The sequence below is a fragment of the Streptomyces sp. NPDC102270 genome (assembly GCF_044766405.1).
Taxonomy (GTDB): Bacteria; Actinomycetota; Actinomycetes; order Streptomycetales; family Streptomycetaceae; genus Streptomyces.
Genome location: NZ_JBIWLX010000007.1, coordinates 113,885 through 169,397, shown reverse-complemented (window position 1 = coordinate 169,397; position 55,513 = coordinate 113,885). Strand labels below are relative to the sequence as shown.

At 71.1% G+C, this 55,513-nt stretch carries 53 protein-coding genes and 7 tRNA genes (2 of these 60 cut by a window edge); 40 read left to right on the top strand and 20 right to left on the bottom strand.

Annotated features, from left to right (window positions below):
* The 3 genes from ACIRP7_RS15925 to ACIRP7_RS15915 all read right to left on the bottom strand — a co-directional run.
* Positions 1-177, bottom strand: the beginning of a protein-coding gene (locus tag ACIRP7_RS15925) for a ferric reductase-like transmembrane domain-containing protein (protein ID WP_403658824.1). It extends 1,206 nt beyond the left edge of the window; only the first 177 of its 1,383 coding nucleotides appear in the window; its start codon is at positions 175-177; its stop codon lies off the left edge, out of view.
* A 77-nt stretch (positions 178-254) separates the two neighbouring features.
* Positions 255-683 carry an FMN-binding protein gene (locus tag ACIRP7_RS15920; RefSeq protein WP_403658821.1) on the bottom strand — a complete coding sequence of 143 codons (429 nt, stop codon included), beginning with the start codon at positions 681-683 and terminating at the stop codon, positions 255-257.
* A 10-nt stretch (positions 684-693) separates the two neighbouring features.
* Complete coding sequence (locus tag ACIRP7_RS15915) at positions 694-2,046, bottom strand: ferric reductase-like transmembrane domain-containing protein (protein WP_403658818.1); 1,353 nt, start codon at positions 2,044-2,046, stop codon at positions 694-696.
* A gap of 149 nt (positions 2,047-2,195) precedes the next feature.
* On the opposite strand from ACIRP7_RS15915, the gene ACIRP7_RS15910 reads away from it, so the two are divergent.
* On the top strand, positions 2,196-2,936 hold the full coding sequence (locus tag ACIRP7_RS15910) for a response regulator transcription factor (protein WP_403658815.1): 741 nt from the start codon (positions 2,196-2,198) through the stop codon (positions 2,934-2,936).
* Positions 2,933-4,375 (top strand): sensor histidine kinase, encoded by a 1,443-nt coding sequence (locus ACIRP7_RS15905; RefSeq protein WP_403658812.1) that lies wholly within the window; start codon positions 2,933-2,935, stop codon positions 4,373-4,375. The genes ACIRP7_RS15910 and ACIRP7_RS15905 overlap by 4 nt, the downstream gene beginning before the upstream one ends.
* 1 nt (position 4,376) lies before the next feature.
* On the opposite strand, the gene ACIRP7_RS15900 is transcribed toward ACIRP7_RS15905, so the two are convergent.
* Positions 4,377-4,964, bottom strand: a complete 588-nt coding sequence (locus ACIRP7_RS15900) for a pyridoxamine 5'-phosphate oxidase family protein (RefSeq protein WP_403658809.1) — start codon at positions 4,962-4,964, stop codon at positions 4,377-4,379.
* A gap of 121 nt (positions 4,965-5,085) precedes the next feature.
* Positions 5,086-5,973, bottom strand: a complete 888-nt coding sequence (locus tag ACIRP7_RS15895; protein ID WP_403658806.1) for a hypothetical protein — start codon at positions 5,971-5,973, stop codon at positions 5,086-5,088.
* A gap of 196 nt (positions 5,974-6,169) precedes the next feature.
* Between ACIRP7_RS15895 and argH the strand changes: the two genes are divergently transcribed.
* From argH to ACIRP7_RS15875, 4 genes are all read left to right on the top strand, one after another.
* Complete coding sequence (argH, locus tag ACIRP7_RS15890) at positions 6,170-7,594, top strand: argininosuccinate lyase (RefSeq protein WP_403658803.1); 1,425 nt, start codon at positions 6,170-6,172, stop codon at positions 7,592-7,594.
* 129 nt (positions 7,595-7,723) lie between these two features.
* Complete coding sequence (locus ACIRP7_RS15885) at positions 7,724-8,695, top strand: aldo/keto reductase (protein WP_403658800.1); 972 nt, start codon at positions 7,724-7,726, stop codon at positions 8,693-8,695.
* An 83-nt stretch (positions 8,696-8,778) separates the two neighbouring features.
* Positions 8,779-9,345: a TetR/AcrR family transcriptional regulator gene (locus ACIRP7_RS15880; protein ID WP_403658797.1), complete on the top strand. Its 567-nt coding sequence runs from the start codon at positions 8,779-8,781 to the stop codon at positions 9,343-9,345.
* Positions 9,342-10,865, top strand: a complete 1,524-nt coding sequence (locus tag ACIRP7_RS15875) for an MFS transporter (protein WP_403658794.1) — start codon at positions 9,342-9,344, stop codon at positions 10,863-10,865. The genes ACIRP7_RS15880 and ACIRP7_RS15875 overlap by 4 nt, the downstream gene beginning before the upstream one ends.
* A 75-nt stretch (positions 10,866-10,940) precedes the next feature.
* On the opposite strand, the gene ACIRP7_RS15870 is transcribed toward ACIRP7_RS15875, so the two are convergent.
* Entirely contained in the window at positions 10,941-11,612 is a 672-nt protein-coding gene (locus ACIRP7_RS15870) for a lysophospholipid acyltransferase family protein (RefSeq protein WP_403658791.1), read from the bottom strand.
* Positions 11,613-11,983: 371 nt separating this feature from the next.
* Between ACIRP7_RS15870 and ACIRP7_RS15865 the strand changes: the two genes are divergently transcribed.
* The 3 genes from ACIRP7_RS15865 (at position 11,984) to ACIRP7_RS15855 (ending at position 14,277) form a co-directional block, all read left to right on the top strand.
* Complete coding sequence (locus ACIRP7_RS15865; protein ID WP_403658788.1) at positions 11,984-13,153, top strand: glycerophosphodiester phosphodiesterase; 1,170 nt, start codon at positions 11,984-11,986, stop codon at positions 13,151-13,153.
* A gap of 74 nt (positions 13,154-13,227) precedes the next feature.
* A complete protein-coding gene (locus ACIRP7_RS15860) occupies positions 13,228-13,734 on the top strand; it encodes an RNA polymerase sigma factor (protein WP_403658785.1) in 507 nt (168 codons plus the stop codon).
* A 45-nt stretch (positions 13,735-13,779) separates the two neighbouring features.
* Positions 13,780-14,277, top strand: coding sequence for a GNAT family N-acetyltransferase (locus tag ACIRP7_RS15855; RefSeq protein ID WP_352390035.1), 498 nt, complete (start codon positions 13,780-13,782; stop codon positions 14,275-14,277).
* 70 nt (positions 14,278-14,347) lie between these two features.
* Here the strand turns inward: ACIRP7_RS15855 and ACIRP7_RS15850 are convergent, their stop codons facing one another.
* Both ACIRP7_RS15850 and ACIRP7_RS15845 read right to left on the bottom strand, forming a co-directional pair.
* Positions 14,348-14,773, bottom strand: a complete 426-nt coding sequence (locus tag ACIRP7_RS15850; RefSeq protein WP_403658781.1) for a hypothetical protein — start codon at positions 14,771-14,773, stop codon at positions 14,348-14,350.
* Positions 14,754-15,113: a hypothetical protein gene (locus ACIRP7_RS15845; protein ID WP_403658778.1), complete on the bottom strand. Its 360-nt coding sequence runs from the start codon at positions 15,111-15,113 to the stop codon at positions 14,754-14,756. Before ACIRP7_RS15845 ends, ACIRP7_RS15850 begins: the two co-directional genes overlap by 20 nt.
* 69 nt (positions 15,114-15,182) lie before the next feature.
* Between ACIRP7_RS15845 and ACIRP7_RS15840 the strand changes: the two genes are divergently transcribed.
* From ACIRP7_RS15840 to ACIRP7_RS15800, 9 genes are all read left to right on the top strand, one after another.
* Positions 15,183-15,833: an HAD family hydrolase gene (locus tag ACIRP7_RS15840; protein ID WP_352390032.1), complete on the top strand. Its 651-nt coding sequence runs from the start codon at positions 15,183-15,185 to the stop codon at positions 15,831-15,833.
* A 319-nt stretch (positions 15,834-16,152) separates the two neighbouring features.
* The gene (locus tag ACIRP7_RS15835) at positions 16,153-17,184 is read left to right on the top strand and encodes a methionine ABC transporter ATP-binding protein (RefSeq protein WP_403658775.1); all 1,032 of its coding nucleotides are present in this window, start codon (positions 16,153-16,155) and stop codon (positions 17,182-17,184) included.
* Positions 17,181-17,906 carry a methionine ABC transporter permease gene (locus ACIRP7_RS15830; RefSeq protein ID WP_403658772.1) on the top strand — a complete coding sequence of 242 codons (726 nt, stop codon included), beginning with the start codon at positions 17,181-17,183 and terminating at the stop codon, positions 17,904-17,906. The genes ACIRP7_RS15835 and ACIRP7_RS15830 overlap by 4 nt, the downstream gene beginning before the upstream one ends.
* A 67-nt stretch (positions 17,907-17,973) precedes the next feature.
* Entirely contained in the window at positions 17,974-18,804 is an 831-nt protein-coding gene (locus ACIRP7_RS15825; RefSeq protein WP_403658769.1) for a MetQ/NlpA family ABC transporter substrate-binding protein, read from the top strand.
* A 157-nt stretch (positions 18,805-18,961) separates the two neighbouring features.
* Positions 18,962-19,600: a GNAT family N-acetyltransferase gene (locus tag ACIRP7_RS15820; RefSeq protein WP_403658766.1), complete on the top strand. Its 639-nt coding sequence runs from the start codon at positions 18,962-18,964 to the stop codon at positions 19,598-19,600.
* Positions 19,601-19,719: 119 nt separating this feature from the next.
* Positions 19,720-20,931 (top strand): precorrin-6y C5,15-methyltransferase (decarboxylating) subunit CbiE, encoded by a 1,212-nt coding sequence (gene cbiE / locus ACIRP7_RS15815; protein ID WP_403658763.1) that lies wholly within the window; start codon positions 19,720-19,722, stop codon positions 20,929-20,931.
* A gap of 374 nt (positions 20,932-21,305) precedes the next feature.
* The gene (cobT, locus tag ACIRP7_RS15810) at positions 21,306-25,058 is read left to right on the top strand and encodes a nicotinate-nucleotide--dimethylbenzimidazole phosphoribosyltransferase (protein ID WP_403658760.1); all 3,753 of its coding nucleotides are present in this window, start codon (positions 21,306-21,308) and stop codon (positions 25,056-25,058) included.
* A 140-nt stretch (positions 25,059-25,198) separates the two neighbouring features.
* Positions 25,199-26,440, top strand: a complete 1,242-nt coding sequence (gene cobA / locus ACIRP7_RS15805) for a uroporphyrinogen-III C-methyltransferase (protein WP_403658757.1) — start codon at positions 25,199-25,201, stop codon at positions 26,438-26,440.
* 64 nt (positions 26,441-26,504) lie between these two features.
* Complete coding sequence (locus tag ACIRP7_RS15800) at positions 26,505-27,323, top strand: TrmH family RNA methyltransferase (RefSeq protein WP_403658754.1); 819 nt, start codon at positions 26,505-26,507, stop codon at positions 27,321-27,323.
* A 54-nt stretch (positions 27,324-27,377) separates the two neighbouring features.
* Here the strand turns inward: ACIRP7_RS15800 and ACIRP7_RS15795 are convergent, their stop codons facing one another.
* Complete coding sequence (locus ACIRP7_RS15795; RefSeq protein ID WP_403659571.1) at positions 27,378-28,790, bottom strand: protein kinase; 1,413 nt, start codon at positions 28,788-28,790, stop codon at positions 27,378-27,380.
* A gap of 196 nt (positions 28,791-28,986) precedes the next feature.
* Here ACIRP7_RS15795 and ACIRP7_RS15790 point away from each other — a divergent pair, with 196 nt between their 5' ends.
* The 4 genes from ACIRP7_RS15790 to ACIRP7_RS15775 all read left to right on the top strand — a co-directional run bounded on the left by ACIRP7_RS15790 (position 28,987) and on the right by ACIRP7_RS15775 (position 31,569).
* Positions 28,987-29,262 carry a hypothetical protein gene (locus tag ACIRP7_RS15790; RefSeq protein WP_403658751.1) on the top strand — a complete coding sequence of 92 codons (276 nt, stop codon included), beginning with the start codon at positions 28,987-28,989 and terminating at the stop codon, positions 29,260-29,262.
* 197 nt (positions 29,263-29,459) lie between these two features.
* Positions 29,460-29,642, top strand: coding sequence for a hypothetical protein (locus ACIRP7_RS15785; protein ID WP_352390023.1), 183 nt, complete (start codon positions 29,460-29,462; stop codon positions 29,640-29,642).
* 599 nt (positions 29,643-30,241) lie between these two features.
* The gene (locus tag ACIRP7_RS15780; RefSeq protein ID WP_403658747.1) at positions 30,242-31,180 is read left to right on the top strand and encodes an aminoglycoside phosphotransferase family protein; all 939 of its coding nucleotides are present in this window, start codon (positions 30,242-30,244) and stop codon (positions 31,178-31,180) included.
* Between the two features lie 80 nt (positions 31,181-31,260).
* A complete protein-coding gene (locus tag ACIRP7_RS15775) occupies positions 31,261-31,569 on the top strand; it encodes a zf-TFIIB domain-containing protein (protein WP_328783993.1) in 309 nt (102 codons plus the stop codon).
* 48 nt (positions 31,570-31,617) lie between these two features.
* On the opposite strand, the gene ACIRP7_RS15770 is transcribed toward ACIRP7_RS15775, so the two are convergent.
* The 5 genes from ACIRP7_RS15770 to ACIRP7_RS15750 form a co-directional block, all read right to left on the bottom strand.
* Positions 31,618-31,689, bottom strand: a tRNA-Val gene (locus ACIRP7_RS15770).
* 31 nt (positions 31,690-31,720) lie between these two features.
* A tRNA-Val gene (locus ACIRP7_RS15765) sits at positions 31,721-31,792 on the bottom strand.
* A 34-nt stretch (positions 31,793-31,826) separates the two neighbouring features.
* Positions 31,827-31,898: transfer RNA gene (locus ACIRP7_RS15760), tRNA-Val, on the bottom strand.
* Between the two features lies 1 nt (position 31,899).
* Positions 31,900-31,973, bottom strand: a tRNA-Cys gene (locus tag ACIRP7_RS15755).
* A gap of 39 nt (positions 31,974-32,012) precedes the next feature.
* Positions 32,013-32,085: transfer RNA gene (locus ACIRP7_RS15750), tRNA-Gly, on the bottom strand.
* Between the two features lie 178 nt (positions 32,086-32,263).
* On the opposite strand from ACIRP7_RS15750, the gene ACIRP7_RS15745 reads away from it, so the two are divergent.
* From ACIRP7_RS15745 to ACIRP7_RS15735, 3 genes are read left to right on the top strand one after another with little or no spacing between them, the layout of a single operon-like run.
* Positions 32,264-33,307, top strand: coding sequence for a chorismate-binding protein (locus tag ACIRP7_RS15745; RefSeq protein WP_403658744.1), 1,044 nt, complete (start codon positions 32,264-32,266; stop codon positions 33,305-33,307).
* Entirely contained in the window at positions 33,304-34,125 is an 822-nt protein-coding gene (locus ACIRP7_RS15740; RefSeq protein ID WP_403658741.1) for an aminotransferase class IV, read from the top strand. The genes ACIRP7_RS15745 and ACIRP7_RS15740 overlap by 4 nt, the downstream gene beginning before the upstream one ends.
* Positions 34,126-34,175: 50 nt before the next feature.
* Positions 34,176-35,006, top strand: a complete 831-nt coding sequence (locus ACIRP7_RS15735; RefSeq protein ID WP_403658738.1) for a GNAT family N-acetyltransferase — start codon at positions 34,176-34,178, stop codon at positions 35,004-35,006.
* A 7-nt stretch (positions 35,007-35,013) separates the two neighbouring features.
* Here the strand turns inward: ACIRP7_RS15735 and ACIRP7_RS15730 are convergent, their stop codons facing one another.
* Positions 35,014-35,535 carry a DsbA family protein gene (locus tag ACIRP7_RS15730; RefSeq protein ID WP_403658735.1) on the bottom strand — a complete coding sequence of 174 codons (522 nt, stop codon included), beginning with the start codon at positions 35,533-35,535 and terminating at the stop codon, positions 35,014-35,016.
* 224 nt (positions 35,536-35,759) lie between these two features.
* On the opposite strand from ACIRP7_RS15730, the gene ACIRP7_RS15725 reads away from it, so the two are divergent.
* Together ACIRP7_RS15725 and ACIRP7_RS15720 are read left to right on the top strand one after the other, a co-directional pair.
* Positions 35,760-36,212 carry a hypothetical protein gene (locus ACIRP7_RS15725; RefSeq protein WP_403659568.1) on the top strand — a complete coding sequence of 151 codons (453 nt, stop codon included), beginning with the start codon at positions 35,760-35,762 and terminating at the stop codon, positions 36,210-36,212.
* A 156-nt stretch (positions 36,213-36,368) separates the two neighbouring features.
* Positions 36,369-36,521: a hypothetical protein gene (locus ACIRP7_RS15720; protein WP_020117509.1), complete on the top strand. Its 153-nt coding sequence runs from the start codon at positions 36,369-36,371 to the stop codon at positions 36,519-36,521.
* Positions 36,522-36,617: 96 nt separating this feature from the next.
* Here the strand turns inward: ACIRP7_RS15720 and ACIRP7_RS15715 are convergent, their stop codons facing one another.
* Together ACIRP7_RS15715 and ACIRP7_RS15710 are read right to left on the bottom strand one after the other, a co-directional pair.
* On the bottom strand, positions 36,618-37,178 hold the full coding sequence (locus ACIRP7_RS15715) for a CGNR zinc finger domain-containing protein (protein ID WP_403658731.1): 561 nt from the start codon (positions 37,176-37,178) through the stop codon (positions 36,618-36,620).
* 388 nt (positions 37,179-37,566) lie between these two features.
* Positions 37,567-37,980 carry an SsgA family sporulation/cell division regulator gene (locus ACIRP7_RS15710; RefSeq protein WP_004002642.1) on the bottom strand — a complete coding sequence of 138 codons (414 nt, stop codon included), beginning with the start codon at positions 37,978-37,980 and terminating at the stop codon, positions 37,567-37,569.
* A 191-nt stretch (positions 37,981-38,171) separates the two neighbouring features.
* Here ACIRP7_RS15710 and ACIRP7_RS15705 point away from each other — a divergent pair, with 191 nt between their 5' ends.
* From ACIRP7_RS15705 to ACIRP7_RS15675, 7 genes are all read left to right on the top strand, one after another.
* On the top strand, positions 38,172-38,633 hold the full coding sequence (locus ACIRP7_RS15705) for a TIGR02611 family protein (protein WP_403658728.1): 462 nt from the start codon (positions 38,172-38,174) through the stop codon (positions 38,631-38,633).
* 76 nt (positions 38,634-38,709) lie between these two features.
* Positions 38,710-38,781 (top strand) — tRNA-Val (locus tag ACIRP7_RS15700).
* A gap of 383 nt (positions 38,782-39,164) precedes the next feature.
* Complete coding sequence (locus ACIRP7_RS15695; protein WP_403658725.1) at positions 39,165-40,454, top strand: extracellular solute-binding protein; 1,290 nt, start codon at positions 39,165-39,167, stop codon at positions 40,452-40,454.
* A gap of 14 nt (positions 40,455-40,468) precedes the next feature.
* The gene (locus ACIRP7_RS15690; protein WP_352390014.1) at positions 40,469-41,425 is read left to right on the top strand and encodes a sugar ABC transporter permease; all 957 of its coding nucleotides are present in this window, start codon (positions 40,469-40,471) and stop codon (positions 41,423-41,425) included.
* The gene (locus tag ACIRP7_RS15685; protein WP_403658721.1) at positions 41,422-42,294 is read left to right on the top strand and encodes a carbohydrate ABC transporter permease; all 873 of its coding nucleotides are present in this window, start codon (positions 41,422-41,424) and stop codon (positions 42,292-42,294) included. The genes ACIRP7_RS15690 and ACIRP7_RS15685 overlap by 4 nt, the downstream gene beginning before the upstream one ends.
* A gap of 10 nt (positions 42,295-42,304) precedes the next feature.
* Positions 42,305-42,898 carry a hypothetical protein gene (locus tag ACIRP7_RS15680; protein ID WP_403658718.1) on the top strand — a complete coding sequence of 198 codons (594 nt, stop codon included), beginning with the start codon at positions 42,305-42,307 and terminating at the stop codon, positions 42,896-42,898.
* A 92-nt stretch (positions 42,899-42,990) separates the two neighbouring features.
* Entirely contained in the window at positions 42,991-45,726 is a 2,736-nt protein-coding gene (locus ACIRP7_RS15675; protein ID WP_403658715.1) for a Tat pathway signal sequence domain protein, read from the top strand.
* A 95-nt stretch (positions 45,727-45,821) separates the two neighbouring features.
* On the opposite strand, the gene ACIRP7_RS15670 is transcribed toward ACIRP7_RS15675, so the two are convergent.
* Positions 45,822-48,212: an SCO7613 C-terminal domain-containing membrane protein gene (locus tag ACIRP7_RS15670; protein ID WP_403658712.1), complete on the bottom strand. Its 2,391-nt coding sequence runs from the start codon at positions 48,210-48,212 to the stop codon at positions 45,822-45,824.
* A gap of 84 nt (positions 48,213-48,296) precedes the next feature.
* On the opposite strand from ACIRP7_RS15670, the gene ACIRP7_RS15665 reads away from it, so the two are divergent.
* Positions 48,297-48,758 carry an SRPBCC family protein gene (locus ACIRP7_RS15665; RefSeq protein WP_403658709.1) on the top strand — a complete coding sequence of 154 codons (462 nt, stop codon included), beginning with the start codon at positions 48,297-48,299 and terminating at the stop codon, positions 48,756-48,758.
* A gap of 442 nt (positions 48,759-49,200) precedes the next feature.
* Positions 49,201-49,272, top strand: a tRNA-Val gene (locus tag ACIRP7_RS15660).
* A 49-nt stretch (positions 49,273-49,321) separates the two neighbouring features.
* On the opposite strand, the gene ACIRP7_RS15655 is transcribed toward ACIRP7_RS15660, so the two are convergent.
* Positions 49,322-50,047, bottom strand: a complete 726-nt coding sequence (locus ACIRP7_RS15655; protein WP_403658706.1) for a 3'-5' exonuclease — start codon at positions 50,045-50,047, stop codon at positions 49,322-49,324.
* Positions 50,048-50,239: 192 nt separating this feature from the next.
* Between ACIRP7_RS15655 and ACIRP7_RS15650 the strand changes: the two genes are divergently transcribed.
* From ACIRP7_RS15650 to thrS, 3 genes are all read left to right on the top strand, one after another.
* A complete protein-coding gene (locus ACIRP7_RS15650; RefSeq protein ID WP_403658703.1) occupies positions 50,240-50,806 on the top strand; it encodes a DUF4365 domain-containing protein in 567 nt (188 codons plus the stop codon).
* The gene (locus tag ACIRP7_RS15645) at positions 50,803-52,053 is read left to right on the top strand and encodes a hypothetical protein (RefSeq protein WP_403658700.1); all 1,251 of its coding nucleotides are present in this window, start codon (positions 50,803-50,805) and stop codon (positions 52,051-52,053) included. The genes ACIRP7_RS15650 and ACIRP7_RS15645 overlap by 4 nt, the downstream gene beginning before the upstream one ends.
* Positions 52,054-52,143: 90 nt before the next feature.
* Complete coding sequence (thrS, locus tag ACIRP7_RS15640) at positions 52,144-54,120, top strand: threonine--tRNA ligase (RefSeq protein ID WP_403658697.1); 1,977 nt, start codon at positions 52,144-52,146, stop codon at positions 54,118-54,120.
* A 29-nt stretch (positions 54,121-54,149) separates the two neighbouring features.
* Here the strand turns inward: thrS and ACIRP7_RS15635 are convergent, their stop codons facing one another.
* A complete protein-coding gene (locus ACIRP7_RS15635) occupies positions 54,150-54,761 on the bottom strand; it encodes a potassium channel family protein (protein WP_403659565.1) in 612 nt (203 codons plus the stop codon).
* 400 nt (positions 54,762-55,161) lie between these two features.
* Here ACIRP7_RS15635 and ACIRP7_RS15630 point away from each other — a divergent pair, with 400 nt between their 5' ends.
* On the top strand, positions 55,162-55,513 hold the 5' portion of the coding sequence (locus ACIRP7_RS15630) for an HIT family protein (protein ID WP_403658693.1). Its footprint extends 209 nt past the window's final position; only the first 352 of its 561 coding nucleotides appear in the window; the start codon lies at positions 55,162-55,164; its stop codon lies off the right edge, out of view.

Here is a 55,513-nt window from a genome sequence, read left to right as displayed (position 1 = left end):
GAGGATCTTGCTGTTGTCGTCGGCCACGGACGGCGTGTTGTGCCACCACAGCCACAGCACACCGGCCGCTCCCGCCCATACGGCGATCAGCAGGACGGTCGCCGGGGAACGGCGCGGGCGGATGCGGCGCATCGTCTGACGGCGGGCGGCGCGGCCGCCTGCGAGCGTGGTGGTCACGTTTCCTCCGGGGACGGGGGCAAGGGGGGTGGGCGTGGTCCCTTGGTCCTCAGATACGTGCCGTGACGCCGGTGTGTTCAGCCGCCCGCGGAGTCCAGTGCGGACTGGAGTGACTGGCGGTAACCATCGCTCGTGTAGGTGGCCCCCGAGACCGTGTCGATGTCCGCGCTCTGGGCCTGGAGGGCCTCGCTCCGCAGCCGGGGCAGGGCGTAGCTGTTGATCTCCTGGTCCCGCGGGTTGTCCGTCGGGTAGGTGACCGCAGTGACCTCGGTGAGCTTGTCGTCCTTGAGGGTGACGCGGACCTGGACCGGCCCCCAGCGGGTCTGGACGGTGTCGCCGGTGACGGTCCGGGTTCCCGTGACCGCGGGGGCGGTGGACCGGGTCGTCACGGCGACGGCAGGCGTGCTGTGCGGCTTCAGCGACAGCAGCAGCACCATGCCGGAGACGGTGGCGGCGCTCGCCAGCACGATCCGGCGCAGCGGGCGGTTCTTCTTCAACGCGTGCACGTGTGAGGCCTCACAGCTCAAAGGATTCGTGGTGGATACGGCGATCGGGAACTCCCGCGGCGCGCAGCTCCTCGTACACCTCCCTGGCGAACCCGTGCGGGCCGCAGAGGTAGACGTCGTGACCGGCCAGGTCGGGGAAGGTCGCCCGCAGCGACGCGGCGGTGATACGCGGCCGTTGCCCCTCCGGCCCGTTGAGCAGGTAGTGCACCCTTGCCCCGCGCCACCGGGCGACGGACTCCAACTCCCCGCCCAGCGCGAGGTCCTCGACCGTGCGCGCCCGGTACAGGAGGGTGACCTCGCCCGGCAGGGTCTCGAACAGCGCCCGCAGCGGGGTGATACCGACTCCGCCCCCGATCAGCAGCGACTTGGACGAGGTCTGCCGGTCGCCGGTCAGCGATCCGTACGGCCCCTCGGCCCACACGCGCGTGCCGGGCCGCAGCATGGCCACGGCCGTACTGTGGTCGCCGAGCGCCTTGACCGTGATCCGCATGCGGTCGGGGCGGGGCGGTGCCGACAGGGAGTACGGCGTCGACGTCCACCGCAGGCCCGCGGCGAGGAACCGCCAGCGGAAGAACTGCCCAGGCCGCGCGCCGAGTTGGTCCAGTTCCCGTCCGTGTACGACGACGGACCACACGCCCCGCGCCTCCTGGTGCACGGACTCCACCCGCAGCCGGTGCCGCAGGTTCAGCCGCACCGGCGCGAGGATCCGGAACCACAGCACCAGGGCCGCGACACCGAGGTAGAGCGCGTACCAGGCCGCCGTGGCCGCGGTGTTGCCGTTGAAGTCGTTCCCGAGGGCCAGCTGGTGGCCGAAGGTGAGGAACACGGCGGCGTACGTGAGGAGATGGACGTAATACCAGAACTCGTGGCCGGTGCGGCGGCGCACCGCCCGTGCCGAGGTGACGCCGACCGCGAGGAGGATCAGCGTGCCGGCGGTGGCCTTGAGCATCTCGGGATAGTCCAGGATGACCGTGACGGTCTCGTGCCACAGCGAGGCGCTGTCCTGGGCGGCGTACCCGGTGAGGATCAGCCCGATGTGCGCGAGCAGCAGACAGACGGTGTAGCGGCCGGCCATCGCGTGCCAGCGGGCCACCCGGTCCGACCCGACCCGCCGCTCCAGCACCGGCACCCGCGCCATCAGACCCACCAGCACCGCGCAGGCGTACCCGCAGAGCAGCCCGGCGATCCGCCCGGCGCCGGTCAGCCACCCGGCCGTACCGACCACGGAACCGGTGTCCGCCCACCACAGGACGATCACGGCCGCCGCCCCGGCCCACAGGAGGGCGAGCACGGCACCCGCGGGGGAGCGTCGCGCGGGCGGCGCCACGGCTGGTGCGGCCCGCCGCTCGTACACGGTGGTCATGGATGCGTCCTTTCGGCTGTTCGGGACACCACTGTGCGAAGACAACTTCTCAGGACCCTTTGAAAGGCACCCCGCAGAGCGCACTCAGAGGAAACTCAGAGCTTTCCGGGCCCCCTGCCGCTCCGGCCAGGGGTAATCCTGGAGAGGATATGAACACCGCACGCTCGGGCCGCCCCGCCCTCACCCGCCCCGACGGCACCCCGCTGCGCGTCCTCGTCGTCGACGACGACCCCGACCTCGCCGAGGTCCTCTCCGGCGCCCTGCGCTACGAGGGCTGGCAGGTCCGCACGGCAGGCGACGGCGCCTCGGCGGTGGCTGCGGCCCGGGAGCTGCTGCCCGACGCCGTCGTCCTGGACGTGATGCTCCCGGACACCGACGGCTTCGCGGTCCTGCGCGCCCTGCACACCGTGAAGCCCGACGTGTGCGTGCTCTTCCTGACCGCCCGGGACACCGTGGAGGACCGCATCAAGGGGATCACGGCCGGCGGCGACGACTACGTGACCAAGCCGTTCAGCCTGGAGGAGGTCGTCGCCCGGCTGCGCGGACTGCTGCGCCGCGCGGGCATGGCCCGGCAGCTCGACGAGGGCCCACGGCTGACCGTCGGCGACCTGGTCATGGACGAGGAGGCCCGCGAGGTCACCCGCGGCGGCGAGCTGATCGAACTGTCCCCGACCGAGTTCGAGCTGCTGCGCTTCCTCATGCGCAACCCGCGCCGCGTGCTCAGCAAGGCGCAGATCCTCGACCGGGTGTGGTCCTACGACTTCGGCGGCCGCGCCCATGTCGTCGAGCTGTACATCTCGTATCTGCGCAAGAAGGTGGACGTCGGCCGCGAGCCGATGATCCACACCGTGCGCGGGGCGGGGTACGTGATCAAACCGGTGACGCCGTGAGAGACCTGCGGCCGCACACCCTGCGGGCCCGGCTCACCCTCGGCCTGGTGGTGCTGCTCGCGGTGAGCTGCGCCGCGGTCGGGATCGCCGCGATCCTCGGGTTGAAGGGCTTCCTCACCGGTCGCCTCGACGAGCAGCTCACCGAGGCGGGGAACCGTTTCGCGGTCAGCCTGGAACACAAGGGCCTACCGCAGAAGGACGACCACGACGGCGACGAGCACGCCGACACCCGCCGACAGGCCGCCGGCACCTTCGGCGCCCGGTTGGTCAACGGCACGGTCACCAACGCCGCGGTGGTCCGCCCCACCGGTACCCTGAACGTCGACCTGACCGCCCCCGACCGGAAGCGGCTCGCGGCCGTCCCGGTCGACGGCCGGGGCCACAGCGTCGGCCTCTCCGCCCTGGGCGGCTACCGGCTCCTCGCCACCCGGGGCCTCGACGGCGACATCCTGGTCACCGGCCTGCCCCTGGAGCCCGTCGAGGCCACCGTCCACCGCCTGGAACTGGTCGGCGGAATCGTCTTCGGCGCCGCCCTCACCGCCGCCGGTGTCGCGGGCGCCCTGTGGGTGCGCTGGTCTCTGCGCCCGCTGAGCCGGGTCGCCGCGACCGCCACCCGGGTCAGCGAACTCCCGCTCGCGAGCGGAGAGGTGGCCCTTCCGCCGCACGCCCCGGAAACCGATCCACGCAGTGAGGTGGGCAGGGTCGCCGGCGCCTTCAACCGCATGCTCGGCCATGTCGAGGACGCCCTGACCAAACGCCACGCCAGCGAGGAACGGCTGCGCAGCTTCGCCGCCGACGCCAGCCACGAACTGCGCACCCCGGTCGCCTCGGTGCGCGGCCACGCCGAACTCGCCCTGCTGCACCCGGGCCCGCTGCCGCCGGAGATCACCCGGGCCCTGGAGCGCATCGCCGCCGAGTCGACCCGTATGGGCGCCATGGTCGACGACCTGCTCCTGCTGGCCCGCCTGGACGCGGGCCGCCCCCTGGAGGCCGCCCCCGTCGACCTCACCCGCCTGGTCCTCGACGCCCTCACGGACGCGCGGACCACCGGTTCCGGTCACCGCTGGGAGCTGGACCTCCCGGAGGACCCGGTCACGGTGACGGGCGACGAACACCGCCTCCACCAGGTCCTGGCCAATCTGCTGTCCAACGCCCGCCTGCACACCCCGGCCGGCACCAAGGTGACGGTGACCCTGGAGACCGACTCCACCGCCGTGCTGTTGAAGGTCCACGACGACGGCCCCGGCATCCCGGAGGACATCCAGCCGGGCGTCTTCGAGCGCTTCACCCGCGCCGACCGCAGCACCAAGCCGGAGACCGGCGGCGCGGGCCTGGGCCTGTCGATCGTGGCCGCGGTGGTGGAGGCGCACGGGGGCAGCGTGACGCTGGAGAGCGCGCCGGGGGCTACGACCTTCACCGTCCGGCTCGGCAAGGGGTGAGTCAGACCGCGGACGGCGGCAACGGCAACGGCAGCCCGGGCAGTCCGTCCAGGCTCGTGGCGATGTGGTCCTTCTTGGCGAAGTAGGCGCTCAGCGACTCGTCGTCCTCGCGCGCGAACCGCTTGCCGTGCAGCTCGCGGTCGCCTTCGTACGCCATGTACGGCACCGCGTAACCACAGGAATCACGGATCAGTTCGGCCGTCACGACGACGATCGCCCGCAGTCCGTGCAGGGACGGGTCGATGTCCGGGAAGTGCGCGAGCAGTTCCTTGAAGCGCGGATCGTCCCGGAAGACCGGCTCGCCGCGGCCGTGCACCCGGACGATGTTCGGCGGCCCCTGGAACGCGCACCACATGAGGGTGATCCGGCCGTTCTCCCGCAGATGCGCGACCGTCTCGGCGGTGGACCCGGCGAAGTCGAGGTAGGCCACGGTGAGTTCGTCGAGGACCGCGAAACAGCCGCGCAGCCCCTTGGGGGAGAGGTTGACCGTGCCGTCGCCCGACAGGGGAGCGGTCGCGGTGAAGAAGAGGGGCTGCGCCTCGATGAAGGAGCGGAGCCGGCCGTCTATGCGCTCATAAGTCTTTCCCATGTCTAAGGATTATGAGCGCAGACCTTTCGCCTGTCTAAGGAATTCGGGCGTCGACTTGCCTGACGACGCCCGTGGCCGCCCCGGTCGGCGCTCACACGGGGCGGCCACAGCGCCTGTCACGTCACTTGGTGAGCGTGCAGGCGGCCAGGGAGTCGAGGCCCTGCGGCTTCTCCGCGGTACGGCCGATGGAGGTGGCGATGCGGTCGATGGTCGACTTCCGCTTGTCGGCCAGCGGGCCGAGGATGGCGTTCTGGACGAAGTTGGGTCCGCCCTGGCCGACCGTGTCGACGAGCCGCTTGTTCGCCTCGGCGATCTGCGTGTTGAGCAGCGTCAGGTTGCGGTCGACCTCGGCCTGCGCGGTCGCGGGGATCGCGGGCAGCTGGGAGGCCACGTCGGGGCAGGAGATGGCGCCCGCGCCGGCGGCCTCACCCGCGTCGCCCGCGTTCCCCGCGTTCCCCGCGTTCCCGGTCTCCTCGGCGCCGGCCGTCTCGCCCGGTGTGGCCCCCGCCTCCGCGCCGGCCCCGGCCTCCTCGCCCGCGCCCGCACCGGTGTCGGCCGCGCCGCCGGCGTTGAGGGCGCAAGTGGCCAGCGAGTCGAGGCCCTGCGGCTTCTCCGCGGTACGGCCGATGGAGATGGCGATGCGGTCGATGGTCGACTTCCGCTTGTCGGCCAGCGGGCCGAGGATGGCGTTCTGGACGAAGTTGGGTCCGCCCTGGCCGACCGTGTCGACGAGGCGCTTGTTGGCCTCGGCGATCTGGGTCTGCAGCAGCGTCAGGTTGCGGTCGACCTCGGCCTGGGCGCTGGCGGGGATCGCGGGCAGCTGGGAGGCCACGTCCGGGCACGTGATGCTGCCGGCGTCGGCCAGCGTGCGGGCGGTGGCGGTGCTGCCCTTGGAGGTCTCCCCGGCGAGGGCGGTACCGGCGACGATCGCCCCGGTCAGTGCCACGGCGGCGGCGCCGCCGATGATCGCCACGCGGCGCTTGTTGTACTTCGGAAGAGCCCTGGACATGCGGATGCCTCACTCGGGGTCGGGAGTGGTCTTCTTGACAAACGCGGCGCCTGCGTTCGGCGGGAAGTACGGGCAAGCGGTTTCCCGTGTTCAAAGGGAGCGCAAATTCCTCGCCACCCGCACCCCGGATTGACGAATCATGCAGGACTCTGCATAATCATGCATGACGTTGAGTGCAGCGGTGAGGAGCAACGAAGTGAGCAGCAACAGCGGTGACGTCCGGCTCTGGGGCGGTCGTTTCGCCGACGGTCCCGCCGAGGCGCTGGCGAAGCTGTCCGCGTCCGTCCACTTCGACTGGCGGCTCGCGCCGTACGACATCGCCGGTTCGCGTGCCCACGCGCGCGTGCTGCACAAGGCGGGCCTGCTGAGCGAGGACGAGCTCCAGCGCATGCTCGCCGGGCTCGACCAGCTCGAAGCGGACGTGGCCGACGGTTCTTTCGTGGGCACGATCGCCGACGAGGACTGCCACACCGCCCTGGAGCGGGGCCTCCTGGAGCGCGTCGGCCCCGACCTCGGCGGCAAACTGCGCGCCGGCCGCTCCCGCAACGACCAGATCGCCACCCTCTTCCGCATGTACCTGCGGGACCACGCCCGGATCATCGGCGGTCTGATCGCCGAGCTCCAGGACGCGCTGGTCGGTCTGGCGGAGGCCCACCCGGACGTGGCGATGCCCGGCCGCACCCACCTCCAGCACGCCCAGCCGGTGCTGTTCGCCCATCACGTCCTGGCCCACGTCCAGTCCCTGTCCCGGGACGCGGAGCGGCTGCGCCAGTGGGACGAGCGCACGGCTGTGTCGCCGTACGGCTCGGGCGCCCTGGCCGGTTCCTCCCTGGGCCTTGACCCGGAGGCGGTCGCGAAGGAGCTCGGCTTCGAGCACGGCAGCGTCGGCAACTCCATCGACGGCACGGCCTCCCGCGACTTCGTCGCCGAGTTCGCCTTCATCACCGCGATGATCGGCGTCAACCTCTCCCGGATCGCCGAGGAGATCATCATCTGGAACACGAAGGAGTTCTCCTTCGTGACCCTGCACGACGCGTTCTCCACGGGCTCGTCGATCATGCCGCAGAAGAAGAACCCGGACATCGCGGAGCTGGCGCGCGGCAAGTCCGGCCGCCTGATCGGCAACCTGACGGGCCTGATGGCCACGCTCAAGGCCCTGCCCCTCGCCTACAACCGTGACCTCCAGGAGGACAAGGAGCCCGTCTTCGACTCCTGCGACCAGCTGGAGGTCCTGCTTCCCGCGTTCACCGGGATGATGGCGACCCTCACGGTCAACCGCGACCGCATGGAGGAACTGGCCCCGGCGGGCTTCTCCCTCGCCACCGACATCGCCGAGTGGCTGGTCAGGCAGGGCGTCCCCTTCCGCGTCGCCCACGAGGTCGCCGGCGAGTGCGTCAAGGCGGCGGAGGCCGAGGGCAAGGAACTGAACGACCTGACGGACGAGCAGTTCGCCAAGATCTCAGCCCACCTGACTCCGGAGGTCCGCACGGTCCTCAACGTCCCCGGCGCGCTCGCCTCCCGCAACGCCAGGGGCGGCACGGCCCCGAGCGCGGTGGCGGTCCAACTGGCAGAGGTGAAGGCGGACCTCGCTGCTCAACACCAGTGGGCAGAACGCCGTTAGGGGCGCGGGGCTGTACCGTTCTGCGGCTCCGCCGCGTGGGCGCGACCAGCCACGTCGCCGCCGCACCCGCCGACGCACCGTAGGACCCACCCCCTGAGGCGAACGGGCATCCCGAGCTACGTTGTCGGTATGCCCTTCGCTCGCCTTGCCACCGCCACCACCCCCACCTGCCACATCGGCCTCGGCCTCGCCGCAGTCGGACGCCCCGGCTACATCAACCTCGGCCGGGAGGAAGACCTCGGAGACGACCGCAGCGTAGAGACGCTGCGCACCCGCACCCACGAACTCCTCGACGCCGCCTACGTCCAGGGCGTCCGCTACTTCGACGTGGCCCGCTCCTACGGCCGCTCCGAGGAGTTCATCGCGGACTGGCTCGCCGGGAACCCGCACATCGACGACGTGGTCGTCGGCAGCAAGTGGGGCTACACCTACACCGCCGACTGGACCACCGACGCCGAGAAGCACGAGATCAAGGACCACAGCGTTCGGACGTACGACCGTCAGCGCGCCGAGACCGCCGAACTGCTCGGCGAGCGCCTGGACCTCTACCAGATCCACTCGGTGACCCCGGACAGCCCGGCCCTCACCGACAAGGACCTCCACGCGAGGCTCGCCGAGGCGGCCGCCCAGGGCACCACCATCGGCTTCTCGACCAGCGGCCCCGCCCAGGCGGAAGCGATCCGCTCCGCACTGGAGGTGACCGTCGACGGAGAGCCCCTCTTCCGCACCGTCCAGTCGACGTACAACGCCCTGGAGACCTCGGCCGCCCCCGCCCTCGCCGAGGCCCACGCCGCCGGCCTCACGGTGATCGTCAAGGAGGGCATGGCCAACGGCAGGCTCGCCGAACCGCACGCTCCGGACGCGCTGAAGGCCGTGGCAGCCGAGACGTCCCTGGGCTGTGACGCCGTAGCCCTCGGTCTGGTCCTCCGTCAGCCCTGGGCCGGCGTGGTCCTCTCGGGAGCCGCCACCACCAGCCAGCTCGCCTCCAACCTGCACGCGGCCGTCGTGGACCTGGACGACGAGCAGCTGTCCCGGCTCGCGGCGCTGGCGGAGGAGCCGGGCGCGTACTGGGAGCGCCGCGCCCAGCTGCCCTGGCACTGACAAAACCGCTGACCAACAGTCGCAGGTGAGACAGCCATGCGCGATATGAGACAAGAATGTCTCACGTGGCCTATAGTTGTCTCATGGCTGTCGACCGTGACCACGTGCTGCGCAGTGCCGCGGCCCTGCTGACCCGCAAATCCACCGCGACCATGGACGAGGTCGCCAAGGCCGCCGGGATCAGCCGGGCCACGCTGCACCGCCTCTTCGCCGGGCGCGACGCGCTGGTGCGGGCGCTGGAAGCGCTCGGCATCGAGGAGTGCGAGAAGGCGCTGGAGGCCGCCCGCCCGGAGGAGGGGCCGGCGAGCGAGGCCGTACGGCGCTTGGTCCGCGAGATCGAGTCCGCGGCCGGACTCCTCGCCTTCCTCTACACGGAGAACCAGCTGTTCGAGGGCGAGGAGCAGAACGACGGCTGGGCCCGGATCGACGCCCGCATCTCCGCACTGTTCCGCCGCGGCCAGCAGAACGGCGAGTTCCGTATCGACCTCACGCCCGCCTGGCTCACCGAGGCCCTGTTCGGCCTGCTCGCCTCCGCCGTCTGGATGCTCCAGAGCGGCAAGGGCGCCCCCAAGGACTTCCACCACATGACCGTTGAGCTGCTGCTCGGCGGCGCACTGCGTCATCCCGCACGACCGAGAGAGGAATCATGACCAGCACCCTGCAGCCGGCGACCACGACCGAGGCGGTGAAGCGCCCCGGCCGTTGGCTCGCGCTGTCCGTCCTGGTGCTCGCCGTGCTGCTGGTGGCCGTCGACGCGACCGTTCTCGGCCTCGCGACCCCGTACATCAGCGAGGACCTCAGGCCGACCGGTACCCAGCTCCTGTGGATCGGTGACGTCTACTCGTTCGTCATCGCCGGCCTGCTGGTGTCGATGGGCAGCCTCGGCGACCGCATCGGCCGCAAGCGGATCCTGCTGCTGGGCGCCACGGCGTTCGGCGCGATATCGGTCCTCAACGCCTATGCGACGACACCGGAGTTGATGATCCTGGCCCGGGCGCTGCTCGGTGTCGCCGGCGCGACGCTGATGCCCGCCACCCTGGCCCTGATCCGCAACCTCTTCCACGACCCGCGCGAGCGCAGCCTCGCCGTCGGCATCTGGGGCGCGACCGCCTCCGCCGGTACGGCGATCGGCCCGATCGTCGGCGGCTTCCTCCTGGAACACTTCTGGTGGGGCTCGGTCTTCCTGATCAACCTGCCGGTGATGGCGGTCCTGGTCCTCGTCGGGATCAAGTTCCTGCCCGAGTCCCGCGATCCGAACCCGGGGCCCTGGGACATGGCCAGTGTGGCGCTGTCCCTGGTCGGCGTGATCGCGGTGGTCTACGCCGTCAAGGAGGCCGCCGCACACGGCATCGGCTGGGAGCCGGTCGCCGCGGGCGTCCTGGGAGCAGCAGCCCTGTACAGCTTCGTTCGCCGCCAACTCACCCTGCCGGCCCCCCTCCTGGACATGCGCCTCTTCCGCAACGGCGGCTTCAGCGGCGCCGTCCTGGCCGACCTGCTGACCATCCTCGGCCTCTCAGGGCTGGTCTTCTTCCTCTCCCAGTACCTCCAACTCGTCCAGGGCAGGGGCCCGTTGGAGGCAGGCCTGGCGGAACTCCCGGCGGCGGTGGGAGCGGTGGCGGCGGGTCTGGTCGCGGGTACGGTGGCCCGCCGGTACTCGGTGCGGGCGGTGGTCTCCGGGGGGCTTGCCGCCATCGGCCTGGCCCTGGCCTCACTGACCCTGCTCGACCGGTCCACGGCCTACCCGATGCTGGGCGCCGCCCTGCTGGTGGTCGGCGTGGGCGCGGGCTTCTCGTTCACGGTGACGGCGGACGTGATCCTGTCCAGCGTCCCGAAGGAACAGGCGGGAGCCGCCTCGGCGGTCTCGGAGACGGCGTACGAACTGGGTGCGGCCCTCGGCATCGCCGTACTGGGCTCGATCGTGACGGGCGTGTACCGGCGCTTCGCAGCCCCGGCCGGAACCCCGACGGAGGCGCACGAGTCCCTGGGCGGCGCGGTGGAGGCGGCGCGGGGAATGTCGTCGGACGGGGCACAGGCCATGCTGACGTCGGCCCGGGAGTCCTTCGTCGAGGGCCTCACGATCGCGGCAGGCGCAGGCGCGGCGGTACTCCTGGCAACGGCGCTGGCGGCCTGGTTCATGCTGCGGGGCCAACGGCTGGACAAGGGCTTTTAGGAGAGCGGGCCCATACAGATGTGCGGCGCCGTGGGAGCGACAAGCCCCCACGGCGCCGCATCCGCCAACGAACCGCTACGCGGCCTTCGCCTTCGTCGCATACATGTCCACGTACTCCTGCCCCGACAGCCGCATGACCTCGCTCATCACGGAGTCCGTCACGGCCCGCAGCACATAGCGGTCCCGGCCCATCCCGTCGTACCGCGAGAACTCCATCGCCTCGCCGAACCGGACCGTGACCCGCCCGGGCCGCGGCATCCCCGACCCGCCCGGCTGCAGCTTGTCCGTGCCGATCATCGCGAAGGGGACGACCGGCGCACCCGTCATCAGCGTCAGACGGGCGATACCCGTACGCCCCCGGTACAGCCGGCCGTCGGGCGACCGCGTTCCCTCGGGGTAGATCCCGAAGACCTTGCCCTCCTCCAGGACCCGGCGCCCGGTCATCAGCGCGGCCACGCCGCCGCGGCCGCCGTCGCGGTCCACCGGGATCATGCCGACGCCGGTGAAGAACCAGGCCATGAGACGGCCCTTCAGGGACTTGCCGGTGACGTACTCGTCCTTGCCGATGAAGAACACCTGCCGGTCGCAGACCAGCGGAAGGATCATCGAGTCGATGAAGGTGAGGTGGTTGCCGGCCAGGATGACGGGACCGTCACCCGGGATGTGCTCCACGCCCTCCACCTGTGGGCGGAACATCAGGCGCATGATCGGTCCGAGCACTGCCTTGATGAGCGCGAAGCGGGACAACGGGCCCTCCGGAGTCAAGAGAACGGCCAGGGAAACTGTATGAGTCTGTGCAGGTGAGGACATTACTCGCGGCTCGGGGGATCGTGCACATCGGGCGCTCGGGGTTCACCGAGGTCTTACGCACTGTTGACACTCGTTTACCTGCGGATGGGCCCCGTTGCCTCCCGGAAACCCGGGCGGAACGATGTGACGGAGGTCGCCCGGGTGGACGCGTACCCCGGGTCTCCGCCATGAAGCCGACGAACCATCAGACATCTGTTCCCATGCGACATCCCCTGTCACCCGCGTGTTCCGCCGGAGGTCTCCCGCCCGTCATGGACCCGGACCTACGATCGGCCCGCAGCGAAGAGGCGACGGCAGGAGGGGTCCCCATGGGATCGCAGGACGAGCACACGGACGGCACCGGACGGCGCGCACTTCTCGGGGCCGCGATGTTCGGCGCCGGGGGAGCGGTCCTGGGTCTGTCCGGGACGGCGAGAGCCGCGACCGCCGGATCCGCCGGGCACGGTGGCGGCGGGCTGAAGAGCCTGCCGGTGCCGACCGTCATCGGCCATCGGGGTGCCAGCGGCTACCGCCCCGAGCACACCTTCGGCTCCTACCAGCTCGCCCTCGACCTGGGCGCCGACATCGTCGAGGCCGGCGACCTCGTCCCCACCAGGGACGGCCATCTCGTCTGCCGCCACGAACCGGAGATCGGCGGCACGACCGATGTCGCCGACCACAAGGAGTTCGCCGACCGCAGGAGGACCAAGCTCCTCGACGGCGTCTCCACCACCGGCTGGTTCACCGAGGACTTCACACTCGCCGAGCTCAAGACGCTCCGTGCGATCGAACGCATCCCGGCCAACCGCCCGCACAACACGCTCTACAACGGCCGCTGGGAGATCCCCACCTTCGAGGAAGTCCTGAAGTGGCAGGACGAGCAGACCCGCAAGCGCGGCAAGCAGGTCTGGATCTACCCCGAGACCAAGCACCCCACCTACTTCCGGGGACTCGGCCTGGGCCTGGAGGAGCGGGTCGCGAAGCTGCTGCGCAAGCACGGCAAGGACAGGCGCGACTCCCCGGTGATCCTCCAGTCCTTCGAGCCGACCAGCATCCAGCGCCTGAACAAGCTCGTCGACAACCCACTGGTCGTGCTCCTGTCCGCCGCCGCCAGCCGTCCCTGGGACTTCGTGGAGACCGGTGACCCGCGGACCGTCGCCGACCTGATCACCCCCAAGGGCCTCAGGGAGATCGCGGGCTACGCCCAGGGCATCGGCCCGACCCTCGACCTCGTCATCACGAAGAAGGCGGACGGCAGCCTCGACAAGGAGACCTCCCTGGTCGCCGACGCGCACAAGGTGGGGCTGGTCCTGCACCCCTACACCATGCGCAACGAGAACCCCTTCCTGCCGACGGAGTACCGCAAGGGCACCGACGCGGACGCCTACGGGGACGTCTTCGGCGCCTTCAAGCGGTACTTCGCCACCGGCATCGACGGCGTCTTCACCGACAACCCGGACACCGGCCACCTCGCCCGCGAGGACTTCGTCAACGCCTGAGCCGACAGACCCCGATGGGGTGACTTACGGCCGCCCGGGCAACCCACGGCCCGGGCGGCCGGGTCGTACCGCATATGACGCACGACTTGGTCGCCGCCCTGCGCCCGCTGCTCACCGCCGAGGCCTCCGCGGAGGCACATGCCTCCGGTACGGAACCGGCCGATCTGGAGCAGGCGGTCTGGCTCCGTCTCCTCGAGCACCTGGAGACCCAGGGGCCGCCCCTCGACCCGTCCGGCTGGCTCCGCCGCGCCGTCCGCTCCGAGTCCCGCCGCAGCCGTCGTACGACGCGTCGGGAGCAGCCGTACGTCACCGAACCCGCGGCCGAGGACGACCGCACGCCCGAGCAGCTCGCCCTCGCCGCCGCCCGGCGCCGGGCCCTGCACGACGCGGTGCGCCGGCTGCCCGGTCGCTGCCCCGCGCTCGTGGCGGCGCTCCTCTCCGCGAAGGACCTCACCTACCGGGAGATCGCGGGGGAGTTGGGTATCTCACAGGGCAGTCTGGGTCCGGAACGTTCCAGATGTCTGGGATGTCTTCGCCGATTGCTCCCACCGGAGGTTGCGGCCCGCCGGGTGCGGGGATAGGAGTGGGGGACAACAGGCGATCAGGTGAGCGGGAGGCGTGCGCACATGGGCATGAGCGTGACCATCTCTGCGGCGGCCGAGCAGGACGCGGAGCAGATCTTCAGGCTGCAGTACCTGTGCTTCCAGAGTGAGGCGGCGCTGTACGGCAACTACCGCATCGATCCGCTCGTCCAGAGCCTGGACTCGGTCCGCGCGGAGGTGACCTCGGACTGTGTCTTCGTGGCCCGCCTGGGAGACGAGGTGGTCGGCTCGGTCCGCGGCCGCGTCACCGAGGACGGCTCGGCCGCCATCGGCAAACTCTGCGTCCACCCCCGCCTCCAGGGCCACGGCATCGGGGCCCGCCTGCTCAGGGCGGCCGAGGCCGCCTTGGCGGACGAACGGGGCGCCACCAGCTTCCGCCTCTTCACCGGCCACCGCAGCGAGGGCAACCTCCGCCTCTACCGCAAGGTCGGCTACCAGACGGTGGGCACGTCGGAGGGTGCGGACGGGGTCCCGATGATCGTCCTGGAGAAGCCGGCCGGCACATACGCGGCAACGGCTTGAGGATTTTTGCCTTTAGGGGCGCGGGGAACTGCGCGACCAGCCACGGCTGACCGGATGCCGCCCGAAGACCTCAGGCGGCATCCCCCGTGGGCGCACCCTTCCGCAACCAGTAAATGGCGGAAAGCGGCAAGAGCACAGGGATGAACAAATACCCCATCCCGAAGTCCGACCACACGGTCGCATCCGGAAACGCAGAGGGCTCCACCAGCGTCCACGTGCCCACGGTCAGCACACCCAGCAGCTCCACCACACAGCACACCAGCGCCGCCTTGCGGGCCGTCTCTCCACCGCGCACCAGCGAGTACGTGATGAACCCGTACACGACGCCCGCAACGGCAGACAGCGAATAGGCCAGCGGTGCCCGGTCGAACTCGGTGGAGATCTGCACCGCCGACCGCGACACCGCCCCCACCACCATCACGCCGTACAACCACACCAGCAGCGTCCCCGGCCCGCTGGTCAACCGTCGGCTCACGTCAGCTTCCCCAGATGTCATAGAGCCGCACCTCCAGAACGGCCAGCACCACACCGCCGGCGGCAACCGTCACCGATCCCCACCGCGTCCGCTCCGCGAGCGACATGAACCCCGCCGCGGGCACACACGCGAACGCCCCCAGCAGATAGGCGACGAAGATCGTCGTCCCCTGCTCCGGCTTCTCGCCCCGCGCCAGCTGCACGATCCCGACCACCAGCTGGACCAGCGCCAGCGCCGACACCACGGCCATCCCGATGAAGTGCCAGTCCTTCGTCGGCTGATCACGGTAGGCGGCCCAGCCGCACCAGGCGGCCAGCAGCAGCGCGGCGACGCCGGTCACCAGCGTCAGGGCATCAAACATGCGGCGAGCCTATTACGGTCCAAAAGGCCTGATGCGGCCGCCCCCGCACGGCACCGTAGGGTCGGGGACATGAAGATCCATGCCGAAGCCCTCCTGTTCGACAACGACGGAACCCTCGTCTCCTCCCTCGCATCCGTCGACCGCTGCTGGACGCGCTGGGCCGAGGAGTACGGCATCACCGCAGAGGAGTTCGCCCGGGTCGAACTGCACGGACGCCCGGCCGTGGAGATAGCCGCCGACCTGCTCCCCGCCGACGTCGTGCCGCAGGCCCTCGCGCGGATCGAACAGCTGGAGGTGGAGGACGTACCCAACGGCGGCGTTCATCTGCTGCCCGGGACCACAGCTTTCCTCGGCTCCCTGCCGGCCGACCGCTGGGCCGTCGTCACCTCCGCCACCCGCAGGCTCGCCGAGGCCCGCCTCGAAGCGGTCGGCATCCTCCCCAAGACGATGGTCGCCGCCGACGACGTCACCCGCGGCAAGCCGGACCCCGAGCCCTATCTGCTCGCCGCCCGCGAACTCGGCGTCGACCCGGCCCGCTGTGTCGTCTTCGAGGACGCCCCCGCCGGCCTGCGCGCCGGCCGCGCCGCCGGTATGACCACCGTGGCGTTGACCACAACCCATCAGGCACACGAGCTCGACGCCGACTTGGTGGTCGAGAACCTGTCGGCCCTGTCGGCACTGGTGACCGCACGGAACGTGGAGATCTCCGTCCGGTCCTGAACCTGTCCACCGCTGTCCGTCATTCGGACAGGGAGTTCTTGGTCGCTCCCATACGTCTGCTTTACTGATCGCATGACCACGACGAGCTGCCGCACAGTTGCGACCGAGGCGACCATGACGCCCGGTGCTCGTTGTATGTGTCGAATGTGCTCCTGTTAGAGGGCCCCCGCACCACCTCCCGAGCCTCGCGCCCCGAAGCGAGCCGCCCCGGCACGTCCGTACGCCGTGAACTCCGTACGTGACCCATGTGCCCGCGCAGGACTTCTCTCCCGTACCAGGGCACACCCACGCCCGGGTACTCGACAGTGACGGAAACCCAGTGATCACGACAACAGGCCTGACCAAGGTCTACCGCTCGCGCGGCCGTGAGGTCACCGCCCTGGACGGCGTCGATCTGCACGTCCGCGAAGGCGAGGTGTACGGCGTCATCGGACAGTCCGGCGCCGGTAAGTCCTCGCTCATCCGCTGCGTCAACCTGCTGGAGCGCCCCACCGCCGGCACCGTGACCGTCGACGGGCAGGACCTCACCGCCCTCGCGGGCCGGGGTCCGCGCGCCGGCAAGGAGCTGCGGCAGGCGCGCAGCCGTATCGGCATGGTCTTCCAGCACTTCAACCTGCTCTCCACCCGCACGGTCCGGGACAACGTCGAGCTGCCGCTCGAAATCCTCGGCACCTCCGGCAAGGAGCGCTCCCGCAAGGCACTCGAGCTGCTGGACCTCGTCGGACTCGCCGACAAGGCCGGCGCCTACCCGGCCCAGCTCTCCGGCGGCCAGAAGCAGCGCGTCGGCATCGCCCGCGCCCTGGCCGGCGACCCCAAGGTGCTCCTGTCCGACGAGGCCACCAGCGCCCTCGACCCCGAGACCACCCGCTCGATCCTCCAGCTGCTGCGCGACCTGAACCGGCAGCTGGGGCTCACCGTCCTGCTCATCACCCACGAGATGGACGTCGTGAAGTCGATCTGCGACTCGGCGGCCCTTATGGAGAACGGCCGCATCGTCGAGTCAGGCACCGTCAGCGAACTGCTCGCGACCCCCGGCTCCGAACTGGCCTCCGCCCTCTTCCCCGTCGGCGGCGAGGCCACCGGCGAGGACCGGACCGTCCTCGACGTCACCTTCCAGGGCGAGGCGGCCACCCAGCCCGTCATCTCCCAGCTCTCGCGCACCTACAACATCGACATATCGATCCTCGGTGCCGCCATCGACACCGTCGGCGGCCTCCAGGTCGGCCGGATGCGCATCGAACTGCCCGGCCGCTACGAGGACAACGTCGTGCCCGTCGGCTTCCTGCGCGAAAAGGGCCTGCAGATCGACGTGGTCGGCGAGCCCCAGCTGGTGAAGGAAGGTGCCAAGTGACCTGGTCCGAGATGCGGCCCCTGCTGGAGCAGGCGTGTTGGGACACGCTCTACATGGTCGGCTGGTCCACGGTCATCGCCGTCGTGGGCGGCCTGCCGCTCGGTGTGCTGCTCGTCCTCACCGACCGGGGCGGGCTCCTCCAGAACGTCGTCGCGAACAAGGTCATCGGCCAGGTCGTGAACGTCGCCCGGTCGATGCCGTTCATCATCCTCATGGTCGCGCTGATGGGCTTCACCCGCTCGATCACCGGGACGACCATCGGCCGCGAGGCCGCCATCGTGCCGCTCGCCATCGGGGCGATCCCGTTCTTCGCGCGCCTCGTCGAGACCGCTGTCCGCGAGGTGGACGGCGGTCTGGTCGAGGCCGTGCAGTCGATGGGCGGCAACACATGGACGATCGTCCGCAAGGTCCTCGTCCCGGAGGCCCTGCCCTCGCTGATCGCCAGCACCACCACCACGATCGTCGCCCTCATCGGCTACTCCGCGATGGCCGGCACGGTCGGCGCCGGCGGCCTCGGCGACATCGCGATCCGCTACGGCTACCAGCGCTTCGAGACCCAGCTGATGTGGATCACCGTCGCGATCCTCGCCGTCGTCATCTCGCTCATCCAGTTCGCCGGCGACTACGCGGCCCGCTCGCTGCACCGCCGCGGCGGACGCTCCGGCCCCGCGCCGAAGCTGCGGCTGCTGAAGGCCTCCACGGCGGACACCAAGACCGTCTGAGACACCCCCCGATTTTCCCGTGCACCCGAACACGGGGTCGCTGCACCCAAAAGGAAAGGCACTTTTCGTGCGTAACGCCACAAAGCTCACCACCGCTGTCCTCGCCGCCGGAGCGCTCACCTTCGGGCTCAGTGCCTGCGGTTCGTCCGGCTCGGACTCGGCCTCCGACACCAGCGGACCCCTGGTCGTCGCCGCGAGCCCCACTCCGCACGCCGAGATCCTGAACTACGTCAAGGAGCACCTGGCGAAGAAGGCGGGCCTCGATCTGGAGGTCAAGGAGTTCCAGGACTACATCGTGCCGAACACGGCGACCGAGGACGGCTCGGTGGACGCCAACTACTTCCAGAACCAGCCCTACCTCGACGACTTCAACAAGAAGCGCGGCACGCACATCGTGCCCGTCGTCACCGTGCATCTGGAGCCGCTCGGCCTCTACTCCCACAAGGTCAAGAGCGCCGACGCCCTGAAGAGCGGCGCGACCGTCGCCGTCCCGAACGACGCCGTCAACGAGGCCCGCTCCCTGAAGCTGCTCGCCGCCAACGGGCTGATCACGCTCAAGGACGGCGCCGGCAGCGAGGCGACCCCGCAGGACATCGCCAAGAACCCGAAGAACCTGAAGTTCAAGGAGGTCGAGGCGGCCCAGACCGTGCGCTCCCTCGACGACGTGGACGCGGCGGTCGTCAACGGCAACTACGCCATCTCCGCCGACCTCAAGCCGGCCAAGGACGCCCTCGTCCTGGAGTCCGCGAAGAACAGCCCCTACGGCAACTTCCTCGCGGTCAAGGAGGGCAACGAGGACGACCCGCGCGTGAAGAAGCTCGCCAAGCTGCTCACCTCCCCCGAGGTCAAGAAGTTCATCCAGGACAAGTACGCCGGTTCCGTCATCCCGTCCTTCTGAACGGCGTAGGGCTACCGACGCGTATACGACGTATCGCCACGCACGGGGTCCACTCGCTCACCATGGGTGGGCCCCGTGATGCGGTTCGGTGCCTTCATGCTGCATGCTGGGCAGTTCAGCAGGCCCTGCTGGTTTTCCGACGGCTACGGAGTGGCGCATGACTGGCACCTTCCCCAACATCTCCATCAGCACGGAGCGGTTGGTGCTGCGCCCCCTCGACGAGGACGACGTGCCCGCGCTGGCCGAGATGATGAACGACGAGCAGGTCGGGGCCTGGACCGACGTGCCCCAGCCCTACAGCGAGGACCAGGCGCGCGGCTGGATCACGCGGTACGCGCCGGCCGAACGGGAGGCCGGCCGCGGAATCGCCTTCGCCGTCACGGAGTTCCTGACCCAGCGTCTGGTCGGCGTCGTCCAGCTCGCCAAAACCAACTGGCACGTCCGTTCCACGGAGTTGTCGTACATCATCGCCCCCTGGGCCCGCGGCGAGGGCTACGCCTCCGAGGCCGCGCTCGCCACCGCCCAGTGGCTGTTCACCGACCAGAAGTTCGAGCGGATCGAGCTGCGCACCGCGGCCGACAACACCGCCTCCCAGCAGGTCGCCCAGAAGATCGGCTGTATCAGCGAAGGTGTCCTGCGCGGCGCCTGTATAGCGCACGTCCGCGCCGACGACGGGACCTGGAGCGACGTCCGCACCGACTTCATCGTGTGGAGCCTGCTGCCCGAGGACCTCGACGGCGCGGACGATCAGCTGGCCGACACGGACGGCTTCACGACGTACTCCGACTGGAACTGAACCGGATCCGGACTCAGGGCGGCGAAAACGCTTCCGGGGCGCAGCGGGTACCCTCACCAAGCCGCCCGCGGGCTGCCCACCGACGACAACCTGCGCACACCTCTGGAGACTGAGAGACGATGGCCGACCGGGTCACGGTGATCGGCTGGGACGGCTCGCCGCTGACCGCAGCGGCACGCTCCGCCCTCGGCGCCGCCACGCTGGTCGCGGGTGCCGCCCACCACCTGGCACTCCCCGAGGTTCCGCCCGGCGCCGAACGCGTCCGCCTCGGCAGCGTCGCCCTCGCCGCCCGCCGTATCACCGGCCACCGCGGCACCGCGGTCGTGCTCGCCGACGGCGATCCCGGGTTCTTCGGAGTCGTACGCGCCCTGCGCGCACCCGAGTTCGGCCTGGAGGTCGAGGTCGTCCCCGGCGTGTCCTCGGTCGCCGCCGCCTTCGCGCGGGCCGGTATGACCTGGGACGACGCCCAGGTGGTCGTCGCACACCCGCGCACCCTGCGACGCGCGGTCAACGTGTGCCGGGCCCACACCAAGGTCGCCGTCCTCACCTCGCCCGGCGCCGGACCCGCCGAACTCGGCCTGCTGATGGAGGGCGTCCACCGCACCTTCGTCATCTGCGAGGAACTGGGCACCGACCGCGAACAGGTCACCGTCGTCACCTCCGACAAGGCCGCCGACCACACCTGGCGCGACCCCAACCTCGTCATCGTCATCGGCGGCACCGCGGCCGTGACGGAGGACGGCGGCTGGATCGCCGGCCGCGACCCGGCCGTCGGGCCGCGCGGCTGGACCCTGCCCGCCGAGTCCTACGGCGGTCTCATGGGCGAGGGTGAACTGGAACCGCTGCGCGCGGCCCAACTCGCCCGGCTGGGACCGCGCGTCGGCGACCTCGTGTGGGACATCGGCTGCGGCAGCGGCGCCTTCGCCACCGAGGCCGCCCGGGCCGGGGCCGCCGTCATCGCCGTCGACCGCGACCTGAGGGCCTGTGAGCGCACCGAGGCCAATGCCCGCGCCTTCGGAGTCCAGGTCCAGATCGTCGCGGGCACCGCCCCGCACGTCCTGGAGAACCTTCCCGAACCCGACGTCGTCCGCGTCGGCGGCGGGGGAGTGGCCGTGGTCTCCGCGGTCGCCGACCGGCGTCCGCAGCGCATCGTCGCCCACGCCGCCACCCGCGACGAAGCCGAACTCGTCGGCCGCGACCTCAGCGAACACGGCTACCGCGTCGAGTGCGCCCTCCTCCAGTCCGTCGAACTCGACACCCGGGCCTGGACGGAGACGGAGCGGAGTGTCGCGTTCCTGCTCAGCGGGGTGCTCCCGGACCGTACGGCCTGACACCGCCGGTCGTCGTCCCGCCGTCCCCGTGATCCTGTTGTCGTACTGCGCGCGGTAGGCTGGCCGACCGTTGTACCGCACCCGGTGGCCCGGCATTCGTTCGTCAATGTCCGGAAAGCGCGCCCGTTTTGGGGTGGGTGTGGTACGGCAGAACCGGAGGACGCGCAACGTGGCGCAGTCCACAGCGGGCTGTCGCGGATCAACCTGTCGCGACGGCGGAACGGCCGGGACAATGCCAGTTAATGGCTTTGTCGTCTTTCTCGGCGGGCCGTTCGTGCCGCTGGGCGCGCACGCTCGTTCTTCACGGGGGCGGTCGGTGCGCCGTCCCCGGTGAGCTGGTCGTAGAAGCACTAACCGATGGGCGAGGGGTACGCATGACCGACACCGGCCAGGTTCCGGGCGAGGGACTGCCGGAGAACGCAGGCATGGTGGAACAGCCCGGCGTTCCCGCGCCGGGTGCGTACACCTACCTCTCCGAGACCACCGCCGAGGACGAAGACCTGTTGCTGCTGCCGGGGGCCCAGAGCCCGTGGGGCAACGAGGTCGCCCCGCCCGCTCCCGAACCGGTCGTCGAGACCGTCCACGAGCCGGGCCCGCACGAGATGTCCGGCCGGGACAGCGGAGCGCACGATCTGAGCGCGGTCCGTACGCCCCAGGTCCAGGCTCCTACGGTGCCGATCCCGCCCATCACGCCCCGCCGGCCGCTGCACCTCGGCCCGCCGATCCCCGACGCCTCCGCGAGCCCGGTCCGCTCCCTCGCCGACCGCGGCCCCGCGGGCGCACCGGTACGGCAGCCGGCCGCGGCCGCACCCGGCCCCGAGTACTACGACACCCCGCAGCCGCAGGGCGCGGTCCCGTGGGGTGCCCCGGCCCAGGTCGCCGTCCAGACGCCGGTGAGCACGGTGGCCCCGGCTGCCGAAACGGTTGTTCCGGCGCCGGAACCGGCGGTCGCTGCACAGGCTGCGACAGCCGACCTCGCTCCTGAGGCGGAGATCGCCGAGTACGAGGTCCCGGTGGCGCCGGTGCCGGATGCCGTACCGGCCCCCGAGGCCGTGCACGCGCCGGAGCCGCTGCAGGCTCCGGTCCCCGAAGCGAATCAGGTCCTGGCCGACGTTTCGGGGTTCGAGGAAGCCCAGCCGGTGGAGGGCGAGCCGGCTGAGGTCGGTGGCGTCGAGGTGAGTGGGGAGCAGGTGCCGGTGGACGGCTCCTTGCCCTACGAGGTGCAGCCCGCGCTTGAGGTTCTGCCTGACGGACCCGTGCCCGACGTGGCCGACCGGACTCCTGACGCCGACACCGCTGTCGTTGCGGAGGCGGCCGAGGCCGAGGCCGAGCAGGTCCCGGGCCCCGGTCCCGCCGTCGTCGACGCCGCGGAGTACGCGGTCGCCGCCCCGGATGCCGCCGACGCCGCTGAAACCGCGCCGGTGATGGAGGAAGCCCAGGCGGACGCGGCGCCCGAGCAGGCGCCGATGCCCGCGCCAGAGGTCGTTGACGCCGGAGTCGCATCGGGCACTGATGCACAGGAGGCGGCAGTTGCCGTCGCCCCGCAGGTTGTTGCCGCACCGGAAACGGCCGCACCGGAAGCGATTGTCCCGGAAGCGGTGACCGAGGACGTGGACGTTGTCCCAGAGGCGGACGCGGTCCAGGAAGCGGACCCGGTGGAGGAAACCGCGGCCGCTCCGGACATCGCACCCCCCGCCGAGGAAGCCGTCGCCGCGGTCGCCGCGGTCGCCCCGGTCGCCCCCGAAGCCGTGACTCCGCAGGTTCCGCAGCCGGTGGACGTCGTCACCGCACCGGCCGAAGACCTCCCGACACCCGCGGAGGACGACGTCGCCGCGGAGGCCCCCGGGCCACTCCCGGCCGAGCAGCCCGCGCAGGAGCAGGAGCAGGAGCAGGAGCAGGAGCCCGCACCCGCAGTTCAGCCCGTCGACGACCAGCAGAGCCCCGTCCAGGAGGAGCCGGAGCCCCTCGCGGCGGACGCGGCCGAGACCGACGTACAGCCGACGGAGCCGGCCGCGCAGCCCGCCCCGGACCAGGCGCCGCAGGGTCCCCAGACTCCGGCGCCTCAGCCGCTCGCGGCGGAACTCCCCGGCGCGCAGCCCCCGTTCGAGGCGCCCGCCGTCCTGCCCGCCGGAGTTCCCTCGGAACCCCGACCCGGCCGGCCGCTGGGCGAGTTCGTGCCGGTGGACGGCTCCGTGCCGACCACCCCGCACCTCGCGCCGACCCCGCCCCACCCCCTGTCGCTGCCCACCCCGCGTGAGACGGGCGGTGACCCCCAACTCGCCCAGCAGGCGGACGACCTGGACACCCGGGCGGCCGATCAGGAAGACCAGGAAGACCAGGAAGACCAGGAAGCAGTGAGCACCGCCCCCGTGGCAGAGGCACCACGGTCCACGGGCCCCGCCGCGCCCGCCTACGACGACGCCGAACGCGAGGCCGTCCTCAAGGTCATGCGGGAGCGCCGTGACATCCGCAACGGCTTCCGCAGCGACCCGATCCCGCACGAGGTGCTGCTCCGTGTCCTCGAGGCCGCCCACACCGCGCCCTCCGTCGGCCACTCGCAGCCCTGGGACTTCGTCGTCATCCGCTCCGCCGAGACACGCGCGGCGATGCAGGACCTGGCCCAGCGCCAGCGCGAGGCGTACGCCAAGTCGCTGCCCAAGGGCCGGGCCAAGCAGTTCAAGGAACTGAAGATCGAGGCCATCCTCGAGACCCCGGTGAACATCGTCGTCACCGCCGACCCCACCCGCGGCGGCCGTCACACCCTCGGCCGGCACACCCAGCCGCAGATGGCCCCGTACTCCGCCGCGCTCGCCGTGGAGAACCTCTGGCTCGCCGCCCGCGCCGAGGGCCTCGGCGTCGGCTGGGTCAGCTTCTTCGACGAGCGCGAGATGGTCCGCGCGCTCGGGCTCCCCGAGCACCTGGAGGTCATCGCCTACCTGTGCGTCGGGTACGTCGACGAGTTCCCGGACGAGCCCGAGCTGATGCAGGCCGGCTGGTCCAAGCGCCGCCCGCTGTCCTGGGTCGTGCACGAGGAGACGTACGGCCGCCGCGCCCTGCCCGGCGAGGAGCCGCACGACCTGCTCGGGGAGACCGTCGCCCAGATCCGCCCACTGGACGCCAAGGCGCTCGGCGAGGCCTGGGAACGGCAGAAGCGGATGACCAAGCCGGCCGGCGCGCTCGGCATGCTGGAGATCATCTCCGCCCAGCTGTGCGGGCTGTCCCGGCAGTGCCCGCCGCCCATCCCGGAGCCCGCGGCCGTCGCGATCTTCGCCGGTGACCACGGCGTGCACGCCCAGGGCGTCACTCCCTGGCCGCAGGAGGTGACGGCCCAGATGGTCGCCAACTTCCTCGGCGGCGGGGCCGTTTGCAACGCGTTCGCCGCTCAGGTGGGCGCCGAGGTGTGTGTGGTGGATGTCGGCGTGGCGTCCGAACTCCCGGCCACCCCGGGCCTGTTGCCCCGCAAGGTCCGCGCGGGTACGTCCGACATGACCGCCGGCCCCGCGATGTCCCGCGAGGAGGCCAAGCAGGCCATCGAGGTCGGCATCGAGACCGCGCGCGACCTGGTCGCGGCCGGTAACAAGGCGCTCCTCACGGGCGAGATGGGCATCGCGAACACCACCGCGTCCGCCGCCCTGATCTCCGTCTTCACGGGCGCCGACGCCGCCGAGGTCACCGGCCGCGGCACCGGCATCAACGACGAGACGCTGGCCCGCAAGACCGAGGTCGTCCGCCGCGCGCTCGAACTCCACCAGCCGGACCCCGCCGACCCGATCGGGGTCCTGGCGGCGATCGGCGGCTTCGAGCACGCGGCGATGGTCGGGCTGCTGCTGGGCGGCGCGTCCTTGCGCACCCCGGTCATCCTCGACGGCGTCAGCGCGGGCGCCGCCGCCCTGGTGGCCCGCGCGATCGCCCCGGAGGTTCTCGCCGCCTGCATCGCGGGCCACCGCAGCGCCGAACCGGGCCACGTGGCCGCCCTCAACAAGCTGGGCCTGCGTCCCCTGGTCGACCTCGACCTGCGCCTCGGCGAGGGCACGGGCGCCCTGCTGGCGCTGCCGCTGGTCCAGAGCACGGCGCGGGCCATGCACGAGGTCGCCACGTTCGACTCGGCGGGCGTCACCGAGAAGTGACCCCGCGACCGGGGTGGGCCACGCGCTCCTGCGTGCACCCCACCCCGGCCGTACGCTGAACCCGTCTCTAAAATCTGCACGTCAGGGCTGCTCCAGCGCCGTAGCACCCATCGCCTTGCCAGCACGAGGAGCCGCACCTCATGGCCGAACATCCCGCCTACCCCGTAGGCCTCCGCCTCACCGGCCGCAGGGTCGTCGTCCTCGGCGGCGGCCAGGTCGCCCAGCGCCGCCTGCCCGCCCTCATCGCGGCGGGCGCGGACGTCCTCCTGGTGTCCCCAGAGGCCACCCCCTCGGTGGAGGCGATGGCGGACGCCGGCGAGATCACCTGGGAGAAGCGGCCCTACCGGGAGGGCGATCTGGCCGCGGCCTGGTACGCCCTGATCGCGACCGGTGACACCGAAGCCAACACCCTGGCGTCCGCCGAGGCCGAGCGGAACCGCGTGTGGTGCGTCCGCTCCGACGACGCCGATGCCGCCACCGCCTGGACCCCGGCGACGGGCCACAGCGAGGGCGTCACGGTCGCCGTGCTCACGACGAACGTGAAGGGCCGCGACCCCCGCCACACGGCGGCCGTCCGGGACGCGGTCGTGGAGGGCCTGCGCGACGGCACCCTCGTCGCCCCCCACCACCGCACCCGCACCCCGGGCGTCGCCCTCGTCGGCGGCGGCCCCGGCGACCCCGACCTGATCACGGTCCGCGGCCGGCGCCTCCTCGCCGAGGCCGACGTCGTCATCGCCGACCGCCTCGGCCCCCGCGACCTCCTCGCCGAACTCCCGCCGCACGTCGAGGTCATCGACGCCGCGAAGATCCCGTACGGCCGTTTCATGGCCCAGGAGGCCATCAACAACGCCCTGATCGAGCACGCCAAGCAGGGCAGGTCGGTGGTACGGCTGAAGGGCGGGGACCCCTATGTCTTCGGCCGCGGCATGGAGGAACTGCAGGCCCTCGCCGAGGCCGGCATTCCCTGCACGGTCGTCCCCGGTATCTCCAGTTCGATCTCGGTGCCGGGCGCGGCCGGCATCCCCGTCACCCACCGCGGCGTCGCCCACGAGTTCACCGTGGTCAGCGGCCATGTCGCCCCCGACGACGAGCGCTCGCTGGTCGACTGGCCTTCGCTCGCCAAGCTCACCGGCACCCTCGTGATCCTCATGGGCGTCGACAAGATCGGCCGGATCGCCGAGACCCTGGTCGCTCACGGCAAGTCGCCCGACACCCCGGTCGCCCTGGTCCAGGAGGGCACGACGGCCGCCCAGCGCCGGGTCGACGCCACCCTGGCGACGGTCGCCGACGTGGTCGTCGCCGAGGAAGTCAAGCCGCCGGCCGTCATCGTCGTCGGCGAGGTCGTCGCCGTAGGACCCCGGGTCTCCGAGCCCTCGGCGTAACCCGGGGTAACACAACCCGTTCCCAGCCGTTGGCACCGCACCCAGGACAAGGCAGTATCACCCTGTGGCCGATCTCATCACCGTCGAGGACCCCGACGACCCGCGCCTGCACGACTACACGGGCCTGACCGACGTCGAACTGCGGCGCAAACGCGAGCCGGCCGAGGGCCTGTTCATCGCCGAGGGCGAGAAGGTCATCCGCCGGGCGAAGGACGCGGGCTACGAGATGCGCTCCATGCTGCTGTCCGCGAAGTGGGTCGACGTCATGCGCGACGTCATCGACGAACTCCCCGCCCCTGTATACGCCGTCAGCCCGGAGCTCGCCGAGCAGGTCACCGGCTACCACGTGCACCGCGGCGCGCTTGCCTCCATGCAGCGCAAACCGCTGCCCACGGCGGCCGAATTGCTCCAGACCGCCCGCCGGGTGGTGGTCATGGAGTCGGTCAACGACCACACCAACATCGGCGCGATCTTCCGCTCGGCGGCGGCCCTGGGCATGGACGCCGTCCTGCTCTCCCCGGACTGCGCCGACCCGCTGTACCGCCGCAGCGTCAAGGTCTCGATGGGCGCGGTCTTCTCCGTCCCCTACGCCCGCCTCGACACCTGGCCCAAGGGCCTGGAGTCGGTCCGCGAGGCCGGCTTCACCCTCCTCGCCCTCACCCCGGACGCCAAGGCCAAGACCCTCGACGAGGCCGCCCCGCACAGGATGGACCGGGTCGCGCTGATGCTCGGCGCCGAGGGCGACGGCCTGACCACCCAGGCCCTGGTCGCCGCCGACGAGTGGGTCCGTATCCCGATGGCCCACGGCGTCGACTCCCTCAACGTGGGCGCGGCGGCCGCGGTCGCCTTCTACGCGGTGGCCACGGGACGACCGCAGGACTGATCAGCGGTCGTCCGCTGCTCCGGCACATCGCCTACGGCGGTCCCGGCGCCGTACTCAGCCCGTGCCGCCGCCCGACCGCCGCGGCGGTGCCTGGTCCGGCGACGCGTGCACCTGCCCCTGCCGCAGTTCCCGTACGACGCCGTCCTCGCCGCCGAGCCCGCGCGGCGGCCCCTGGCACCCCTGGGCCGCGGCGATGCCGAGCGCCACGAGCAGGGTCACGACGACGAACACGAACAGCCGCTGGCGCAGGAGGCGAGGGTTCGCGGGGCGCAGCCCCGTCTTGGTTTTCCTGGAGGCCGGGCGCCCGGCACCGCTGCGCGGCGCGGGCCGGCTGCCGCTGCCCGAGCGGGTCGTGTTCCGCGAGGAGGCCGGGGTGGGCCGCGGGCCCGGGCGGGAGGAAGGTACGCCGTTGCCGCGCGGGGTGCTGCCGCCACGTGACGGAACCCCGCCGCGGGCGGGGGCCTGGCCCCGGACCTGCCCGGAACCACGGGACTGGGGAGTTCCCTGGGAGCCGGACGTGCCCGGCTGCCCCTGAGGACGTCGCTGGGCGGTCCGCTCCGGGTAGGTGTCGGCGATGCGTCCGGTGGGCCGGTCCGCCTCGGCGGCGCGCGGGGCGGGCGGGCGCAGATCCGGCAGGCCCTGGGCCTCGCGGGCCGCGATCTCCTTGAGCCGCAGCGACAACTGGAGGGTGCTCGGCCGCTCCTCGGGGTCCTTCGCCAGACACGCGCGGATGAGGGGGGCGACCGCGTCGGGCACGCCGTGCAGCTGGGCCTCCTCGTGCACCACGCGGTACAGCATCACCTCGGAACTGCCGTGCCCGAAGGGCGAGTCGCCCATCGAGGCGTACGCCAGGGTCGCGCCCAGCGAGAACACGTCGGTGGCCGGCGTCACCGCGGCGCCGCGCACCTGCTCGGGCGCGAGGAAGCCGGGGGAGCCCACGGCGGTGCCGACATGGGTGAGGGTGGAGGCTCCGGTCGCCCAGGCGATACCGAAGTCGATGATCCGCGGACCCTTGGGCGACAGGAGAATGTTCGACGGCTTGAGATCCCGGTGCACCACCCCCGCCTCGTGCACGGCGACGAGCCCCTCCGACAGGGCGGCCCCGATGGAGGCGACCTCGGCGGCGCCGAGCGCGCCCTCGTCGGCGACCTTGTCGTGGAGGGAGGGGCCGGGCACGTACTGGGTGGCGAACCACGGACGGTCCGCCTCCAGATCGGCCGCGACGAGCCGGGCGGTGCAGCCGCCGCGGATCCGCCGGGCCGCGGAGACCTCGCGCGCGAACCGCGACCGGAACTCCTGGTCCTCGGCCAGATCCGGCCGGATGACCTTCAACGCGACCCGCTGCCCCTTGCGGTCGGAGCCCAGGTAGACGACTCCCATCCCCCCGGCGCCGAGCCGTCTGTGAAGCCTGAACGAGCCGACGACGCGCGGGTCCTCGCGCCTCAGGCGCATCATCGCCATGTTCATCCCCGCTGCCCGGTCCGTGTGACGAGCCACAGCTTACGTTTCCACGGGCCGCCGCGCGCAGAGGCCGCGCCCTCTCGGGCCGGTGGATTGTCAGTGCCGGGTGGGAGAATTGAGGGGTGGTCAGGGAGCCGCAGGGCGGGCGGACTTCGCTTCGGATGTGATCCCAACCACCCGTCGCAGAAGGGGGATTGAACCCGTGAAGGGTGATCGCGTGGAGATAGTCGTGGACGCAGGTGACACGACGCGCACCTACGAGGTGGTGGCGAGCAGGGCGGGCCGCCGAGTGGAGACGGCGGTACGACGAGGTGTCGTGGAAGTGAGCGAAGTCACGCGGAACGGCTCTGTGGTGCGGACGGCCCGGTTCATGGCGACCCGGGTGCTGGCTCTGGTGGAGCAGCCGGTGCCGCGCGAGGACATCTCGGAGAAAGCGGCGCAGACCGGACGACCCCTCCGGGAAGACCCGGAGACCTAGGTCCCCGTCTCCACCCATGGGAGTACTCCGCTGGTCATGGCTCATCCTCGGGGAGGCCCGGCAATCGGTACGAGGGCATGACGTGCGGGAAGCCCATGACGCCTAGATTTGAGGTCAAGCGGCGGGTGCAGCACTCGTCCCCCGAGGTCAGACACCCGCCGCTGCCAAACGACAACAGAACGGTCAGGAGAGGGACCATGGCTCTTACGGCACCGCGGACACTGTTCCGCACACGTCAGCCCCGCCGTACGGGCCGTCGCCACCCGCTGGTGGCGACGCTGATGGCCCTTCCTCTGGCGGTCCTGCTCCTCGTCGTCTTCGACGGCTGGGAGACAGTGGCCACACAGGCGTCGTCCGTGGGAGTGATGCTGGGGCGCTGAGCGGCGACCCCAGGCCCGGAAGAGCGGTCCGGGCGGGGACATCAACCCATGAAACCCCGTGGGGACGGGGGTGCGGCGGACGGCAAAATGCCGGCGCAGCTGGGGAGCTGCGCCGGCATTGCTTTGCCCTGTGGGCGTCTGTGGGCGTCTGTGGGGGCCTGGTCGGGTGCGGGTTCGGTGGGGGCGGGCGTTGTGCGCAGTTCCCCGCGCCCCTGAATGCCTGCGGCGGCCCGTGCGGCCCCGGTGGGGGCTCGTGCAGCGCGTGCGGTGTGTTTGGGGTCGGTGCCGGGGTGGGGGTATCCGTCCTCGGTCCGGCGGAAACTGTCCCTTCATAAGTGCTCTGTAACGGACGCCGGCCGCTGCGGGCGGAGACCCCCCACCCCGTCCCCTTCCCGCCGTACGCGGCCAACGGCCCGTGGTGGCGCGCGGTCCGGCGAACGGTTCCGTCCTGGCGCAGGTGACTGCACCCCCCAGGGGCGCGGGGAACTGCTCGACCAGCCACAACGCACCCGCACCCGCCCGACTGTCCGACCCGGCACCCCCTGAGGCGCGACGTGCGTACCCTCACGAGCAGACCACCCCGTCGCCCAGGGAGCCCCGTGACCACCCACCCCCTGCTCACCGAGCTCACCCTCAGAGCCAGGACCGAGGCTCACTCACGGAGCTCGTCGGCGTGCCCCTGCGGGGCGAACACCCTCGCCGACCGCCCCGACGCCACCGTCGTCCGTCACGCCGACACCGTCGCCAAGGCTCACGCCCCCGACACCGCCCCCGCCGACCTGGCCCCCCGCCTTGCCGCGGCCGCCCACCTCCCCGGCATCCTGCTGCCCCCACTCGCCGATACCCCCGTAGACCTGCACGGCCGGCTCGTCACCTTCTGGCCCTACGGCGAACCCGTGGACCCGCAGAACCCCGACGCCGCCCCCTGGCAGGCCGCCGCCATCCTCCTCGCCCACCTCCACCGCACCCCCGCCCCACCCGGCCTGCCCCCCATGCGCGGCCCCGCCAAAGCAGCCCTGGCCATGGCCCGGCTCCTCTCCACCAGCCGCCGAAGGCACGCCGTGCCCGTGCTCCGCGCCTGGCGAACCCTCCCGTCCTGGGCCCGCGCCGAGACCCCCATGTCCGACACCACGACCCTCTGTCACGGCGACCTCCACCTCGGCCAGCTGGTCCGTCACCCCGCCCCCGACGGTCCCTGGCGTCTCATCGACGTCGACGACCTCGGCGTGGGAGAACCCACCTGGGACCTCGCCCGCCCCGCCGCCTGGTACGCCTGCGGACTGCTCCCGCCCGACGACTGGTCCCGCTTTCTCGGCGCCTACCGGGCAGCCGGGGGCCCCGCGGTTCCCGCCGAGGGCGACCCCTGGCCGGCCCTGGACGTCGCCGCCCGCGCGCTCACCGTGCAGACCGCCGCCCGGGCGATCGCCAAGGCGACCGAGGCGGGCCGTGCGCTGGACGACGTGGAGCAGGCGGTCGTCGACGCCTGTGACCGAATGGGTTCCACCCCGCCGGAGTTGGCGGACGGTTTCGCGAAGTAGGGTGCAACCGACCAGAGCCGGACAGAGTCTGTCCTGGCGTAACGCTAAGCAGGACCGACCGGCGAGGAGTTGAGCCGACGATGCAGTGTCCGAAGTGCCACGCCCCCATGCACACGTACAACCGCAACGGTGTCCAGATCGAGCAGTGCAGCGGCTGCCGCGGGATCTTTCTCGACTACGGCGAGCTGGAGGCGCTGACCCGGCTGGAGGGTCAGTGGGGCGGCGGCCCCGCCGTTCCGCCGCCGCCGGCCGCTCCGCAGTACCCGGCCCAGCCCGGCGCACCGGCCTGGGGCGCTCCGCAGCACGGCGGCGGTCACTACGGGGGCCACGGCGGCCACGGCGGTCACCACCGCAACCGCGGCTTCGGCCACATGCTGTTCTCCAGCTGACCAGGAGACGAGGAAGCCCCCGGCCGCAGGGCCGGGGGCTTCGGTGTGTGCGCGATACTGGGATTGAACCAGTGACCTCTTCCGTGTCAGGGAAGCGCTCTCCCGCTGAGCTAATCGCGCGGGAACCACGATCGAGATCGTGCGTGCTGCGTGCGCGATACTGGGATTGAACCAGTGACCTCTTCCGTGTCAGGGAAGCGCTCTCCCGCTGAGCTAATCGCGCGGGTCAGACCTTCGATGATCTGCCGAAGATCCAGTGGACGATACTGGGATTGAACCAGTGACCTCTTCCGTGTCAGGGAAGCGCTCTCCCGCTGAGCTAATCGTCCTTGGAGGTGGAGACGGGATTTGAACCCGTGTAGACGGCTTTGCAGGCCGTTGCCTCGCCTCTCGGCCACTCCACCAGGAGTGCAGGGGCTCGGGAAGATCCCCTGGTTCCATCGAGCGGACGACCAGGTTCGAACTGGCGACCTCAACCTTGGCAAGGTTGCGCTCTACCAACTGAGCTACGTCCGCTTGTCGTTTCGTTCCGCTCTCGCGGCCCGGCGACGAGTTGAACTCTAGCGGATTCCGGGGCCATCACAAAAACGCGTTTGCGCAGCGTGCTGCGGTGCGCATGTCGACGTACGTGGTCAGGGCGCCTTCAAGGACATGGCCAGGTCACCCACAGGACACCCGCCATAGACTCGGCCACGTGCTCGACCTAGCTCCTCTCGCCCGTTTTGGCGACCGCGTCGCCACCGGTCTCCTCGATGTCACCAGCGATCCCGCGGCCCTGGACTCCAGCGGCTTCTGGGCCGTCGCCGCGGACTTCGAGGGCGGTCTGACGTGCGCCCGCTTCGCCGACGTACGCCGGGAGCCGGTGCCCGCGCCGCGGCCAGGGGCGTGGCGCGGGCCCGCGGCCGGTGACTGGACGTCGTCGCTGGATCGCGCCGCGTACACCGAGGGCGTACGGCGGATCCGCGCGCACATCGCCACCGGTGAGGTCTACCAGGCCAACCTCTGCCGTGTCCTGACCGCGCCCGTCGCGCCCGACGCCGACGTGGACGCGCTGACCGCGCTGCTGGCCCGCGGCAACCCGGCGCCGTACGCAGGAACGATTCGGCTGCCCGGACACGGGGTGGAGATCGCCACCGCGTCCCCCGAGCTGTTCCTGCGCAGGACGGGGCGGATCGTGGAGTCGGGGCCGATCAAGGGGACCGGGCGGACCGAGGACGACCTGCTGGCCAAGGACTACGCCGAGAACGTGATGATCGTCGACCTGGTCCGCAACGACCTGGGGCGGGTGTGCGCCACGGGCAGCGTCACCGTTCCCGACCTGTGTGCCGTGGAGAAGCATCCGGGGCTGGTCCATCTCGTGTCGACCGTGCGGGGCGAGCTGTCCGCGGGGGCCGGCTGGGCCGAGCTGTTCGGCGCCGCCTTCCCGCCCGGCTCGGTCACCGGTGCGCCCAAGTCCAGCGCCCTGCGGATCATCGACGCCCTGGAGACCGCGCCCCGGGGGCCGTACTGCGGAGGCGTCGGCTGGGTCGACGCGGACCGGGGTACCGGGGAGCTGGCCGTCGGCATCCGCACCTTCTGGATCGATCGCGCCGCAGGAGTGCTGCGCTTCGGGACCGGCGCCGGGATCACCTGGGGATCCGACCCCGAGGGGGAGTGGCGGGAGACCGAGCTGAAGGCGTCCCGGCTGCTCGCGGTAGCGTCGGGGACGTACGAGGCGAGTGGAGGGACCTTTACGTGAAGATCTGGCTCGACGGCGGGCTCCAGGACAGCGAGACCGCCCGCGTCTCCGTCTTCGACCACGGGCTGACCGTGGGCGACGGCATCTTCGAGACCGTCAAGGCGGTGGACGGCCGTCCCTTCGCCCTCACCCGCCATCTCGACCGGCTGACGCTGTCGGCGCGGGGCCTCGGGCTGCCCGACCCCGATCACGACGAGGTCCGCCGCGCCTGCGCCGCCGTACTCGAGGCGAATCCGATGCCGCTCGGACGACTGCGCATCACCTACACCGGCGGCCACGGCCCCCTCGGATCCGACCGGGGCGAGCACGGGCCGACGCTGGTGGTCGCCCTCGGCGAGTCCGCCCCGCGACCCGACTCCACGGCGGTGATCACGGTGCCGTGGACCCGTAACGAGCGAGGGGCCCTCACCGGGCTCAAGACCACCTCGTACGCCGAGAACGTCGTCGCACTCGCACGCGCGCGTGCGGCCGGTGCGTCCGAGGCGCTGTTCGCGAACACGGTCGGGCAGCTGTGCGAGGGCACCGGGTCGAACGTCTTCGTCGTGCTCGACGGCGAGATCCACACCCCGCCGCTCGCCTCCGGCTGCCTGGCGGGCATCACGCGCGCGTTGACCGTCGAATGGACCGGGGCCAAGGAGACCGACCTGCCGCTGGACGTCCTGGAGCGGGCCGACGAGATCTTCCTCACCTCGACCCTGCGGGACGTCCAGGCCGTCCACCGCGTCGACGCGCGCGAACTGCCGGGCGCGCCCGGCCCGGTGACCGCCAAGGCGCTGCGGATCTTCGAGGAGCGGGCCGGGGACGACCTCGATCCGTAAAGGCCCGGGATATTGGGCTGCTCCGGCGCGCGGCAGCGGGTAGAACTCCGGTGATGACCACCACCCTGCGGCCGACCGAGCCGCTGCAGCGCGGCTCCGACGGGGCGCTGTCCCGCCACTACACGGTGTGCGTGAACAGCCGTCCCGTCGGGGCGATACACCTGGCGACCCACCCGGCCTTCGGAGCGGCCGTCGCCCAGATCCGGGACCTGCGGATCGACGAGCCGGACCGCAGGCGCGGCCGGGGCACGGTCGCCGCGCTCGCCGCCGAGGAGGTGGCGCGGGGCTGGGGATGCGGGCAGCTGGAGATCACGGTCCCCGCCGACGCCGAGCCCGCGCTGCGGCTCGCCGCCATGCTCGGCTACGTCCACCGCAACCGCGGCATGCAGAAGACGCTCGGTGCCGACGCGCCCGAACTGCCCGCGGGCAGCCGGGGCAGGCCCATGACGGAGGCCGAGTTCGGGCGGTGGGCGGAGCGCGGTATCGAGGAGTACGCCAGGGACTGGGCCGACCGCGGGGTGCCCGAGACCGAGGCGAGGGCGAGGTCGGAGCGGGACAACACATGGTTGACGGAGCGCGGCCCCGCGACCGAGGACGCGCTGTTCAGCGTCCTGGAACACGACGGGGTCCGGGTCGGGATCCTGTGGGTGGAGTTCACCGGCGCCACCATGGCCTCCGTCTACGACGTCGAGACCGAGGAGCCCTTCCGCGGCCGCGGGCACGGCCGGTCCCTGATGCTGCTGGCCGAGGCCCAGACGATCGCCTCCGGCAGACGGGTCCTGGGCCTCAATGTCTTCGCGGGCAACACCCCGGCCGAGCGGCTGTACGAGTCGCTGGGGTACGTGACGGTGGGTTACTCGATGTACAAGAGCCTGCTCTGAGGCCGGCTCACTCCTGCCCGGCGAGCAGCCGGTCCACGATCTCCTCGATCCGCTCGCGCAGCCCCTCCTGGCTCTTGCCGCCGTCGAGACGCTCGCCGTCGATGACATACGTCGGTGTCCCGCTCACGCCGATCGCCTTGCCCTCGGCCTGGTCGGCGTCCACGATCAGGATGTGCCGGCCGTCGATCAGCGCGGTGTCGAACTCCTCGGCGTCGAGGCCCAGTTCACGGGCAACCTCGACGAGGAAGGGTTCTCCCTCACGGTCCAGCTTCTCGACGCGGCCGAGCACCGCCTCGACGAACTCCCAGCCCTTGCCCTGCTCCAGCGCCTCCTCGGCGGCCTGCGCGGCGGCGAAGGAGTGCTTGTGCTTCTCCAGCGGGAAGTGCCGCAGCCGCAGCTCGAGGCGGTCGCCGTAACGGGCACGCAGGGTCCGGACATCGTCCAGCGCGTCACGGCAGTCCGGGCACTGCAGCTCGCACCAGACATCGAGAACGGGCGCGGCGGGACGGACGGGGGAGGGGTCGCTCATGGGTCCAGTCTCCCAGCCCGTGCCCACCCGGCCCAATCGCCCCCGGCCGTCCGTGACGCCATCCGCCGGCCCGACCGGTACGGCCCCGACCGGCACCTGCGGAGGAGGTGACCCGGAGATGTCCCTGATGTCCTGCCGGGGCATGGCCCGGTGGGGGCCGGGAGGTGCAGGATGGAGAGGGACGAAGCGGCACCTTGCCGATCGAGCCCCGCCTGGAGGACCGGATGATTGCCGAGACCGTCTGTTCCGCCGTCGCCGCGGCCGGCCTGGGCATCGCGGCGGTCACCGCGTACCGGAAGCGTTTCCTCGCGGCGACCCGTATCGCCGCCTACTCCCTCGTCCCGCTGGGTCTGGTGATGACCGGCGTCGTCGACTGGCTCGCCGACACCGCCTTCAGCCCGACCGCGTGGGCGGGCTTCGGTGTGCTCGGCCTGTCATGGGTGCTGTTCTCGACCACGCGCGCGCTGGAGCGCCGCCGCGGCGGCACCCGCAAGGAGCGCAGGGCGGCGGCCCGTGGCGCCCGGCAGGAGGCGGTGGCCCCCACGGCCTCCGCGCCCTCCCTCGGCCCGGCCGCACGCACCCCGGCGACCCGCCCGGCGGGCAAGACCGGGGCCACCGGGTCCGCCGCGGACGACTTCAGCGACATCGAGGCCATCCTCAAGAAGCACGGCATATGACGGTCGCGTGGTGAACTGAAACGTTCGTAGACGGATCGGCGTCGGTCCGTAAGTGATCACGACCCGAAACGGACATCACGGAATCCGGCGAACTCCCGCCCATTTCGGGCGTGTTGATCGCGGCGGGGTCGAGGACTGCGCCATCATCGCCGCGAGATGCTGGACACGAAACAGAGCGATACCGCGCCGCCGCAGGACGAGCCGCGTGGATGCCTCTTCGCCCTTTCCCAGCCACCGCTGATGATCTTCCTTGCGGTGATCGGGTCTCTTCTGCTCATGGCTGCGCTGCACGACCTGCTGCTGCTCTGAGCCGTACCCGTGGGTCCCCGGCGTCACCCGCCGGGGCCCACGTCGACACCCCGCCCGGACTCCGTCCCCGCCCGGTCTCCTGTCCCCGTCCGGACCTCAGCCCGCGGCCTCCTTGCGCCGCGCCCGGTAGGCGGCCACATGCAGACGGTTTCCGCAGGTCCGGCTGTCGCAGTAGCGCCGCGAGCGGTTGCGGGACAGATCGACGAAGGCCCGCCGGCAGTCGGGGGCCTCGCAGCGCCTCAGCCGCTCCTGCTCCCCGGCCACCACGAAGAACGCCAGCGCCATCCCGCAGTCGGCCGCCAGGTGGTCGGCGACGGAGGCGCCCGGCGCGAAGTAGTGCACATGCCACTCGTAGCCGTCGTGGTCCGTGAGCTGGGGAGTGGTGCCCGCGGCGGCGACCAGTTCGTTGATCAGGGCGGCGGCGGCCCGGGCGTCCGGGGCGGCGAAGACCGAGGCGAACCGCCCGCGGATCTTGCGCACGGCCGACAGGTCGAACTCCGAGAGCACCCCGACCCCACTGATCTCGTGGTTTCGTACGAAATCCTCGAGCGCCCCCACATCCGGCAGCGCGTCCGGCGACGCGTCGTCCTCCGGTGCGGTGTTCACCAGATCGACCACGGTGTCGAGGGCGCACCGGGTGTCGTGGGTGATCAGCACGATTCGCTCCCTGGCCTGGGGGTCGGGCGAACGCCCGCCGATGCTGGCCGATGGTAGTGGCTCGCCGGGGCTCGGTGGCGGGCAGCACGACAGGCGCGCGGGGGGGGGGGGGGGGGGGGCCCCCCCCCCCCCCCCGGGCGGGGGGGGGGGGGGGGGCGGCCCCCCCCCCCCCCCCCCCCGCCCCGCGGCCGCGGGGGGGGGGGGGCGCCCCGGGGCGGCGGTGGGGGGGGGGGGGGGGGGGGGGGGGGGGGGGGGGGCCCCCCCCCCCGGGGGGGGGGGGGCCGCCCCCCCCCCCCCCCCCCCCCCGCCTGTCGTTCCTTATGCAGTTGTACCTGCCCGAGCCGTCTCCCCGAGTGGACGGCGCCGGGCGGCTCTGTGGGGCCTCGCCCTAGCTTTCCGCCAGGATGTGCGAGAGCTCCTGATCCAGATCGAAGTGGCGGTGCTCCGTGCCCGGGGGCACGGCGGCGTCCGTCCGCTTCAGGAACGACTCCAGGGCCCGCGCCGGGGCCTCGAGCAGTGCCTCGCCCTCAGGGGAGCTCAGGGCGATGCAGACGACGCCCTGACCGTGACTGCGCGACGGCCAGACTCGGACGTCGCCGGTCCCGGTGGGCCGGTGGAGGCCCTCCGCGAGGAGGTCGCGGGCGAACACCCACTCGACGGTCTCCTCGGCTCCGGTGTGGAAGGTGGCGTGCACGGCGTAGGGGTCGGCCGTGTCGTACCGCAGGCCTGCGGGGACAGGCAGGGAGGACTCGCTCGACACAACGAGGCGCAGGTGCAGCTCGCAGCTGACCGTGGTGTTCATAAGCGCCAGGGCCTTTCGCTCAGTGTGCGCTCGGGGATTCGCACGTCGGCGAAATCGACATGCCACCTACGGTGCCGTTGTAAACCCCTCTGAGTGTTTTGCGTGCCTTTACGTAACTCTTCCGGCCGAGGACCTCTTGGGGAGGTACGACCATTCCGGTGACCGGTTTCTCTCCGGTAGGGTTCGGCTGTATGAATACGGGGAGTGACGAGCCGCGCGAGGCCGCCGTGGCGCGTGATGAGCAGAGCGGCGAGAAGTCGGACAAGGTGCACGACGAGCAGGGGCTCGGCTCCAAGGCGCCGGAATTCATCAAGTCGCGGCGGCTGCTGCACCTGAGCTGGCAGGTCCTGGTCTTCGTCATCGGCCTGGCGGTCGTGGTGGCCGGCATCATCATGCTGCCGCTGCCGGGACCCGGCTGGGTCGTGATCTTCGGCGGTATGGCGATCTGGGCGACCGAGTTCGTCTGGGCCCAGCTCGTGCTCCGCTGGACCAAACGCAAGGTGACCGAGGCGGCCCAGCGCGCCCTCGATCCCAAGGTGCGCCGCCGCAACATCATCCTGACCTCGGTCGGTCTGGTGATCATCGCCGCGGTCCTCGGTGTCTACCTCTGGAAGTTCGGCTTCGAGATGCCCTGGAACATCAAGGACCAGTGAGCCGCGAGGGGGTGCCCGGGCTGTCACCGCTGGTCACAGGCACCCCCTGACATGGGGTAATGTTCTTCCTGCGTCCGGGCGATTAGCTCAGTGGGAGAGCGCTTCGTTCACACCGAAGAGGTCACTGGTTCGAACCCAGTATCGCCCACCCGGACCGACGGCCCGTCTGCGAGATCGCGGACGGGCCGTCGGCGTGTGCGCACACCGATCCGAAGGCCGGGGGCTGCCGGCTCCGCTTCGCGTGACGGTCCACGGAGGCCCGTGCCGACGCCCGCCCTTTTTCGGCCGCCCGTCGAGGTCGTAGGACGGCCTGCGTGGTGTTCGATCGGCCGGTCTCCCGTCTCTCACCTGGGGCATCGTCAGTTCCCCGGTGCCTCTCGGTGGTTGGAGGCGCTCCTGTCTCTCACCGCACTCACAATAAATTCCTGTCCGAATCATTGACGCGCCTCCGGGGCCTCCGTAGCTTGTGCCAGCAAGCGCTTACTTGAAACGATTCATGCGTGCGGCGACGCTGCGGGGAGGGGACCGACTGTGGGAACCAGCAGGAATGTTGAGAGGCGAACGATCCTGAAGGCGGCGGGGGCGACAGCGGCGACGCTGGGACTGGCCGCGACGACGGGATGCGGTGGCGACAGCGGCAGCTCCGGAGACGGGACGGTCACACTCCGTTACGCGTGGTGGGGTGGCGAGCCGCGCACCATCGCCATCAAGAAGACGATCGCGCTCTTCGAGAAGAAGTATCCGAAGATCAAGATCAAGCCTGAATTCACCGACTATCAGGCGTTCTGGGAGAAGTTCCAGACCCAGGCCTCCGGTGGGAATCCGCCGGACGTATTCCAGAATGCGATCGGCTTCCTGCGGAAGTACGACAAGCGCGGTGTTCTGCTCGATCTCAAGTCGCAGGCGGACTCCGGGAATCTGAGCCTGGACAACTTCCGCAACGGCGTTCTGGCGAACGGTCAGGTCGACGGCAAGCAGATCGGCATACCCGTCGGCGCCAACACCATGGCGCTCGTCATCGACCTCAAGGCCTTCAAGAAAGCGGGCGTGGAGCCGAAGTTCGGCTGGACCTGGGACGAGTACTTCGCCGCGCTCCAGACGATCCAGGACAAGCTGAAGATCGCCGGTGACACCGGTTACCACGCCATCATGTACCTGTACGACCTGTATCTGCGTCAGAACGGCAAGGCGTTCTTCACCGACTCCGATCTCGGTTTCACCGAGGACGATCTGACGCAGTGGTGGACGGACGCGTACAAGCGCGTGAAGTCCGGGCTCGTCGCCGACCCCAAGAAGATCGAGCAGGTCCAGCCCAAGTCGGGTCTGTCGGCCGGGCTCGCCGCGGCCGAGTTCACCTGGGACAACTTCTCCATCCGCTACGAGGGCGAGGGCGAGTCGGACTACGGGCTCGCGCCGATTCCCACCACGGACGGCAAGCACACCGGCCAGTACCTCGGTTCGCTGATGCTCAGCGCCTTCTCCGGGACCAAGCACCCCAAGGAAGCCGCCCAGTTCATCTCCTTCATGGTCCACGACCCCGAGGTCGGCAAGATCATGGGCTACGACCGCGGCATCCTCTCCACGACCGAGCAGTACGACGCGTTCACGCCCACCGACGCCCAGAACAAGGGCGTCAAGGCGTACGAGGAAGAGGTCGCCAAGGCAGGCGTGCTCGGGAAGATCACCCCGCACCCGTCCGGCGCCGACGTCATCGAGGCGGCGTTCCTGCGGATCGGCGGCGAGGTCTCCCAGGGCAAGACCAAGCCGGCCGACGCCGCCAAGGCGCTGTTCAGCGAGGCCAAGGCCGCGTTCGCGGGCTGAGGGGACGTACCACCATGACGCTCGTCAAGGAAGCGCCCGTGCGCCCGGCGAAGAAGCGGCCCGCCGCTCCCGCCGCCGGGCGGCGCGGGCGGCGCCGCGAGAACATCGCCGGCTATCTCTTCATGTCGCCGTGGATCGCGGGATTCCTGGTGCTCACGGCGGGGCCGATGATCGCGTCGCTGTACTACGCGTTCACCCGCTACAACCTGTTCACGCCGCCCGAGTGGGTGGGCTTCGACAACTTCACGACCATGTTCCAGGACCCGCGCTGGCAGAAGTCGGTCGAGGTCACCCTGAAGTACGTCGTCGTGGCCACACCGCTGAAGCTGCTGCTCGCGCTCGGTGTCGCGCTGCTGCTCGCGCAGAAGCGGCGCGGGCAGGGGATGTACCGGGCCGCGTTCTACATGCCCTCGCTCATCGGCGCCAGCGTCTCCGTCGGCTTCGTGTGGCGGGCGCTGTTCTCCGACGACGCGATCGTGGACCGCACGCAGAAGGTCTTCGGGCTGAACGTGGGCGGCTGGATCGGCAACCCGGACTACGTCCTCTACGCGCTGGTCGCGTTGAGCATCTGGCAGTTCGGCGCGCCGATGGTCATCTTCCTCGCCGGTCTCAAGCAGGTTCCGCAGGAGCTGTACGAGGCCGCCGAGATGGACGGGGCCGGTCCCCTGCGGCGGTTCTGGAACATCACGCTGCCGATGATCTCCCCGGTGCTGTTCTTCAACGTGCTGCTGGAGTCCATCCACGCGTTCCAGGTGTTCGGGTCCGCGTACGTGGTCTCCAACACCCAGTGCGGGCCGGCCGACGCCACCCTCGTCTACACCTGTTACCTCTACCAGAAGGGCTTCAAGGAGGCCCAGATGGGCTTCGCCTCCGCGATGGCCTGGTCGCTGGTGGTCGCGGTGGCGCTCGTCACGGCGGTCCTGTTCTGGTCGCAGAAGAAGTGGGTGCACTACGAGGAGGCCGCCAAGTGACCACTGTCAGCACCCCCGCGGCGCGCACCGCCAACGAGCGGCGGCGCACCGGTTCCCTCGCCTGGCACGTGGGCGCGCTCGCCGTCCTCGCGGTCGTCCTGTACCCGGTGATCTGGGTCCTCGGGGCCTCGTTCAAGCCGAGCAAGGACATCATCGCCAGCATCGACCTGCTGCCCGCCAAGCCGGTCTGGGCGAACTTCTCCGGGCTCGCCGACGGCATCTCCGGCATCTCCATCGGCACGTTCTTCACGAACTCCCTGATGTACGCGGGACTCGCCGTCGTCGGTGTCGTGCTGTCCAGCTCGCTGACCGCGTACGCCTTCGCCAAGATCCGCTTCGCCGGGCGGAACCTGCTGTTCACGCTGATGATCGGCACCCTGCTGCTGCCGTACCACGTGCTGCTCATCCCGCAGTACGTGATGTTCCGCAAGCTGGAGCTCACCGACACCCTGGTGCCGCTCGTGGCCGGCAAGTTCCTGGCGACGGAGGCGTTCTTCGTCTTCCTGATGGTGCAGTTCATGCGCGGGCTGCCGCGGGAGCTGGACGAGGCCGCCAAGCTCGACGGCTGCGGGCACTTCAGGACCTACTGGTCGATCGTGCTGCCGCTGTGCCGCCCGGCCCTCATCACCAGCGCGATCTTCACCTTCATCAACGCGTGGAACGACTTCATGGGCCCGTTGATCTACCTCAACACCCCTGACAAGTACACCGTCTCGCTCGGCCTGATGATGTTCCGCGACCAGGAGGGCATCTCCAACTACGGGAGCATGATCGCGATGTCGCTGGTGGCGCTGGTGCCGGTCATCGCCTTCTTCATGGCCTTCCAGCGCTACCTCATCGACGGCATGGCGACGTCCGGACTGAAGTGAGGCGGTCAGCATGGCGCAAGCACGTGTGAAGGCCCGCAGGGCGTCCGTCTTCGGCGGCGAGCGCTTCGCGCTCTTCGCCGAGTCCCTGCTCACCGGCGTGTGGATCGCGGTGGCCTGTCTCGGTCTCGTCACCTACCCCGCGGCCTTCGCCGCCGGCGCCCGGCACCTGCGGCGGCGCACGGGCCACGAGGGCGGCGGCTGGCGGGAGTTCGTCGCGGACTTCCGTACGGCCGTGCGCCGCGGGTGGCTCGTCGGGATCGCGGGGTGGGTCGCGGCAGCCGCGGTCTGGGTGGACGTCCAGGCCGCGCGGGCCGGGATCCCCGGCGGCCCGCTGGTCGGGGCCGTCGGACTGTTCGCGCTGATCGGCCTCGCGGTGGCCGGGCTGCGCGCGGCGGCGGTCTGGACACCGGGCGCCTCCTGGCGGGCGCTGCTCGCGGAGGCCGTACGCCGGACCCTGCGCGACCCCGCCGGGTCCTTCCTGATCGTCGCCGGCCTGGCCGTCGTGGCCCTGTCCGCGGGGTTCCTCGCGCCGCTGGCGGTCCCGGTCCTCGGGGCCGTCGCGGCGGCGGCCGTCGCCGTGGAGGAGCGCTACCGGCGCCGCTGACGGGCGGCGCCCTCGTCACCAGGTCGGCGCTCTCGGCGTCGTACCTCTCTCTGTCATGCCCCTGACCAGCCTGTCCATGGAAAGGAACGGTCATGTCCCCCATCCCCCGCAGGTCCATCCTCAAAGCAGCCGCCGTCGCCGGTGCCGCCGCGCAGTTCAGCTGGGCGCTAGGGACCAAGGCCGCGCAGGCCGCGCCCAGAGCCGCCGAGGCCGACGACTCTCCCGTGACCCTGGACTGGCTGGAGGACGGCGGTCTCGGTGCCGCACCCGGCTCCACCGTCGGTGTCCCCTGGCCCAGGGGCGTCTACCGGGAGGGCCAGAAGTTCGCGGTCCAGGACGCCGACGGCAAGGCCGTGCCGGTGCAGTCCTGGCCGATCGCCTACTGGCCCGACGGCTCGCTCAAGTGGACCGCCCACGCCGTCAGCTCCGGCAACGGCAAGCTGTCGCTGAGCGCCGGTGACGCCGCCGCACCCGACAAGAAGGTCACCGTCGACAAGAGCGGCGGCACGATCACCGTCTCCACCGGTGTCATCACCGCGAAGATCGGGAAGTCCGGCGCCACCCTCATCAAGTCCGTCACCCGCGGGTCGACGGAGATCGCCAAGAACGGGCGGCTCGTGCTGATCCGCCAGCCCGAGATCGAGGACGAGGACCAGGGCACGGTCAAGACCGAGCGCTTCGAAGGGGCCATCTCCGAGGTCACCGTCGAGCAGTCGGGGCCGGTCCGCGCGGTCGTCAAGATCGACGGCAAGCACCGCAAGGGCAGCCGGAGCTGGCTGCCGTTCTCCATCCGCCTCTACTTCTATGCGGGCGCCGACTCCTTCCGCATGGTGCACACCATCACCTACGACGGCACCCAGGAGCCCGGCAAGGCGAGCGGCGACTTCATCCGCGGCCTCGGCGTCCGCTTCACCGTGCCGATGCGCGACCAGTCCTACGACCGCCACATCCGCATCGGCGGCGAGGGCACCGGTCTGCTGCGCGAGGCCGTCAAGGGCATCACCGGGCTGCGCCGCGACCCCGGCATCGCCGTGCAGGAGGCGCAGTACGCCGGCAAGAAGCTGCCCGACCCCGCCACCTGGGACCAGCGGGTCACCACGCGGCTCCAGTACATCCCCGAGTGGGGCGACTACACCCTCTCCCAGCTCTCCGCCGACGGCTTCACCGTGCGCAAGCGCACGAAGAAGGGGCACGGCTGGATCGGCGCCGGCGGCGGCAGGCGGGCCTCCGGGTTCGGTTACGTCGGTGGCGCGAGCGGCGGATTCTCCTTCGGCCTCAGGGACTTCTGGGAGCGGCACCCCTCGCAGCTCGACATCCGCGACGCCCAGACCGACGAGGCCGAGGTCACCCTCTGGCTCTGGTCGCCCGAGGCCCAGCCCATGGACCTGCGCTTCTACCACGACGGCATGGGCCAGGACACCTTCGCCGAGCAGCTCGAGGGCCTCAACATCACCTACGAGGACTACGAGCCGGAGTTCGGCACGCCCTACGGCATCGCCCGCACCTCGGAACTGCTGTTCTGGGCCAACGAGTCGACGCCGTCCCCGGAGGCCCTGGCCCAACAGGTCGAAGCCGTACAGGTGTTGCCGCAGCTCGCCGCCCCGCCCAAGCAGCTCATCAAGGCGAAGGTCTTCGGGCCGGGCCTCTACTCCGAGCCCGACCGGTCCACGCCCGCCAAGGCGAAGATCGAGGACCACCTCGACTTCCTCTTCACCTACTACAAGGGCCAGGTGGAGCAGCGCCGTTGGTACGGCTTCTGGGACTACGGCGACATCATGCACACCTACGACACCGTCAGGCACCAGTGGCGGTACGACATCGGCGGCTACGCCTGGGACAACTCCGAACTGTCGCCGGACCTCTGGCTCTGGTTCGCGTACATCAGGTCGGGTCGCGCGGACATCTTCCGGTTCGCCGAGGCCATGACCCGGCACACCGGTGAAGTGGACGTGTACCACCTGGGCCAGTGGGCCGGACTCGGCACCCGGCACGGTGTGCAGCACTACGCCGACAGCGCCAAGCAACAGCGCATCGCCAACACGACGTACCGCCGCTACTACTACTTCCTCACCGCGGACGAGCGCGTCGGCGACCTCATGCACGCCAACGTCGACTCCGACGAGACGTTCCTCGTGCTCGACCCGCTGCGCAAGGTCCGCACCGACCCCTACACGCCCGACCGGCATGCCCTGTCGGTCGGCTTCGGCACCGACTGGAGCGGGCTGGTCTCGGCCTGGCTGACCGAGTGGGAGCGCAAGGGGCCGAAGTGGGAGAAGGCCAAGGCGCGCGTGCTGTCCACGATGGAGGGCATCGCCGCCCAGCCCAACGGGTTCGTGCAGGGCAGCGGGCTCTACGACCTCGACACCGGCAAGTTCGCGGTGGCCTCCACCCCGGTCGTCGGGGTCTCGCACCTGTCCGCCGTGTTCGGCCTCAACGAGCTGTGCGCCGAGCTCATCGACCTCGTCGACATGCCGAAGTTCAACGAGGCGTACTTCGACTACTGCCGCTACTTCAACGCGACCAAGGCCGAGCAGGCGGCGCGGTACGGCTCCAACTTCGGATCGCTGCTGCTGTTCCAGGGACACTCGCGGCTGGACGCGTACGCCGCCGTGAAGACCGGGGACGCGAAGCTGGCCGCTCGCGCGTGGGACAAGTTCTACAACTCCGACGGGTACAAGGAGTCGGCGCCCTGGAAGACGGAGGCGTTGACCGGGCCGGTGTCCTTGGTGGCGGGCAGCGAGGCGGCCTGGGTGGCGACCAATGACACCGCGCTGTATGGCTTGGCCGCCATCGAGAACCTGGCGCTTCTCGGGGACAAGATGCCGTAGCGCTTGTGTCGTGGGGAACTGCGCGTCCGTCGTGGCTGGTCGCGCCCGCGCGGCGGGGCCGCATATCCAATGCGGCCCCGCGCTCCTGGGTGTGTTCAGTGCAGGTTGGTCAAGAAGTGGCGCATCCTTCTGGCATCCCTGAGGCGGTGTTCGTAGGTGGCGCCCAGTGCGAGCAGGAGCAGGCCGACCAGGGCCGGGGGCACCCAGCGGGGGAGTGCGTCGGTCACCTGGACGAGGTACGGGGCCAGTTCGTGCAGGGCGTCCAGGAGCAGTACCGCACCGCCCAGCAGGAGCGGGGCCTGGAGGTGGTGACGGGCGCCCGCCAGGGTGACCACCAGGGCCGCCAGGCCGAGCAGCAGGGGGCGCGTCCAGTGGGGGTCGGCCCAGGCCGCGAAGAGGCTCGGCACGAGAGTGGCGGCCAGGCCGGGGGCGTACGCCGTCCAGGACGAGGTCCGCGGGTCGCGGCGGTAGCGCAGGGCGCCGACCAGCAGGGCGGGGATCGTGACCGGGAGCGTGTAGGCCTCCGGGGTGTCCACCTCCCAGGCCGCCAGGCGGACCCAGGCGGCCGCGAGGAACAGGGCGACGGCCGCGTAGCCGACCGGGCGGCGGTCCGTACGGATCGCCGTGCCCGCGGTGATCACTCCGCACAGGGCCAGGACCGTGGCGAGCAGGGGCAGGTCGGTGGCTGCCAGCGCGACGGCGAGCAGCCCGGCCGCCGCTCCGGCCGCCTCCACCGGCACGGTGGCCCTCGGGTCGCCGAGTCGCCCGGCGAGCAGAGCCGCGGCCGCGGGGACCACCAGGACCAGCAGGGCGGTGTGTGGCGGCGACCAGTTGGCGGCGGCGCCGGTCGCGACGCCGAGTGCGGCACCGTGGACGAGGGCGGCCGGGGCCGTGAAGGGGGCGAGACGCCAGGAGGCTGCCGTGAAGAGGGCGATCAGTCCGGAGAGCACGACCAGGGTCGCGGTCTGGGAGGCGAGGGCCAGGAAGGCCAGGCTCGCGGAAGTGACCAGCGCGAGGACGAGGGGCGTGACGTGCTGCCTCAGGAACATCGCAGCCGCCAGGGCCCCGGCGGTCGCGGCGCCCTGGATCAACAGGCCTGCGAAGTAGGGGAGTTCGAGCACGGCGGGGAGGGTGAGTGCCGTGGCCCAGGCCAGGCCCAGTGCGCCTGCCGTGGCCCTGGGGCGCCAAGCCGTGTCCCGTACCGCCAGGGCGAGCACGGCCGCGACCGCTGCCATGACCACCGGCACCGCCTCCGCGTGGGGCGGCCAGGCCACGTCCACGGTCACCGCCGTGCGGGCGTCCGACGGCGCACCGGTCCACGCCCGCGAGGCCCAGGCGAGCGGGCCCAGCACGACGACACCGACGACGGGCAGGGCCCACAGCAGGGCCAGCGCCTGTACGGCCCCGGAGGCCCAGGCCAGACCCCGTCGCACCGTCTCCGGCAGCCGGTCGAGTCGGAGTGCCGCCAACAGGGCGATACCGAAGGCCAGATGGGCCGGGGCGGTCCACAGCTCGGGCAGCAGGGACCGTGCCGTGCCGCCGAGCGCGACCACCACGAGGAGTCCGGAAATCAGGGCGAGCCCGAGCGCCTGCCCGTTCGCCCGCGCCGCCCTACGACCGCCCTGCCACGCGGCGGCCAGCGCGATCGCGCTCGCGAGGAGAAGGAGCGCCGCCGCACGGGCGGCGGCGCTCGGGCCGGAGGCTGTCCAGGACAGCCAGCCGGCGGCCAGTACGCCCAGGCCGCCCGCCCCGTACGCACCGATCGCGGCGACCACGCGCAAGGACCTGGACGCCGTCCGGAGTGCCATGAGCGTGTCGAACCCGGCCGTCACCAGGAGCGCGGCCGTGAGCCCGTACGAGCCCGCGTCGGCCGCGATCGCCCAGAAGAACAGCGGGAGTTGGGCCGCGACCAGGGCGGCGGGGAGGGGCAGGCGCAGCGCGGACACGGGTGGCAGGAGGCCGTACGCCGACCAGAGTCCCGCCAGCAGGGCCGAGACGACCGCCGTGTACGGCGCCCCCGGGGTCTCCGGGAACACGGCCCCGTGCAGCGCGACCGCGTCCAGGACCGTCAGTGCCAGCCCCAGGCCCGCCACCGACTCGGCCGTCGAGCGCAGCCCGCGCTTCAGCAGCGGGAGCGGCGCGGAGAGCGCGGCCACCGTGACCGCGCCGAGCACCAGGGCCCGGCCGGTGATCCCCAGGTGACCCCAGCTGACCAGCGTGAACACCATCGCCGCCACGGTGAGCAGGACACCGCCGAGCACCAGGAGCACGTTCTGCACGCTCGGTGCGCTCGCCTCGGGACGAGGAGATGCGGCGGGCGTCGGTGCGGTCGGCTGCGGCGGTTGCCACTTCGGCTGCCAGTTCTGCTGGAGCGCGGTGACCAGCCAGGCGCGTCGGGCCAGCAACTGGGCTCGGCGGGCGTCCAGTTGCCACAGCTCGGCGTCGAGGAGCCGTAGCTCCTCGGCCGGGGGCGGGGTGTGCGTCATGCCCTGAAGTGTGGGCTGGGTCACGCGGCGCGACATGAGTACGGGTACTCAGAGCGTACTCGGATCCGATGTCAGACTCTCCCCATGGACTGGACCCGATACCGCTTCCGCAGCCTGTGGTCCCTGCCCGCGAAGCCCGCCGTCGTCTACGACGCACTGGAACGCGCCGAGGACTATCCCCGCTGGTGGCCCCAGGTGCGCGAGGTGCGACGGCTCGACGACACCACCGGCGTGATCACGATCCGCGCCGTGCTGCCGTACGACCTCGTCTTCACCGCGCGCGAGGTGCGGCGCGACCCGGCGGCCGGGGTGCTGGAGATCGCGATGAACGGAGACCTCGACGGCTGGGCGCGCTGGACGATCACCGCGGACGGCGACGGCAGCCTCGCCCGCTACGACCAGTTCACCGAGGTGCGCAAGCCGCTGCTCCGGCGCTTCGCCGTGCCCGGACGGCCGGTCTTCCTGGCCAACCACCGGGTGATGATGCGCGCCGGGCGGCGGGGGCTGGCCGCCTACTTGGAAGGGGTTGAAGCTGCTCGCCGGTAAGTGTGCACGGGGTCGAGTTGGCTCGATCGTGTGATGGTCCGCTCGCGAGCTTGCGGTGCCCTGGGCCGATCGGGCCAACGTGATCCTGCGATCTGGGTCGCCGGACACGGCGCCAGCGTGCGGGGCCCCCGCTTCACCAGAGAAATGGTCCGGGGCCTCCCCGTCGCCCCTGGCCGTACCTACCTGGCCAGGTCGCGCCGGGCGGCGTCCGTCAGCGGCCTCCGGCCGCGGGGGCCTTCCGGGATCGGACCACGCACAGGATGCGTGTCGCCGCCCCGGGGTCGAGTAAGCCGCGGACCTGGGGGTACCCCCCACGCCCTTAAGGCAGTGGGGGAGCGCCCAAGACCGTTTGGGGCGTGCGGCTGATGGGCTCACTCCTGCTCAGTCTTCAGGAACGGTTTGAAGGAGACCCGCGGGGACCTGTATTGTTCAGTGCGTTCCCGGGCGATTAGCTCAGTGGGAGAGCGCTTCGTTCACACCGAAGAGGTCACTGGTTCGAACCCAGTATCGCCCACCGGGAAAAGCCGGTCCGTCTCAGACGGGCCGGCTTTCTTCATGCCCGGTCACGCCGCCGCCGGCAGATCGGGGCGCAGCGGCCACGCCGGATCCACCGATTCCTCCGAACCGCTGCGCGCGAACCAGGCCTGCAGGCCCCGCGCCTGGGCCGCGTGCCACACCGCCTGCAGGTTGTGCAGCTCCGGCGGTTCCAGCCGCTCCAGACGGGCGGCGAAACGGCGCCCGACCGCCCGTACGACATCCAGCGCGGCCTGTGCGTCGGCCGCCGCGTCGTGCGCGCCGTCCAGAGCGACACCGTAGTGCTCGCACAGGTCGGTGAGGGTGCGGCGGCCCTTGCGGTAGCGGTCCAGGTGCTTGTCGAGGACCCGCGGATCCAGCACCAGCAGCGGCGAGGAATCCAGCCAACGGTCCAGCGACGAGGCGCGGTGGCGGCGCAACTCCCGGTCCAGGATCGTCAGATCGAACGGCGCGTTCATCACCACCAGCGGACGGCCCGCGGCCGCCTGCTCCGCCAGCGTCTCGGCTATCTCGAACATCACCGGCGCCGGCCAGCGGCCGTTGAGCTGGAGGTGTTCCTCCGTCAGGCCGTGCACCTCCGTCGCCCCGGCGGGCACCGGCACGCCCGGGTTGACCAGCCACCGGCTCACCCGTGGCCGGGTGCCCGCCGCGTCCTGGACGACGACGGCGGCCGACACGATCCGGTCGGTCTCGACGTCCACGCCGGTGGTCTCGGTGTCGAAAGCGGCCAGGGGCCCTTCGTACCAGCACGTCATATCTACTCAACCCCTTGTTCACCCACGGCAGCTGACGCACCGTCTTCTGCCCCGTTTGGTGATACCCGGGCTGTTTGCGACGTACGCCGGAAGGACACAACAGGAGTGCGGGTCTTTGCAGTTCAGCGGCCCGGTGTGGGATTCATGGGGCCCTTGTGAGGGCATGTAACTTGGCTTGGAAGGCTGTTGGTCATGGCGATAGCGCAGCCCGAGCGGGGCGGGCTGTTGCCCGAACGCACGGGCCCCCTTCGCGGGACACTCGCCACCACCGCCTGCATGGAGACACTGCAGGTGGGCTATCTGCACGCCGTCGCGGCGGCGGCCGGCTGCTCGTTGTCGCAGCCCTTTCCGGACAACGGCATCGACTGGCACGTCAGCCACGGCTCGCCCGGACACACCGTCGACGACGAGGTCACCATCAAGGTGCAGCTCAAATGCACCTACCAGGTCGCGCCCAACCCTCCCGGCCGCTCCTTCTCCTTCACGCTCGACAACGACCACCTGCGCAAACTCGCCCGCACCCCGGTGTCGGTCCACAAGATCCTGGTGGTGATGCTCGTGCCGCGAGCCCAGGACGACTGGCTGCGCGCCGGCCACGACCGACTGGACCTCAGACACTGCTGCTACTGGGTCAACCTCGCCGGCCACCCCATCACCGGCCGGAACCGGACCACCGTGCGGATCCCCACCAACCGCATCTTCGACGACCGGGCGCTGTGCGAGATCATGACGCGCGTCGGGACGGGAGGCAGACCATGACCCACCGCCCGCTCCAGGAGCCACTGCGTGTGGTACGCCCCCACCCGGAGGCCCACTGGGACCGTTCACCGACGCCTGCCGAGGTCGACCCGGCCGTCCTGAGCGCCCTGCTGCGCCGCCACGGCTGGCAGCGACGCGGCGGCGCCCCCGGACGCTACGGCCGCTGGACGCCACCAGGACCGGGCGGCGGCGGAACGAGCCTGCTCGTGCCCGAGAGCCGCGCCTTCCCCGACAGCGAGGACCTCCTCGGCGAGGCCCTCGTCGCCCTGTCCCGCAGCGGCACGCCCTCCGCGCGCGAGGTGCTCGTCGGCCTCGCCGTGCCCAGCGACGAGATCCGCTGGTGGCGGGATGTCCCGACCGGCCCCGCCGACACCACGCCCTGGACCGTCGAGGAGCAACTGCGCGCCGCCGCCCGCCAGACCCTGCTCGCCGGCGCCCTCGCCACGCGCGCGCGTGCCGGCTACTACGGCGCCCGTTATCGCCGTACGGCAGCCGTGTCCCTGGAAAACGTCCTGGTCGGCTCCGCCGCCGGTGGCCGCCGGCTCACCGCCTTCGTGCCCGTCGGCACCGGCCGCCCCCTCGCCGTCCGGCTCCACCAGGCGCTCCACGCCACCCGCGAGGCCATCGACTACCGGCGGGCCACCGGGGGCATGGACGCCTTCGACGGCGCCGTGGAGGCAGGCGTCAGCCGTGAACTCACCGAGGCGCTGATCGCCCTCGTACGCGGTACCGAGGGCGCGCGCATCGCCGTCGAGTGGGCGCCCGCGGCCGGGGTCCCCGACGGATGCGCGGCCTCCGCCGAGGCCGTGGAGTTCTCGCCGGGCGACCTGTCCGTGCTGCGCGAGGCCGGGGCCCGCTTCTTGCGCGAGGAGCCCTCCGTCGCGGTGCGGATCACCGGCACGGTGGAGCGGATGCGCAGGTCGGGGCCGCGCGGCGACGGATCGGTACGGCTGCGGGTGATAGCCGGCGCCGAGATACCGCACGTCCGGCTGACCCTGGACGAGGAGGCGTACCGGATCGCCGGGCACGCCCACCTCGTCGGACTCCCGGTCCGGGTGCACGGCAGGCTGGAGAGCCGCGGCGGCTTCCGCCGGCTCACCGGGGCCACGGGCGTGGTGCCCGTGCAGGTGGACGAGGCCGAGCGGGACCGGCTGATGAAGTCCCTCCAGGAGAATCTCGACTTCTTCGAGGAGGCCTGCGAAGGGTCGGGCGAGGAGCCCTTCGAGGAGTCCCGCGCAGGGGACTGATTTCGCGCTGGTGGGTGCCGGGTCGGTACGATCCCCTATTGCGCGCGCTCCCGGTATGGCGCCGCACCCACCTTCAGTCAGGAGAGACCGGTGTCAGACGTCCGTGTGATCATCCATCGCGATTCCGAGCGGGAAGAGCGCGTGGTGACGACGGGCACTACGGCCGCCGAGCTCTTCGCCGGCGAACGCTCGATCGTCGCCGCGCGCGTGGGAGGCGAGCTCAGGGACCTCGCGTACGTCCTGTCCGAGGGCGAGGAGGTCGAGGGCGTCGAGATCTCCTCCGAGGACGGTCTCAACATCCTGCGCCACTCCACCGCGCACGTGATGGCGCAGGCCGTGCAGGAGCTCTTCCCCGAGGCCAAGCTGGGCATCGGTCCGCCGGTCAAGGACGGCTTCTACTACGACTTCGACGTCGAGAAGCCGTTCACGCCCGAGGATCTCAAGGCCATCGAGAAGAAGATGCAGGAGATCCAGAAGCGCGGTCAGCGTTTCAGCCGTCGTGTGGTGACCGACGAGGCAGCCCGTGAGGAGCTGTCGAACGAGCCGTACAAGCTGGAGCTGATCGGCCTCAAGGGCTCCGCGTCCTCCGATGACGGCGCGGACGTCGAGGTCGGCTCCGGCGAGCTGACGATCTACGACAACCTCGACGCCAAGACCGGCGATCTGTGCTGGAAGGACCTGTGCCGCGGTCCCCACCTGCCGTCGACCCGTGCGATCCCCGCGTTCAAGCTGATGCGCAACGCGGCCGCCTACTGGCGCGGCAGCGAGAAGAACCCGATGCTCCAGCGCATCTACGGCACCGCGTGGCCGACCAAGGACGAGCTGAAGGCGCACCTCGACTTCCTCGCCGAGGCCGAGAAGCGCGACCACCGCAAGCTGGGCAGCGAGCTCGACCTGTTCTCCATCCCCGAGCAGATCGGCTCCGGCCTCGCCGTCTTCCACCCCAAGGGCGGCATCATCCGCCGGGTGATGGAGGACTACTCGCGCCGCCGTCACGAGGAGGAGGGCTACGAGTTCGTCTACACCCCGCACGCGACGAAGGGGAAGCTCTTCGAGCAGTCGGGCCACCTGGACTGGTACGCCGACGGCATGTACCCGCCCATGCAGCTCGACGAGGGCGTGGACTACTACCTCAAGCCCATGAACTGCCCGATGCACAACCTGATCTTCGACGCGCGCGGCCGCTCCTACCGCGAACTGCCGCTGCGGCTCTTCGAGTTCGGGACCGTGTACCGGTACGAGAAGTCGGGCGTCGTGCACGGCCTCACTCGTGCGCGTGGCTTCACGCAGGACGACGCGCACATCTACTGCACCCGTGAGCAGATGTCGGAGGAGCTCGACAAGACGCTCACCTTCGTCCTCGGCCTGCTGCGCGACTACGGCCTGACCGACTTCTACCTGGAGCTGTCCACCAAGGACCCGGAGAAGTTCGTCGGCTCGGACGAGGCCTGGGACGAGGCCACGGAGACGCTGCGGCAGGTGGCGGAGAAGCAGGGCCTCCCGCTCGTGCCCGACCCGGGCGGCGCCGCCTTCTACGGACCGAAGATCTCCGTCCAGACCAAGGACGCGATCGGCCGGACCTGGCAGATGTCGACGATCCAGCTGGACTTCAACCTGCCGGAGCGGTTCGAGCTGGAGTACACCTCGCCGGACGGCTCCAAGCAGCGCCCGGTCATGATCCACCGGGCCCTGTTCGGCTCCATCGAGCGGTTCTTCGCGGTGCTCCTGGAGCACTACGCGGGCGCCTTCCCGGCGTGGCTGGCCCCGGTCCAGGGGGTCGGCATCCCGATCGGCGACGCGCACGTGGAGTACCTGGAGAAGTTCGCCGCGGCCGCCAAGAAGAAGGGGCTGCGCATCGAGGTGGACTCCTCCTCGGACCGGATGCAGAAGAAGATCCGCAACGCCCAGAAGCAGAAGGTGCCCTTCATGGTCATCGCGGGCGACGAGGACATGTCGGGCGGCTCGGTCTCCTTCCGCTACCGCGACGGCTCGCAGGAGAACGGCATCCCGTTCGACGAGGCCATCGCGAAGATCGTGAAGGTCGTGGAGGAGCGGGCCCAGGTCTGAGGCCTATTGCGCGAGAGGCCCCCGGGAACTCAGCTTCCCGGGGGCCTTTCGTCGTCCTCCCGCGCGAACACCTGGAGCAGCCAGGAGGCGAAGGTGCCCGTCACCGCGCCGAGCAGGGCCAGCCCGATGGCCATCACCCCGACCGCGATCAGGCGCCCGAGCGGGGTGACCGGTACGACATCGCCGTAGCCGACGGTGGCGAGGGTGGCGCAGGTCCACCAGACGGCGTCGCCGAAGGTGCGGATGGTCGCACCGGGCGCGTGGTGCTCCTGCTGGTAGACGGCGAGGGCACCGGTGAAGCCCAGCAGAAGGGCCGCCAGACCGGCGTACACGATCACCCGCGCGTGCAGGGCGAGCCGGGGCCGTCCGTGCCGGCGCTGCACGGCCTCGTACATCTTGACCACCCTGAGCGGCCGCAGCAGCGGCAGGAGCAGCACCACGGTGTCCAGCACATGCGTCCGTACGAAGCGCAGCCGCTGCCCGCTGAGGCGCCAGCGCACCGCGTAGTCGACGGCGAACAGCGCCCAGGCGGCCAGCGTCACCCCGAGGCAGAGGTCGAGCGCGGCATCCGGGAGAGAGCCGGCCAGGACCTGGAGCGCGTACGCGGCGAGGAAGGCCAGGGAGGCGACGGCGAGGGGGATCTCGGTGCGCTGCTCCCAGCGGGCCGCTCGGTAGGCGGTGTCGCGGGGCGGGCGGTCCGGTGGGCCGTGGGTGTGCTGGGATCGGGTGCCGTGGGTGTCGGGTTCGTCGGTGCCGTGGGTCTCGTGACCTGGTGGGCCGTGGCCCTGGTGATCGCCGGTGCTGTGGGTCTTGCGCGCGTCGGTGTCGTGGCCTTCGTTCTCGCCGGTGCCGTGGGCCCCGCTTGCGTCGGAACCGTGCGCCTCGCGCGCGTCGGAGCCGCCGGCCCTGCGCGCGTCGTTTCCGTCGGTCTCGTGCCCGTTGCCGTCGGGGCGCGTGCCGCTGTCGTCGTCCACCTGCTCAGCTTGGCCCGGGCTGCTTTTCGCACAACCCCGCCGACACGGCGCGAACGGGCGAAGCAATATGCTGCTTTGCATGACGAGTGAGCCGGAGCAGCAGTTGGGAGTGGGGACGCAGGACGCGTTCCAGCGTCTGTGGACCCCCCACCGGATGGCCTACATCCAGGGCGAGAACAAGCCGACCGGCCCGGGTGCCGACGACGGCTGCCCCTTCTGCTCGATTCCGGCCAAGTCCGACGAGGACGGTCTGATCGTCCGGCGCGGCCGGCTGGTGTACGCGGTGCTCAACCTCTACCCCTACACCGGCGGCCATCTGATGGTCGTGCCCTACCGCCATGTGGCCGACTACACCGACCTCACCGAGCCGGAGACCGCCGAGCTGGCCGCGCTGACCAAGCAGGCGATGACGGCCCTGC

What these genes read in the sequence shown, in the direction of transcription:
- ACIRP7_RS15915 (WP_403658818.1), bottom strand. Translation starts at nt 2,046, where the DNA reads ATGACCACCGTGTACGAGCGGCGGGCCGCACCAGCCGTGGCGCCGCCC.
- ACIRP7_RS15910 (WP_403658815.1), top strand. Translation starts at nt 2,196, where the DNA reads ATGAACACCGCACGCTCGGGCCGCCCCGCCCTCACCCGCCCCGACGGC.
- ACIRP7_RS15900 (WP_403658809.1), bottom strand. Translation starts at nt 4,964, where the DNA reads ATGGGAAAGACTTATGAGCGCATAGACGGCCGGCTCCGCTCCTTCATC.
- ACIRP7_RS15895 (WP_403658806.1), bottom strand. Translation starts at nt 5,973, where the DNA reads ATGTCCAGGGCTCTTCCGAAGTACAACAAGCGCCGCGTGGCGATCATC.
- ACIRP7_RS15885 (WP_403658800.1), top strand. Translation starts at nt 7,724, where the DNA reads ATGCCCTTCGCTCGCCTTGCCACCGCCACCACCCCCACCTGCCACATC.
- ACIRP7_RS15880 (WP_403658797.1), top strand. Translation starts at nt 8,779, where the DNA reads ATGGCTGTCGACCGTGACCACGTGCTGCGCAGTGCCGCGGCCCTGCTG.
- ACIRP7_RS15875 (WP_403658794.1), top strand. Translation starts at nt 9,342, where the DNA reads ATGACCAGCACCCTGCAGCCGGCGACCACGACCGAGGCGGTGAAGCGC.
- ACIRP7_RS15865 (WP_403658788.1), top strand. Translation starts at nt 11,984, where the DNA reads ATGGGATCGCAGGACGAGCACACGGACGGCACCGGACGGCGCGCACTT.
- ACIRP7_RS15860 (WP_403658785.1), top strand. Translation starts at nt 13,228, where the DNA reads ATGACGCACGACTTGGTCGCCGCCCTGCGCCCGCTGCTCACCGCCGAG.
- ACIRP7_RS15855 (WP_352390035.1), top strand. Translation starts at nt 13,780, where the DNA reads ATGGGCATGAGCGTGACCATCTCTGCGGCGGCCGAGCAGGACGCGGAG.
- ACIRP7_RS15850 (WP_403658781.1), bottom strand. Translation starts at nt 14,773, where the DNA reads ATGACATCTGGGGAAGCTGACGTGAGCCGACGGTTGACCAGCGGGCCG.
- ACIRP7_RS15845 (WP_403658778.1), bottom strand. Translation starts at nt 15,113, where the DNA reads ATGTTTGATGCCCTGACGCTGGTGACCGGCGTCGCCGCGCTGCTGCTG.
- ACIRP7_RS15840 (WP_352390032.1), top strand. Translation starts at nt 15,183, where the DNA reads ATGAAGATCCATGCCGAAGCCCTCCTGTTCGACAACGACGGAACCCTC.
- ACIRP7_RS15820 (WP_403658766.1), top strand. Translation starts at nt 18,962, where the DNA reads ATGACTGGCACCTTCCCCAACATCTCCATCAGCACGGAGCGGTTGGTG.
- cbiE (WP_403658763.1), top strand. Translation starts at nt 19,720, where the DNA reads ATGGCCGACCGGGTCACGGTGATCGGCTGGGACGGCTCGCCGCTGACC.
- cobT (WP_403658760.1), top strand. Translation starts at nt 21,306, where the DNA reads ATGACCGACACCGGCCAGGTTCCGGGCGAGGGACTGCCGGAGAACGCA.
- cobA (WP_403658757.1), top strand. Translation starts at nt 25,199, where the DNA reads ATGGCCGAACATCCCGCCTACCCCGTAGGCCTCCGCCTCACCGGCCGC.
- ACIRP7_RS15795 (WP_403659571.1), bottom strand. Translation starts at nt 28,790, where the DNA reads ATGAACATGGCGATGATGCGCCTGAGGCGCGAGGACCCGCGCGTCGTC.
- ACIRP7_RS15785 (WP_352390023.1), top strand. Translation starts at nt 29,460, where the DNA reads ATGGCTCTTACGGCACCGCGGACACTGTTCCGCACACGTCAGCCCCGC.
- ACIRP7_RS15775 (WP_328783993.1), top strand. Translation starts at nt 31,261, where the DNA reads ATGCAGTGTCCGAAGTGCCACGCCCCCATGCACACGTACAACCGCAAC.
- ACIRP7_RS15730 (WP_403658735.1), bottom strand. Translation starts at nt 35,535, where the DNA reads ATGAGCGACCCCTCCCCCGTCCGTCCCGCCGCGCCCGTTCTCGATGTC.
- ACIRP7_RS15725 (WP_403659568.1), top strand. Translation starts at nt 35,760, where the DNA reads ATGATTGCCGAGACCGTCTGTTCCGCCGTCGCCGCGGCCGGCCTGGGC.
- ACIRP7_RS15720 (WP_020117509.1), top strand. Translation starts at nt 36,369, where the DNA reads ATGCTGGACACGAAACAGAGCGATACCGCGCCGCCGCAGGACGAGCCG.
- ACIRP7_RS15710 (WP_004002642.1), bottom strand. Translation starts at nt 37,980, where the DNA reads ATGAACACCACGGTCAGCTGCGAGCTGCACCTGCGCCTCGTTGTGTCG.
- ACIRP7_RS15705 (WP_403658728.1), top strand. Translation starts at nt 38,172, where the DNA reads ATGAATACGGGGAGTGACGAGCCGCGCGAGGCCGCCGTGGCGCGTGAT.
- ACIRP7_RS15690 (WP_352390014.1), top strand. Translation starts at nt 40,469, where the DNA reads ATGACGCTCGTCAAGGAAGCGCCCGTGCGCCCGGCGAAGAAGCGGCCC.
- ACIRP7_RS15680 (WP_403658718.1), top strand. Translation starts at nt 42,305, where the DNA reads ATGGCGCAAGCACGTGTGAAGGCCCGCAGGGCGTCCGTCTTCGGCGGC.
- ACIRP7_RS15675 (WP_403658715.1), top strand. Translation starts at nt 42,991, where the DNA reads ATGTCCCCCATCCCCCGCAGGTCCATCCTCAAAGCAGCCGCCGTCGCC.
- ACIRP7_RS15670 (WP_403658712.1), bottom strand. Translation starts at nt 48,212, where the DNA reads ATGACGCACACCCCGCCCCCGGCCGAGGAGCTACGGCTCCTCGACGCC.
- ACIRP7_RS15665 (WP_403658709.1), top strand. Translation starts at nt 48,297, where the DNA reads ATGGACTGGACCCGATACCGCTTCCGCAGCCTGTGGTCCCTGCCCGCG.
- ACIRP7_RS15655 (WP_403658706.1), bottom strand. Translation starts at nt 50,047, where the DNA reads ATGACGTGCTGGTACGAAGGGCCCCTGGCCGCTTTCGACACCGAGACC.
- ACIRP7_RS15650 (WP_403658703.1), top strand. Translation starts at nt 50,240, where the DNA reads ATGGCGATAGCGCAGCCCGAGCGGGGCGGGCTGTTGCCCGAACGCACG.
- ACIRP7_RS15645 (WP_403658700.1), top strand. Translation starts at nt 50,803, where the DNA reads ATGACCCACCGCCCGCTCCAGGAGCCACTGCGTGTGGTACGCCCCCAC.